A 57252-nucleotide genomic window follows, 5' to 3' on the forward strand; every position below is an offset into this window, starting at 1 on the left:
GTTTGGCAAATCAGCTTAAATTGGAAAGAAATTGTCAGGTAATTTTGATTTTAGATGAGTCAAAAACAGAAGAAAAAAACAAAGAAAAATACGCTGAATATAAAGAGAAATTGATAGATGAAACAGTCAAAATTACATCGGTTGAGCCTTTGATTCGTGGAAATACTAAAGATATAGATAAGTCATTAGTTGATTTGATGGTGAAGTTTGCAGATGAGTTAGAAATTCATAATTTTAGGTTTTTTCAAAAAGTTATTAAATTGTATAAACAATTTTTAGAAAAATTACCAAGCGAAGTTGCCGATTCGACTAAAGAAATAATTTTGATTCGGATTTTACAAGGATATTTTATTGAGGATTTTGGCACTATTTGGAATATAAATTGGAATGATTTAAATGTTAGTGCATCTTTAGCGAGAATAGCAGGTAAGGGAAGAGGCACTACTGTACAGGTAGAAGATAAAATTTTTGATAAATTAAAAAAAGTTTCTTTCAGCTTGGTGAATGGTGGGGATGAATGGCAAATACAGTTTAAAAATTGGTTTCAGCAGAAAGAAAATGTAGATTTCGCTGTTTTATATTCATTGGCAAATTCTGAGTTGATTTCTGAAGAAAATCAAAATTTAAAAAATAAAATATGGGACATTTTTGACAGAAGATTTAACTTTAATATTTCAGAGGCGGACTTTAAATTTATTGCTCAAATTGGTGCAGAGTGCATATCTAATGAGACAATATATAATACATCTGTTGTTTATGAATTTATAAAGAAATATTTGTCTAATGAACAAGAGTCTGAAAAATTTAAGCAAGATGTATTGAAAGTAATACATACAGATATTGGTAAAGCTATTTCACGTAAAAAAGAAGAGTTAAGACTATGGGGTAATCCAGATAATATTTTTTATGAACATATCGATAAGTTAGCTGAAGAATATCATTCAGAGAAAAGTTTAAAAGAGATTATTTCATATTATTTACAGTATGAAAATTTTAAAAGTGCAGATGATAAAAAAGAGTTAAATAAATTCTCATTAGAAGAATGGTTTAAATACTTAACTATTGATATTTATGATGAAAAATTTATTGTTGAAAAGGATAAAACATTAATAGCCTGTCTAAGATTGCTAAGTAATGTTTCAATAGATGACATTTCGATGAAATCAATAGTTGTTGAAGTACTTAACAAAATTGGTGAAGAGTCTGAATTCAAGAAAAATTTTATGCAAGATATTATAGAAAATCATTTAGATTAATCTCCCCTAACCCCTCTTTAGAAAAGAGGGGAATACCACTTATTTAATAATGGAATACTCCCTCCTTTTTTAAAGGAGGGTCGGGGTGGATTAAATTATTTCAACAACGGCTTCAAGAACTTCGCTGTATGTGAAACCTTAGATTTAACCACCTGTTCAGGCGTACCTTCGGCAATAATCATACCGCCACCGGCACCGCCTTCAGGACCCAGATCAATTACCCAGTCAGCGGTTTTAATCACATCCAGATTATGCTCAATCACCACAATGGTATTTCCCTTGTTGCGTAGCTCATGCAGAATGTCGAGCAGCTTGGCAATATCGTGGAAATGCAGACCGGTAGTCGGTTCATCCAGTACATACAGGGTTTTACCGGTATCACGTTTGGCCAGTTCTCGTGCCAGTTTGACCCGCTGTGCTTCACCACCGGAAAGGGTGGTTGCAGACTGACCCAAACGGATATAGCCCAGACCCACCTGATTTAAGGTTTCCAGACGGCGGTGAATGACCGGAATGGCATCAAAGAAATGCATGGCATCTTCAACCGTCATTTCCAGTACATCAGAAATGTTTTTACCCTTATAGCCGACTTCCAAAGTTTCACGATTATAGCGTTTGCCATGACAGGCATCGCAAGGCACATACATATCCGGCAGGAAGTGCATGGCGACCTTGATCATGCCGTCACCCTCACAGGCTTCACAGCGACCGCCTTTCACGTTAAACGAGAAACGACCTGCGGCATAACCACGCGCCTTGGCTTCTGGCGTTTGGGCAAATAACTCACGAATCGGGGTGAACAGACCAGTATAAGTCGCCGGGTTAGAACGTGGGGTACGTCCAATCGGGCTCTGGTCAATATCCACGACTTTATCCAGAAATTGCAGACCATCAATCGAGTCAAACTTTTCAGCCGTTAAAGTCGTTGCACCGTTTAATTGTGTTGCGGCCAATGGTAACAGGGTACGGTTAATCAAGGTTGATTTACCCGAACCTGAAACTCCAGTCACGCAGGTCATCACGCCTAAAGGAATAGTCAGGTCGACATTTTTCAGGTTATGGCCGGCAGCCCCCATCAGCCTGATTTGCTCTTCCGGTTTTGGCGGCTGAGTCCGGACTTTCGGAACTTCAATTTTCAACTTGCCTGAAAGATACTTTCCGGTCAGCGAGTCTTCATGGGCTGCCAGTTCTTCATAGGTTCCTTCGGCAATCACATGACCGCCATGTACGCCTGCACCCGGACCAATATCAATAATATGGTCGGCGGCACGAATTGCATCTTCATCATGCTCGACCACCAGCACGGTATTGCCCAAATCACGCAGGCGAACCAGGGTTTCCAGCAGGCGGTCATTATCACGTTGATGCAAACCGATGGATGGTTCATCCAGTACGTACATCACCCCCATCAGGCCGGCACCAATTTGTGATGCCAGACGGATACGCTGTGCTTCACCGCCAGACAGGGTTTCGGCAGAACGGGACAGGCTGAGATAATTTAAGCCCACTGAAACCAGGAAGTGCAGACGCTCACGGATTTCCTTGAAAATCTTGTCGGCAATTTCACCTTTGGCCCCTTCAAGATTTAAGTCCTGATAATAGCTTTCGGCATCGCCAATCGACATCTTGGTGATCTCGGCAATGGTTTTGTCTTTGACCCGGACATTGCGGGAAATTTCATTCAGACGTGAACCGCCACAGGCATCACAAGCGGCATTGGAAAGGTACTGGGCTAAATCATCACGCACATAGTTCGATTCCGTTTCACGGTAACGACGTTCCAGATGCGGCAAGATGCCTTCAAAAGGCATGACACGATTGTGTTTGCGCCCGCGCTCATCAATATAGCTTAAATCGATTTTTTCCTTGCCGGTCCCGTACAGGAATTTCTTTTTGGTCTCGGCATCCAGCTCGTTCCACGGCGTATCCAGGGAAAAGCCAAAATGCTCTGCGACTTTTTCAATCATGCTGTAGTAATAAGGACGCTGTCTGTCCCAACCGCGAATTGCACCCTGGCTAATCGAAACTTCAGTATTGGGAATCAGCTTTTCTGCACTGAAATGGCTGCGGGTTCCCAGACCATCACAGACCGGGCAGGCGCCAAAGGGATTGTTGAATGAAAACAGGCGCGGTTCCAGTTCGGCAACCGCACGGTCGCATTCCGGGCAGGAGTGCTTGGCAGAGAAAACCCGTTCCGGTTGTTCGCCTTTCATCCAGGCCAGAATGGCAATATCGCCGCCTAAACGCAGCGCAGTTTCGAAGGATTCGGCAATCCGGTTACCCAAGTCATCACGGACTTTAAAGCGGTCAACCACCACTTCAATGGTGTGCTTTTTCTTTTTGTCCAGTTCGGGTGGGGTGTCAATTTCAACAATCTCACCATCCACACGGGCACGGACAAAGCCCTGACTTTGCAGCTGTTCAAACAGATTGCTGTATTCACCTTTGCGTTCACGTACTACGGGTGCAAGCAGCATCAAGGCTGTGCCTTCTTCCAGACTTTTAACCGCATCGACCATTTCCGATACGGTCTGCGCCACCATCGGCAAGTCATGTTCAGGACAATATGGTGTTCCTACACGGGCATATAAAAGACGCAAATAGTCGTAAATTTCCGTGATTGTTCCCACAGTTGAACGCGGGTTATGGCTGGTCGATTTCTGCTCGATGGCAATCGCGGGACTTAAACCTTCAATCGAGTCAACTTCCGGTTTTTCCATTTGCGACAGGAACTGGCGTGCATAGGCAGACAGGGATTCCACATAACGGCGCTGACCTTCGGCATATAAGGTATCAAAGGCGAGGGATGATTTACCTGAACCCGAAAGCCCCGTAATCACCACAAACTTGTCGCGTGGAATATCGAGTGACACATTTTTTAAGTTATGGGTACGTGCACCTCGAATACGGATATGACTTTGGCTCATGCAATGATCCTAGAAAATTCATCAAAAACCTATATATGATAGCGCATGAAAAATGTTCAAGCTTTATTTAATAAAAATAAAACGTCAGTCTGTGTCGGGCTGCTCAAGGATTTAAATCAAATACGTAGAAATGGCATTTCGCTGTACCTATAAGTCATACATTTAGATATTGAAATTCTGTATTTCGACCGATTCACCGTTAAAATGCAAAATATCGTCTGAAAAATAAAAAACGGAAATCTCATGATTATTACAAAAGTTCTGATTGCCCTGATCGCGCTGTTACATCTCTATATTTTAATTTTAGAAATGTTCTTGTGGGATAAGCCTTTAGGTATGAAAGCCTTTGGCAATACTGTGGAAAAGGCAAAACTGACCAAAGTGCTGGCGCAAAATCAGGGACTTTATAATGGTTTCTTAGCTGCAGGTCTGATTTGGTCATTATTTGCCCCTGCAAGCTATACGGCTGCACTGGCGAATTTCTTCTTGGGCTGTGTGTTGGTTGCAGGCATTTATGGGGGGATTACCGCAAGCAAAAAGATTATTTATATTCAGGCATTGCCTGCACTGCTGGCCTTGATTGTGCTGAATTTAGTTTAAGTAAACGATATTTCGCGGCGTAAACTATACGATTCAATCAATTGATCAGTTCGGATGAGGCGGGATGCTGGCTTTATTTTTGAAATGTATTTTAGGGGCAACGGTTGTGCTGCTGATTTCCCTCCTTTCCAAAAGTAAGGCGTTTTATATTGCCGGTCTGGTGCCCTTATTTCCGACTTTTGCCTTAATTGCCCATGTAATTGTGTCACAGCAGCAAGGTGCAGCAGCTTTGCAGAAAACGGCATTGTTTGGTTTATGGTCTTTAATTCCCTATGCCATCTATTTGTTGATGGTTTATGTGTTGGCAAGCAAAATGTCGATGTGGTCTTGTTTGGGCGTGGCAACGCTTTGCTGGGTTGTGGCTGCGGCAGGATTGATTTATGGCTGGCAGATGTTTCAGCAGTAATGATTTAGTAAAAACTAAAGTATTAAAAATATTTGCTATCGTGGTAGAGCCATTCGCAACTGTTCGAGGCATGAGGTGTATACACCGCAAGATTTAATAAGTAATGTTTTTATAATGAATTGGATAAAAACCGAATGTTGCCGAGTTTTGCAGATAGCAATGGTTTTGCCTACTTTTCCCCAAAGAAAAGTAGGTCGAACCGAAGGTTGATATTGAAAATTAATTTAGAGTGATAAGACTCCGCCAAAAAGAAACAGGCATTCTTGATTAATTATCCAAGCCCAACCATTGGCGTTGATCATAGGCACTATCCCAGAACAGCCATTCCAGTTTAGCCGCCGTGGTATAGGCATGATGCATTTTCTCTAAAGTATCGGCATCACAACGCGCAGCTACGCTATCAATAGTCGCAATCACGTTACGAACCGCCTGATTAAATTCTTCACCTGAATAGGTGTCAATCCAGGCCTGATAAGGATTGTTTGGAACTGAATGGGCAACAATGGCATTACCCACTTCGGCATAAATCCAGAAACACGGCAGTAAAGAAGCCAGTACCACCGGATAGCTTTCTGACCAGGCCGTGGCGGTTAAAAATGAAGTGTAATGATGACAAGCCAGAGTCAGCGGCGTGGTTCTAAATTCTTCCTGGCTAATGTCAAATTCCTGCATAAAGTCAGCATGCAGGCTGCGTTCCACCACAATGGCAATCCTGGCGGCATCTGAAAACTGCATGACATCTTCAGCGCTAAAGGCTTTTGCAGCGCAGACTGCCAGTGCACGGCCATAGGCCAGTAAATAATGCGCATCCTGAATTACATAATGGCTAAATACATCTTTATTTAATGTACCTTGTGCTAGTTCCTGATTAAATGGCAGGGCTAAAGTTTTTTCATATAAAGCCAAGTTGCGTTGCCATACCTCTTGAGAAAAGCTCATGTCATCATCCTGTCGATATTAAAAGAAGAATTTACAGTAGGCAGGACTATAACAAGAGTTTTCAGCCCAAGATATGCAGCAGAAAAAATAGTGGATTTGTACTCAAAAAAAATTCATACGAAGAACTTTGGATAAATATCAAAAAGCCGTCATAATTGTGCGCATAAAATCTTAAGCGCTCTTTTTAAGTTTTACTGAATTCACCCGATATAAATATTTGTCTATAGGTCGATCTATCATGATGAAACATTTTGGTTTCTCAATCATTTTTACGATCGTGTGTCTGGCTATATCTGCATACTGGGGCTTTACGCATGGCCCGGAAGCAGGTTTAAAGACCATGTTCACGGCATTGACCATTACTGCCATTCTGGCGGTGATGGAAGTGTCGCTTTCTTTCGATAATGCGGTGGTGAACGCCTCTGTGCTCAGAGGCTGGGATCATTTCTGGAAAATGATTTTCTTAACCGTCGGTATCATTATTGCTGTATTTGGTATGCGTCTGGTGTTCCCAATTGTGATTGTTGCCGTGACTGCCGACATGGGCATGATGGAAGTGGTCAAGATGGCCCTGAATGATCCGATTAATTATTCTGAAAAGCTGATGGCCCATCATGCGGAAATTGCAGCCTTTGGTGGCTCATTCCTGTTGCTGGTGTTCCTGAACTTCTTCCTGGATAGTGAAAAAGACACCCACTGGTTCAAATGGCTGGAAGCACGCTTGTCCAATCTGGCCAACGTACCGGCAATGTCCGTATTCCTTGCCCTGATTGGCTTGCTGATCATGGCAGCCAATGTAGATGAAGCGGTGCGTCTGGTGGTCACCATGGCGGGTATCTGGGGCATTGTGGTCTATGTTGGGGTTCAGGTACTGAGCCACTTGTTAGGCGGTGAACCTGAAATTGATGAAGATGGCAATGCTGTGGCGCATGATGCCAGTGGAGCCTCTACAGGCGTGATTAAAGCCGGCTTGGGCGGTTTTATTTACCTGGAAGTATTGGATGCATCGTTCAGTTTTGATGGTGTGATTGGTGCTTTTGCCATTACTTCGGATGTGGTGATTATTATGCTCGGTCTGGCGATTGGTGCCATGTTCGTGCGTTCAATGACCATTTATCTGGTGGAAAAAGGTACTCTGGATGCCTATATCTATCTTGAACACGGTGCGCATTATGCCATTGGCGCCTTAGCCTTCATTATGCTGGCCAGCGGTACCGGTGTGCATGTGCCGGAAGTGGTTACCGGTTTAATTGGGGTAGCGTTTATTGTTTGGGCAGTCATTGCATCCATTCAATATAGCAAACGTCAAGAACGAATCCGTTAATGGTTTTTTAAGAAAACCGAGTACAATAGGGGCGCATGAAAATGCGTCCTTTTTTGTGGTGGTTCATTCCTGAAAAATCAGCATTTGTAAGATGAATGTTGTAGGATAATCCATTGAAATAAAACTTATAGACCTAAGCCAATTGATATGATGAATGCTTTAGAACGCCGTTCAACCTTTGCCTTAAGCAGTATTTTTGCACTGCGTATGTTGGGTCTGTTCATGATTATTCCTGTATTTTCTATAGCAGGACAGTCATATCAAGGAGCAACCCCTGCACTGATTGGATTAGCCGTCGGGGTCTATGGTTTAACCCAGGCCATTTTACAGATTCCTTTTAGCTTGCTGGCCGACCGCTTTAGCCGTAAACCTTTGATCATTCTGGGCTTGTTGCTGTTTGCTCTTGGTGGTGCGGTTGCGGCAATGTCCGAAACCATTTATGGCGTCATCATTGGCCGGGCCATTGCCGGTGGGGGTGCAGTTTCAGCGGTGGTGATGGCACTTTTGGCCGATGTCACCCGTGAAGAACAGCGCAGTAAAGCCATGGCTGTGATGGGCATGAGCATTGGCGTATCCTTTATGGTGGCCTTCAGTCTGGGACCTTGGTTGACCAGTCTGGTGGGGATTTCGGGACTGTTCTGGGTGACGACCATTATGGGTTTGGCTGCCATATCGATGCTGTTATTTGTCCCTAAAGTGACCCGTCATCATAAAAATTACCAGCAAGGCTATGTAGCACAGCTGAAGCAGGTGTTGAAAATGGGCGATTTAAACCGTCTGCATATTTCAATTTTTGCCTTGCATCTGTTGCTGACCGCGATGTTTGTATATATGCCATCGCAACTGATTCAGTTTGCCGGCATTCCCTTATCCAGTCATGGTCTGGTGTATCTGCCACTGCTCATTATTAGCCTGTTTTTTGCCTTTCCAAGCATTATTCTGGCGGAAAAATATCGCAAAATGCGCGGTATTTTCCTGACTGCAATTGCTGGAATTGTATTGGGTCTGCTGGTGCTGATTTTTGGCTATGAATCCAAATATGTTTTATTGGCAGGTTTGGGATTATTCTTTATTGCCTTTAACGTCATGGAGGCCTTGTTGCCTTCATGGTTATCCAAATCTGCACCAATCCAGTCTAAAGCCACGGCTATGGGCATCAATTCCAGTAGCCAGTTTTTAGGGGCATTTTTTGGGGGCATGATTGGCGGTCAACTCTTGTTACTAAATAATACCTCGATAGGTTGGGGCATCCTGGCGGGGATCGCGGTGCTCTGGTTATTGATCAGCTTTAGCTTGGCCCAGCCGCGCTATCTTTCCTCACTGGTATTGGCCTTGCCCGAGACAAAACAAACGGATGAGTGGACTTCTCAACTTTTGGCGATTCGTGGTATTGAAGAGGTTGTGGTGATGTCCGACCAGCAATTTGCTTATGTTAAAATTGATAAACAGCTGATAGATGAAGCTGCGCGACAAGATTTAACGCAGTTGTTGGGTAAAGAGGTAGCCATTTAAGCATAACTCTTATAAAGTAAAATATAGAAATAAATAGGAAGTGTACGTCTGATGCGTGGTGTTAATAAAGTTATTTTAGTTGGAACTTTAGGTAAAGATCCTGAAACCAAAACTTTTCCAAATGGTGGTTCTCTGACTCAGTTTTCAATTGCAACCAGCGATTCGTGGACTGATAAAAATACGGGTGAGCGTAAAGAACAAACTGAATGGCATCGTATTGTGTTGCATAACCGCTTGGGTGAAATTGCACAGCAATATCTACGTAAGGGTTCAAAAGTTTATATTGAAGGTTCATTGCGTACGCGTCAGTGGACAGACCAAAGCGGTCAGGAACGCTACACCACAGAAATTCGTGGTGAACAGATGCAAATGTTAGATAGCAACCGTCAGCAAGGGGAACAAGCTGCAGGTGGCGATAACGCCGGTTATAACCAGCCACGTTTCAATAATAATCAAGGCGGCGGTTATAACAACAATAATAATAACCAGGGCGGTTATGGCAATCAGGGCGGTTATAACAACCAGAACAATCCGGGTAATGGTTATGGCAACAACAACCCAGGCGGTTTTGCACCAAAACAGCAGCCTGCACCGGCAGCAGCTGCGCCGGCAGATCTAGATGATGATTTACCGTTCTAACTTTTAATTAAAACGGCAAGTCATCTTCAAAACCCTTCCATTGTGGAGGGTTTTTTCATGGGCGATTGATCAGTAGTCTGGGGTTAACGCTTATTTCTTGGCAGACACCCACATGGTAATGATGGCACGGAACACCACATCCTGATTGGTATCTTTGACTTCAACTTGCACCTGATAATCACTGCCTGCGTTCCATGGAAAATTGACTTGCAGCGGGGTGGCAACTGCAACCAAATCGGTATTGGCTTTTTTCAGATATTCCACCTGCATGCCTTTGGGAATCCAGCGATGCGTAGCAGGAACGGTGACATCAGTCATGGTTCCACCGGCAAGCTCTGCCATATTGCACATGGCAATAGCATGTACCGTGCCCAGATGATTCAGCACAGCGCGTTGCTTTTTCATCTTGATTTCGCAGTATTGGGGTTCAAGTCTTTCAAATAGTGGTGAAATGCTGCTGAAATAAGGTGCTTTTAAGCACAGCATTTTAGAAAATGTCCATTTCCCGGCAGGCTTATTGGCCAATGTATTCCATATTTTTAGTGCTTGGCTCATCAGAGAATTCCTTCTTGTCATTTTTAAGAAAATCATTCTAATACAGAATAATATTCTGTTATTTGGCATAAGTGACTGCTTTTCGGTAATAAATGGTCTATGATTTTGCCTGTTCTCATCATGTATCGAAGCATATGGATATGCAGCAAGCCGATTTATTCCACCGTATTTATCCTGGACGCCGTGCCGAATTGAAGCGCATTTTGCTACAGCATGCTTTAGACTGCTTTTCTGAATTCACGATTGAAGCGACCAGCATTGAAATGATTCGTGAGCGTGCAGACAGTAGTGTGGGTGCGATTTATCATCATTTTAAAAACAAGGAAGGCCTAGTCGGAGCACTTTTTAGTGCAGCTTTACAAGATCAGATGCAGCAGCGCACAGCTGCATTACAGCAAGCCCAAGGCGTGCAGCAGGGGATGGCTGTCATTATTGGCCAATATATCAATTGGGTGGTGCAGAACCCTGACTTTGCCCGCTTCCTGTTTATGGCACGCATGAGTTTAGGGGCAGGGCAGCACGCAGAAATTGCTGCACAAAACCAGCAACGCAATCAGGCGGTATTTGACTGGCTGAAAAAGCAGATAGATGAAGACCTTGCACAGCTTGCAAAAATTCCGCGTGAATTGCTGTTCTCTTTAATGCTGGGTGCAACCGAAAGTTATTGCCGTGCCTGGTTATCACACAAAGTCAGCACTTCTCCCATTCTCTATAAGCAAGCTTTGATTGATGCAGCTTGGCATTCGATTACGCAGTTTCCTGCTTACGCTAAAATTGGCTACAGCAATTAGAACAGAGCATAAGATAGAATTTTTAAATCTAAAAATTCGATTATTTTTATAAAAAAGTACGGTTTTACCTATTTAAGAAACTTTCGTATTCTAGCTTCACCAGATAAGCAATCCCAGAAACGAGCTAGAGGATATCTCATGAGTTTAATCAATACTGAAGTAAAGCCATTCAACGCAACAGCATATAAAAACGGTGAATTCATCCAAGTGTCTGAACAGGACATGATCGGAAAATGGTCCGTGGTATTTTTCTATCCTGCAGATTTCACATTCGTTTGTCCAACCGAACTCGGTGATTTAGCTGATAATTATGCTGAATTCCAGAAAATGGGCGTAGAAATCTATTCAGTATCGACAGATACCCATTTCACTCACAAAGCCTGGCACGATTCTTCTGAAGAAATCAAGAAAATCCAGTACAGCATGGTGGGTGACCCAACCTGGACCTTGGCAAAAAACTTCGAAGTGCTCATCGAAGCTGAAGGTCTGGCTGACCGTGGTACTTTCGTGATTGACCCGGAAGGCAAAATCCAGATTATTGAAATCAACGCTGGGGGTATTGGCCGTGATGCGCAAGAACTCCTGCGTAAAGTGAAAGCTGCACAATATGTCCATGCTCACCCAGGTGAAGTGTGTCCGGCTAAATGGAAAGAAGGTGATGCTACCCTTGCACCTTCAATCGACCTGATCGGTAAAATCTAATCTCAAGTTAAAATAATCTTCTAAAAAATCCAGGACTTTGGTTCTGGATTTTTTTATGTCTATTGTTTGAAAATTAAGGCGTATAGCCGAGGTGATCCCTGGCTAAATCTTTTAGACCTTTCATCAAGTAATCAATCAGTTTTTCCATCACCAGACGTTGCCCTTTACGCGAAGCATAGACCAGTTGCACTGTGCCTAAATTTGAGCACCATTCCGGTAAAATATGAATCAGCCTGCCTTGCTGGAGGTCCTGTTCAACCGCCAGATAGGGCAAGTCGGCAATGCCCAAACCGTCACGTACCGCGTAATAAACCCCTGCCAGATCGTTGCTTTTGATCCGCGGTTGCAGCGGAATATCAATCACTTCATCATGCTCGCGATTGTGTAAATGCCAGTAATATTGTGATTTTTGCGTACCGAGAACAATGCTTGGAAATTCATGCAATTCGGTGAAATGCCGGATTTGCCGTCCCTGTAACAGTTCCGGACTGGCCACCAGGCAATGCGTGGTTTTAATCACGTCACGGACAATCAGGCTGGAGTCTTCATTGGCCTGAAAATTGGTGCGAATAGCCAGGTCGATATCATCATGCAGCAGGTCGACACGGCGGCTGGTCAGCTCCAGTTCAATCTGGACTTTGGGATAATCTTTTAAAAACTGGTTGAGTAAAGTTCGTATCTGGAAATGCATCATCAGTGCAGGGCAGCTGATTTTGATCAGGCCTTGTGGTTCGCTTTTTTGTTTCAGCAAGACATGATTGGCACATTCGACCTGTGCAATGACCTTGCAACATTCCTCATAAAACTCCTGTCCCAAAGGCGTCACTTTAAAATGACGGGTGGAACGCTGAATCAGGCTGACATTAAACTGGCGTTCCAGATCTAAAATGCGTCGGCTGAGTTTTGATTTGGTGATATTGCTGGCTTCACTTGCTGCACTAAATCCCCCGTGTTTAACCACCAGGAAAAAGTAATAATAATCATCAAATGAATGCATACATCATGCTCAGAACAGGACCGGGGAATAACCGTTATTCTAGCGGAAAATCAGCCAGATAACGGATATTGAATAAGACAAAATAAGCGATCCGAAGACCGCTTATCTTAAAAAGACGAGGGTTATTTTTGAGCGCTGTGCTGGTTATAGCTGTTGATCAGGTTGCGATAATCCGGGATGTGATTGGAGAACAGGGTACCCAAACCTTCAATGTCATTACGCCAGTCACGGTGCAATTCACAGGCAGCTCCAAACCAGGTCATCAGTTGCGCGCCGGCATTAGACATGCGATTCCAGGCAGAATCACGGGTTAAAGGGTTAAAGGTGCCGGAAGCATCGGTAATCACGAACACTTCAAAATCTTCTTCAAGCGCTGAAAGTGCCGGGAAGGCGACACAGACTTCAGTCACCACACCGGCAATAATCAGCTGTTTTTTACCTGTGGCTTTTACCGCTTTAACGAAGTCTTCATTGTCCCAGGCATTAATTTGACCGGGACGGGCGATATAAGGTGCATCCGGAAACATCTCTTTCAGTTCGGGTACCAATGGACCATTAGGGCCCTGTTCAAAACTGGTGGTTAAAATCGTTGGAAGATTGAAATATTTGGCTGCTGCAGCCAGGGCCAATACGTTATTTTTAAATTTGTCTGGATCGATGTCGCGTACCAGCGATAACAGACCGGTTTGATGATCCACCAGAAGAACCGCTGCATTCTCTTTATCTAAACGAATGTAAGGCTTGCTCATTTTCCTATTCCTTGTTGTGATGAAAAACATCCTGACATCAACCGAAAGCAGAAGTGTGGCGATGTCGTGATATTTTTTATGCTAAGTGTGAAAATAGGACAATGGAAGCGCCGATTACGAGAAGGTTAATCATAAAAATAGGATAATTTATAAATATGAGGCTTTTTTCTAAATATTTAAACTGGATGATTATTCGATAAAGTCATTTTGTCTTGTTTGTAGGACAGTGTGTATTAATGTCACTCTATATTCAGAACAATGAAAGCACTAACATAAGTCCATGTTCATCCTATCGAGAATATAGGAGTTTAAAAGATGAAAAAAATTATTGGCGTTTACCGTAACCAGAACATGCATTGGGTAGGTGACGGCTTTCCGGTGAAAAACCTGTTTTCCTATGACCGCTTAGGACAGGCGATCAGTCCATTTTTACTTTTGGACTATGCAGCACCCTACCATTTTAGCCCAACGACGCAGCAGCATGGTGTCGGTTCCCATCCGCATCGCGGTTTTGAAACCGTGACCCTTGCCTATCAGGGTGAAGTGACGCATAAGGACTCGGCGGGTGGCGGTGGGACCATTCAAAGCGGTGATGTGCAATGGATGACGGCAGGAGCAGGTCTGGTGCATGAAGAATTTCATTCGGCTGAGTTTGCCCAAAAAGGCGGCCTGTTTGAAATGGTACAGTTGTGGGTTAATCTGCCTGCAGCAGACAAAATGACCGCACCGAAATATCAGGCGATTGCAGCAAAGGACATCCCGGTCATTGAATTTGAACATGCTGCAGGGCATATCCGGGTGATCGCCGGCCGCTATATGGACGGTCATGCAGAACATCAGGGTCCTGCTTCCACCCATACTCCGGTCAATGTCTGGGATGGCCAATTAAAAGCCGGGCAGGTTCAGCATTTGCATGTTCCTGTCGATCATAATGTACTGCTTGTGGTGTTGTCTGGCGAAATGCAGCTGAACGGAACGCAGCATGTACAAGACAGCTCGATTGTGATGTTTGCTCAAGATGGCGAAGCCGATATTCGACTTGAAGCACTGCAAGACAGCAAATTCTTACTGCTGACCGGTCAACCGTTAAATGAGCCAATTCAAGGCTACGGACCTTTTGTGATGAATAGCAAAGATGAAATTATTCAAGCATTTAATGATTTCAATAGTGGTAAATTCGGTGAAATACCGGTTGCAGGTTAAGTCGGTATGCATTGAGCTGAGTGAAAAAGAAAGAGCCCCCTAAAAATTGAGGGGGCTTTTTTGCGAACGGAATTTTTTTGTTGTCAGCATATTTGTATAGTTGGAGCTGAGGAAAACGTGATGGAGTTATCAAGTTTTTGCGTTATGTATCATAATAATATTAGAGGATTTTGTAAAACGTTTGTTATAAAAACGGTTAATATATATTGCTTTTTTTAAAGGTTTTTTATTATTTATATTTGAAAAATAAAACAATTTATTGAATTTTTTAAAAGGTTTTTTCTATATAAATAAAGGTAATTTTTTACTTTAGACGCTTCATGATGAGTTTTGTTAAAAACATACATTCTGGAATATTTTAATACCACCTTTTAATCTCGCTTGGTTCATAATTTCAAGAATCTTATGTGTAACTGACGGATAATAATTTTGGATATTGCAGTTATTGGCAGTGGCATGGCTGGGCTAGCTACCGCAAGAATTCTTAAAGATGCAGGTCATAGCATTACTATTTTTGAAGCGTTACCTGGTCGTGGTATGGATAGCCATAGCATTAAATTCGAAGGTGGCCTGATTGATGCGCCCTTACGCGTCATGAACCCGCATTTGTGGAAAAATACCCTGAGTTTGGCAACCTATTTGGGTATACCCACTTTTCCTGTTCGTACCTATATGGCATGCAGCTGGTTGTTTGAAGACCGCACTGAAACCTGGTTGACCACATCACGCAGCCGTATTGGCAATTTTCCGATTATTAATAACCGGAAAGGCATTCAGCAATATGGCTGGCGCATGGTTAAAGGCATGCTGCAACTGAAAGCGGCCATCACCCGATTCTTCAAATCAAAGAATCAGGAGATTACTCTGGCTGAATTTATCAATAATAATGATATTGAAGAAGTGTTCTGGCATGGTGCAGTGATGCCTGTACTGTATACCATTTGTACCTGTAACCCGAAAACCATTGGCGAATGGCCGGCAAAACCTTTATTGACATTCTTGCGTCAATTGACGGATGGCGATGCTTTACTGCGTATTCAGGGTGGCACACCGGCACTGGTAAACAAGCTGGTTGAAGGCATTGAAATTCATGATGGTTCTGCCATTACCCAAGTCAAAGAACAAGAACAGGGTGTTGTGGTTGAAAATGCGTCGGGTGAGCAACGCATTTTTGATCGTGTCATTGTGGCCACGCCGACCAATAAAATTGAAACGTTTTTAAATAATGAACAATTTGCAGACGATATTGCGCTGTTAAAGAAATTCAAATTTGAACAGGGTCAATTGGTGATACACACTGACCAAACCGTAATGCCACCCAAACGTAAAGATTGGGCGGTACTCAGTTATATGATGGATCGTAAATTTACCCGCCAACAGTTTACCGTATGGCTGAATTCGGTCGAGCCGAGTCTGGTCGGTAAAAATCCAGTGTTCCAGACCTGGCAGCCAGTGACGGAGATTGACCCGAAAAAAATCATCTCGTCAGTGACCTTAACCCGTGCTGTGGTGGACTCACAAACAGTGGCTTTAAATAAAGAACTGCAAGTCCGTCATAAAGATCTAAACCGTAAAGTGTACTATTGTGGTTCCTGGTCTTGTGATGGTTTGCCGCTTTTGGAATCGGCAGTGACTTCAGCCATGAATATTGCGGAAATTCTGAATGCCCCATTGCCGTTTGTTGGATTAAAACCTAAAGTTGAGGTTGCCCCACAACTCGGCTACTAAGACATGAAATGGCTTCAAGCGATTCGGCAGAAACTTCCTCAACATAAATACGCAATCAATGCCAAACAGTTAGGAGATGATGCTGTCCTCGCCTGGAGCAATCTGGGCTATTGGGAGGATGCAAGATCTTCCTATCCAGAAGCTTGCCGCCAATTGGCAGATCAACTGGCGCAAGCAGTAGCTTTAAATTCAAATGACTGTTTATTGGATTTAGGCTGTGGGCAGGGAGCAAGTCTGCTGTACTGGCAACAGCACTATCGGGTTCAGCATATTGAAGCAGTAGAGTTACAATCCAGCTGCGTGCAGCAAATTCAAAAACATTTTCCGCACATTGCGGCCATTTACCCGCAATCCTTTTTAAATTTAAAACAGATTCCTTTCAAACAGCGCTTTGATGTGGTGCTGTGTATTGATGCTGCCTATCATTCCCATCTGAATTCATTTCTCGATTCAGTCGGCAGTGTTTTAAATTCACAAGGCCGACTGGGCTTTCATTATTTAATGCTGTCCGAGCAATGGTCGAATTTAAATGGACTGCAACAGCAAAAATACAGATGGCTGCTCAAGGCTGCTGATGTGAATCTGGAACATTTAATGACCGCACCGCTCTTGGAGCAGACCTTGCAGCAACATGATTTTAGCGACATTGAAATTCGGGATTTATCCAAAGCCGTTTTGCAGGGATTTGCAAGCTATGTGCAACATGTGCAGCAATTGCCGCAGCAGGGCACAGCGATGGATGCCTTTAAGATTCGCATGACCGCAAAGCTCTGTCAGCAGCTGTATCAGGATGGGTTGGTCAATTATGTACAGATCAGTGCGAAAAAGAATGCCTGAGCATGGAGCAATATTTTAGTTTTTAAAAGCTAAGTGCAAAAACAACAAAGCCTCACTAAAAAGCGAGGCTGAGTATAAAATGGTGCCGGCACACGGATTCGAACTGTGGACCTACTGATTACAAGTCAGTTGCTCTACCAACTGAGCTATGCCGGCAACGTGCAGAGAATAATAGCGATTTTTTTTGAAAACGCAAGCCAAAAAATGAGCGGTTGGTTCGGGTGAATGGAGCCGGCTATTCTCCATCACCCTCTACATCCGCTATTCACATTCATGTCCTGTTGCGATTGAACCGGTTATTTGCTCCTTAAAATCTGGTCCAGGTCTTGAGCACATTCTTCCAGGGTTAAAGCCATATCGATTTGCATTTGTGGTTTAAGTTCGTCGGCGAGTTTGCGCCATTGTTCGATCAGTCGGAGGGCTTTTTGAATTTTATGTTTATTAATATCCTTGGCAATTGTTGGAGTATAACCACCACGTTTAGCATTCTTGATTTGTTTGACATAATTATTGCTGGTATTCATATCTACTCCCGAATAGCAGTTTTTCTATGTGTTCAATGTGCTTTTATAGGTCGACTTCAGGCTCTGTTATATGATTGTTATCATGGAAATATTGCATTTATATGATCATATTTCAATAGGTTTTTTCAGTTTGTGGACTCGAAATAATAGCGTGCAGAAATTGTGCCATTTATGTGACATGTTAATGAAATCCCAGGCTTTGATGGCTTTTGGTAATTAATGTGAAGCGGGTTACATCGAAGCTATTGCAGATCAATTATCTAGAGACATTACATTTACAATGATGGAAATTGAAACATAGCTGGCGTTAGAGAATGAACTTTAAGGTGTAGATTAATGCTGATGTGGCGCAAGTGATTAATAGTAATGTACAGGATAGATAAACATGACTGCACAAGATAACCAACAACCAGACCAGCAAAAACAGCCTGTTCCTTTAACTCAAAATCCTGATCAGCAGAAACACCCTAATCCACCCAACCCTCAACCGGACCAACCGGACCAACATATCGAAACATTCAATCCGCAAAAAAAGCCGAATGAACAGCCTGAAAATCCAATCAGGCAACAGAAGTAACGCATTTTTTGCATGAGGATTCCGGTTGACGATAAACGGATTTTTTCTGGCTAGAGGGTTTGAAGGGTATTATTTATCAATCGGCTAAAGGGAAATACATAAGATGACAAAACAGGCCAAAATGATCATTGCTGGAGTGGTACTTATCCTTATAGCCCTTGCTGCCTTGCTGTATGTTCAATCCATGAAAAAAGAGGAATTTGGCGGTTTTCAAGAAGGGAGCGAACAGTATTATGGCTATCGCTATGCACAAGACCATCTTAAATCTGTAGATCAATGCGATGATGACAAAGACGATCCCGCCATGAATTTCAATGAGGAATTTTTTCAGGGATGTCAGAAATATTTTGAAGATAAATAATGTTTCAAAACCATGTGAATATTAACCGTTCATTACTCAGTTTTTTCGGTTTGAATCACTTTTTAAATATCAATTATATAGAGGCGAAGTTGGCTGCTTAATATTACATCCGCTAGCCTGGTCTGAGCTTATTAAGCCGCAGTAGATAATATAAAGATCTCAATCTTGACGATTTTTCCCAGTTTATTTTTACGGTTTTAGAATCGCGGGGTATTTTTGCTGAATAAGATACGATAAAAAAGGCTTAAACCATTACAGTTTAAGCCTTTCGTCACTGCTTTGGATTGCAGTTCTTTCGAATCTGGCGGTGAGAGAGGGATTCGAACCCTCGATACGCGCAAACGTATACACACTTTCCAGGCGTGCTCCTTCAGCCACTCGGACACCTCACCATTGGAGCGCGATAATAGCGAAAAAAAGCTGCTCTGCCAAGTTGAAACAATTGATTTAGAGCAAAAGTTTTTGCTCGGTGATATCATTGCGAAAAAATAGTGTTCAAAACGAAGACGAAATATGCAAAGTACTGCACAAAAAGCCGCCTTGCCTGTGATTACCCTTGCAGCGCTTGGGGTGGTATTTGGAGACATTGGCACCAGCCCATTATATGCCCTACGGCAATGTTTCCTCACAGCGCATCTGGCTATTACCGAGGCATCGGTTCTTGGAATTTTATCACTGATTTTTTGGTGCATCATGCTGACGATCAGTTTTAAATACGTCACCATCATTATGCGTGCAGACAACAATGGGGAAGGCGGGATTATGTCATTATTGGCATTGAACCTGCGAACCACACGTATTGCAGACAACAAGAAAATTTATCTGATTGCCTTGGGTTTTATTGGTGCTTCGTTATTTTTTGGCGATGGCATTATTACGCCTGCTATTTCCGTGTTGTCGGCAATTGAAGGCTTAAGTATTGCAACACCCATGTTTAACCAGTGGCTTATGCCTTTGGCGATTGGAATTTTAACTGGTCTGTTTATTATTCAGCGGCATGGTACTGCCACCATGGGCAAATTTTTTGGCCCTTTAACCTTGGCCTGGTTTTTATCCATTGGTGCCGTGGGGATATGGAGCATTATCCAAACCCCCTTTGTATTGACCATGATCAGCCCGCATTGGGCTTTTAATTTCGTGGTGCATCAGCCTTATGTTGCTTTTCTGACTATGGGTGCGGTGATTCTGACCATGACTGGAGGGGAAGCGCTCTATGCCGATATGGGACATTTTGGTCGTCTGCCTATTCGCCTGGCATGGTTCATTATTGTTTTACCTTGCCTGCTCTTAAACTATGCAGGACAAGGGGCGTTACTACTACGTAATCCGGATGCGATTGCCAATCCGTTTTATATGCTGGTTCCCGGTTGGGCATTGTATCCGATGATTGGTCTGGCAACCGCAGCAGCAGTCATTGCCTCGCAAGCCGTGATTACGGGTGTTTTTTCCATGACCAATCAGGCCATCCAGCTGCGTTATTTACCCCGTTTAACCGTGCATCACACTTCGGATGTTGAACAGGGGCAAATCTATTTGCCCTTCATTAACTGGGTGCTGTTTATTTCGGTCATTATTCTGATTTTATTATTTGAAAACAGTGCCAATCTCGCCAGTGCTTATGGCGTTGCCGTGACCATGACTATGCTGTGCGGGACCATTTTGATTGCATTTCTGGCGTATGGTTTCTGGCGCTGGCCGGTATGGAAGGTTCTGCTCTTTGCCGTGCCATTTTTGCTGATTGATTTGGTCTTTGTTGCATCGACCTCATTGAAAATTATTGCAGGTGGTTGGGTACCAATTTTGATTGGTGCAGCAGTGTATACTATTTTGATGACCTGGAAAGCAGGTCGTGAAATCTTGCTGGCTCGTTTGGAAAAAGACGCCTTGCCGATCGATCTGTTTATCAAAAGTATTGGTATGAGTGCTGAAACACAATTTGTTCCAGGTGCAGCCGTATTCCTGACCGGTACACCGAATATCGTGCCACACGCCATGCTGCATAATATCAAGCACAATAAGGTCTTGCATGAGCTGAATATTATGGTAACCGTGAATACCCGTGACATTCCTTATGTGACGCAGGAAGAACGGAGTAAAATTGAAAAACTGGATAATCGTTTTTATCGTATTTCACTGTATTACGGTTTTAAAGATCAACCCAATATTCCTGAAGCACTGGAACAGGCCTATCAGGAATTGGGTTTTGAATTTGACATGATGCAGATGAGCTTCTTTATTTCCCGAGATCGACTGATTCATACGGTGGGCGACGGCTTATCTCCTTGGCGTGAAAAGCTGTTCATTTCGATGCAGCGTAACACCAGTCCGGTCAGTGACTTTTATCAGATTCCTCCCAATCGTGTGGTTGAATTAGGCAGTCAAATCGAAATCTAGGCCTTAGACATTGCAGGCAATAAAAAACCAAGGTGGAAAATCCTTGGTTTTTTATTTGGAGGATGAAAGCCTGAACAAGAGTGTGATTAGTTCTCTGTTGCGTCTGCCACTGGCGTTTCGGGAGATGCATTTACCGGAGCATCTGTCACCTCAGCTTCTAGGGCCGCTTGGACTGCGTCATCTGACTGTGGTGAAGCTTCAGGAGTCGCTGCAAAGGCTTCCTGAAGTACAGGGGCATCAGCGCTATTTGCCGGTGCGACAGTTGCAGATTCAGGGGTGGCATCTGCTTGAGGCATATTCGCTGCGTTCACTGGTGTATCAGCAGTAGACTGACTGACTGGCGCAGCTGCAATCTCTTGATCTGCACCTTGCTCTGCCTGTTGTGCGGCTAATTCACCATTCGGTTGCATAGGATCTACATTTTCAGAGGCCGCCTGAGCGGTTTGCTCGGTCGCAGGTGCATTTGCCTGTGCTGCAGGATCAACGGCCTGTGCCGCTGTATTCATCTCAGCGCTTTGTGGCGCAGTTGCATCTGAAGCTGAGGTGGCTTGTGCTTCAGTTTCAGGTGCAGCTTGGGTGTTTTCAGTATTTTGTGCTGGGGTATTTAGGTCGGCAGTTTGAGGTGCAGTGCTGTTGTCGGTAGCAGAACTGGTTTGCAGTTCGGTTTCAGAACCTGCTGGGTTGGACTCCGCAGCAACTTGACCTGCCTCCACAATACGGATTTGACCACTGGCGACCAAATTTTCAATGGAACCGGCCTGACCATTTACCGTCGTGTTTACTTTGACTTTAGACAGACTTTCTAAGGTATCGCCCGGTTGAATGGCAGGTTCTGCAAATGCGGTTGCACTCATCATTCCTGTGACTAGACTTAAACCTAAAAGCTTAAAATGCATAAAATACTCCGTAGCAATCATTATTCAGATTTTTTGCGTATTTTTACCTTGTCATAAGCATGATCGGTTTTTCAATCAAACATACGTAAAGCTATTAAGACTTGTTATAAAAGCTTTAGAAAATGAGACAGACTGTTACAACAACTGTGCTTTTGTTGAACAGTTTTAGTCTAAATGTTAAGCAAATAAAATTTACTACATATACTTCATTTTCACTGCTTGTTAAGCTCGTGAAAAATAGGGGTTCGGCTCAAAATGGCAATGAAGAAAGGTAAAAGCGGTCAATCTTTGATGCAAATTTTAAATCAGAATAGTTTAAAAATTGTTTTGGGGGTAGTGGCGACCAGCAGCTTTGCAATTGCCTTTGGACAGGAAAAAATTCAACAGCTGGTCTCCTTGCCATCTGCATCAAACTCGGCCTGTCTGGATCAGTTTTACCGCGATATTCCGCCTTATCTGGCCAAGGAAAGCCTGACTAAAAATGCCTTTCCGCTGTGCTTTAATGGCTTTAACGTGATGTATTCGGGGGTGTCGAAAACGCCTTTGTGGGTGGCGGAAGCTCTGACCCCGCAACGCTTGAGCCAGAAAATTCCACGTGAAGACAACTTCCATGAAGAAACACGTTTAAAAACAGAATATCGTGCGACCTTGGCCGACTATAAAGCTTCAGGCTATGATCGTGGACACATGGCACCCAATGCCGACATGCCGAATAAAGATGCCCAGTTTGACAGCTTCTCATTGGCCAACATGGTGCCGCAGGCCCCGAAAAACAATCAGCAGGTTTGGCGGGAGCTGGAAGAGGCGACTCGCGCCATTGTGACCAAGCAGAAGCAGGATGTCTATATTGTAACGGGACCGGTGTATTCAGCTAAAAAACTGAAAACTATAGGTAATGGGGTGATCGTCCCGACAGCTACCTATAAAGCCATCTATATGCCAAAAACAGGAGCGGCAGGGGTGTACTATGCCGACAACACCCTAAAAGATACTGCACCCAAAGTGCAGGTGATGAGTATCTGTGCCCTGGAAGATCTGACAGGAATCAACATTTTCCCGCAGTTAACCGAGGACCAGAAGCGCAATACTTACAATTTGCCATTAAAGGCAAGTGCTGTGAAAGCGAATCAGAAAATTGCCTATTCCTATTGGGATGCAGAAAGCCAATGTGCCGAAGAAGTCAGTGCAGATGAGCTGAGCGCTTTGCAGAAAAAGTTTAAATCTTCCTCTGCAAGTTCAGCAAATTCAACCCCTACACAAGCGAACGAGAATAACGGCAGTGCATCAACGATTGATCCAGATACCCAGGATGCGATTGTTAAGCAACTGATTGAAGGGCTGTTGCAGTATATTTTACAGTTGTTGAAATAAGTCCTTTTTAGGTAGGATGAAAGTCATCATGCTACCTTTTTAATAATAACAAAGATCAGGGGAAATATAATGTTCAAGCCTTTTGAAAATGGTACCGAATCGCATGCCATTCACGACTTAACCTTAGAAAATCAAGAAGACCGCGTCAGTATTTATGGTAATTTACAGCTGACCAAAGATCAGGCCGGGCTTCAGGCAGCGAAAGCCTTGCAGGCTTTTGTCAATGCCGTGGTCAGTGCCCTGGAAAATGAAACTCATCTTCCGGAAAAAATTGACCGCCAGGATGAACAGGAAATTGAAAATCCATTTTTATAAGCAGCGTTCATGTTCCATGTGGAACATAAAAAAGCTCACATTGGTGAGCTTTTTTTATCATTCAGGTGATTTGATATGCATCAAAAAATTGCTGCTTGATTAATCATAACCTGATGAATAAATAGAAGGTCAAGATGACGAGCAGAGTGTAATTTTTGCATATTGTTGTTGCCGCCATTGCTGCGGTGTAAGGCTGGTCCACTGTTTAAATGCACGCTGGAAGGCACTTTGCTCGGAATAACCCAGTAATAAGGCAATTTCTTGCAGGCTCAGATGCCGGTCTTTTAAATATTGTACAGCCAGTAAATGCCGTACTTCCTGCATGCGTTGCTGATAGGTGGTGTCTTGTTGCTGTAAATGGCGTTGCAGTTGGCGTACCGACATATGTAACTGTTTGGCAATAGGTTCGATTTGATACTGGTTTTTTTGCAGCCCGATGAGAATGGCCTGTTGCAGACGATGATCGAGCTGGGTGGAATTGGGAAGCTTATCTAATAAGGCATGGGCTTGTTGCATCAGTAAATGCTGCAAGGTCTGGTCACCTTGACGTATAGGTTTAGCCAGCTGATGAATGGGTGCAATAATTTGGGCCTTAGGCTGGGAAAACAGGACTTTGCAATTGAAGTATTCTTCATAGATGGCCACATTTTTCGGTGCAGGATGAATAAAGTGCACTTCATGTATATGAATATCTTTAAATTCCAGAAAATGTTTCAAAAATTGCACCATCAGGGCAATGGCATTTTCCTGGGTAATTTGCGTGGTCAAATGAAAGGGGATGTATCCCCAGCCAAGCGCCAGATATCCATCCTGTATATTGAGTTCTAAGGCACTGCCGTCATATATCAGTCGATGAAAATCATGATAACGGTATAAGGCTTCCCCCAAGGTGTTGCAGGACAGGGCAATATAGGCAATGATGCCCAAATGTTTAGGCTGGACATGTTCGGCAATATCCAGGCCTAGTGCCGGAATTTGCAGATGTTGGTCTATATCTGTCAGCAAATCACGCCAAAGACAGAAGTCAAAACGTTCCAGATTCTGAACTTGTTCAAGTTTTTCAGAAATAATCAAGCCTTTGGCCTGACTATAGGCATAAAGTAAATGCCCAAGTCCACCATATACAGAGCCTGTGTAGTCTTTAGAATGTGGCATATTGATCTTTTTATTGTCGTAATTGTCAATTAAATTTTATTTTGGGTCAATGTTTAGCATATTTTATAACCTATATTCAATATAAAATAGGGAAAAAAGGATATGTGGAAAGGTTTTTTGGTTGGGCTGGTGGTGGCCAATGGTTTTGAATGGGTGGCACACAAATATATTTTGCATGGCACACATCGCAGTGGAAAGCCCCGCTATAGTCCGGTGCCCGACAGCATGAAGTCACATTGGGAACATCATCGCGAAGTCAGAAAAACGGCATTTCATGACCAGGGCTATGTCGAAGGTCTTGCCAATTGGCGCACTAAAAATGAAGTTGTCTCTTTAGTCGTGGTTGCAGGTGTTTTTGGTACGCTATTTTATCCCCTATCCAAAGGCATGGCACTGTCTACCGTATATAGCGCCTGTAATTATTATTATATTCACCGCCGTGCCCATTTAGAGCCAGAGTGGGCCATGAAAAAAATTCCCTGGCATTATGATCATCATATGAATTCCAATCAGGATGCCAACTGGTGCGTGACCAAGCCCTGGTTTGATTACATTTTGGGAACTCGGGTGATTTCAGCGCCAGAATTGCAGGAGAAAAATCCCTTAGGAATTCTGCTGCCCAGCACCGTTTCAAATCTGTTGAACGGCATAACTGAGCGTTATTTCCCGGCAAAATGGGTAGAAAAACAGGGGAGATAATCATTTTCTCTGAAGGGAAGGAGAGTTTGATTGTTCAGGAAAGAGATCGCGATAAAATTGCCAGAAGTCACGACTGCCGAGACCTTGTCGTAATTTGTCAATATTTTCGGCATCAATGGTCAATGTTTTTGTTATTTTTTTGTTATATATTTGTTTTCGCAATCAGGTTAGTCTAGTTAACTTGACGAGCTACTGTATATGTCATTTTACTGTTTTTCTTTCAAGAAACCGCGCTGTAGTTTTCTTGGTTTATAGGGAGTCTTCAAGACTCCCTTTTTTTATCTACACTTTTTATGCAAGCTTGATTGCAAAGCCATTTATGAATAAAAAAGAGTGTGGTTTAGACACTGCTGTCCCATAATTTTATTTCAGCACCGAATCAATAATATAATGATATTTTATTTCTTCACAGCCTTGTCTTTTCTTTAAAAGTTGAAGTGACTTTGTGTAGGCTGAACCCTACTTTTGACAGACCAAAAGTAGGCAAAAGTCTTTAGTCCCCATACACGACATCCTGTCGTGATGGGGAATGTGTGGCATCCTTGCCACACTCACAAATCTAACACCTGAAATTCAGCTATGAGATAGCAGTGGTCGTTTAGACACTCTTTTGATTTTCTAAAGCATGCTAAAACTTAGAGACGCATTTCAATTCCTTGAGCAGCCAGATATTGCTTGGCTTCCGGAATGGTGTATTGACCAAAGTGGAAAATAGAAGCTGCAAGTACCGCATCTGCACCGCCCTTGATAATACCGTCGGCCAAATGCTGCAAGTTGCCCACCCCACCAGAAGCAATGGTTGGAATGGTGACACGGTCATTGATGTGACGCATTAACGCCAGGTCATAACCGGCTTTGGTGCCATCGGCATCCATAGAGGTAATTAAAAGTTCGCCCGCGCCGTAATCGGCCATTTTCACTGCCCATTCAATGGCATCAATCCCGGTCGGTTTACGGCCACCATGGGTGAAAATTTCCCATTTATTGTCGCCAGTTTTCTTGGCATCAATGGCGACCACAATACATTGGGCGCCAAAGCGTTGCGAAGCTTCCTGCACAAATTCCGGGTTAAATACCGCAGCCGAGTTAATGCTGACTTTATCTGCACCGGCATTCAGCAACAGGCGGATATCTTCCACCTTACGCACGCCGCCACCCACGGTTAAGGGAACAAATACGCTTTCGGCCATACGTTCAACGGTACGGTACGTGGTATCGCGGCCGCTTGAGGTTGCGGTAATGTCCAGGAAGGTAATTTCATCTGCACCCTGTTCATTATAACGGCGTGCTACTTCAACCGGATCGCCTGCATCACGAATATCAAGGAATTGTACACCTTTCACCACTCGACCATTATCTACGTCAAGGCAAGGAATAATACGTTTAGCAAGCATAATTTTTTCCAAAAATAACAGCCGATTATGAAACTTCGCCACGAAGGTGCTACACCTTGGTAGTCGTAGCAGGTATTCTATCAAAATTATGTAGGTTTTTTTGCAGGTTTTCTATGTCGGTTTATACCACTTTGACTTTACAGGAAGTTCAGGCGTTTGCAGCCCCTTATGGATTAGAGGTGCTGGACCTGATTCCGATTCAAGGAGGTATTCAGAATACAAACTATTTTTTAGTCTGTAAAAATGGTCAGCAGTATGTACTCACGATATTTGAAGAAATGGATGAACAAGGTGCGGGGGAGCTGGTTCCTGTGCTGGAGCATTTGGGCAAACAGGGGGTAGCTGTGCCGGTACCGCTAAATTATGCGGGCAAAGCCATTCATACTTTAAAAGATAAACCCGCCCAGATTGCACCGCGCATGATGGGCAAGCATCCCATGCCATCAACTCTGGAACAGGTACAGGCGATTGCTGTGGCTCAGGCGAAAATCCATATTGCTTTACAGGATTTTCCTTTGGAACGCGCCGAATATCGTAATCATGATTACTGGTTGCAAGTGGCGAAAGAATTAAAACCGACTTTAAATCCGGCCGATGCCATTTTGCTCAGCGAGGTGCTGGGACTTTATGATGCGCTCACTGCCGTCTATCCAAACCGCCCCAAAGGCTTTATTCATTCCGATTTGTTCCGTGACAATACCCTGTTTGAAGGCAATGAATTAAAAGGAATTCTGGATTTTTACGAACTTAACAAAGATGAATTCCTGTTTGACATTGCAATTACCTTAAATGATTTTTGTACCGAATATCCTGAGGTTCACTTAAATGAAGTGAAAGCCCAGGCCTTTTTAGAAGCCTATGAAACGGTGCGTCCATTGACTCAGGATGAAAAATCCTGCCTGGAAATCTATCTGGCTATGGCAGCTGCACGTTTTTGGCTGATGCGTTTACAAGTCGCACAAAAAAATGCACAACAAGGACGTACAGGAGATGATATTCTTCAAAAAAATCCTTTGGAAATGCGTAATATGCTTGTGGAACGACTAAAATTTGTGACGGCTTGATATAGGATATAAAAATGCGTGATCAGGGGCGATTAGTCGAATGGTTTGATGAAAAAGGCTATGGTTTTATTCAGCCCAATGATGCCTCGAAAGATCGCGTGTTTTTACATATCAAGGATTTTGCCCGTCAGGGACCCCGTCCGATTGTGGGTTGTGCGCTTGAATATACGGTATTGCTGGATGGAGATGGACGTTATCGTGCCCAGCAGGTGACTTATCTTAAAGCGTCACAAACTAAAAAAAATGTCAGCAAGCCAAAACCTTCCAGTCAACCTGCGCAAAAATTAAAACCGATGCAAATTGCCTGTGTCGGTTATATTCTGGCTTTGGCTGTGTTTACCGTAGCAGGTTTATTAAGTGGCATGGTGCTGTTATTTATTAGTCTCATTAATGCCCTCACTTACTGGATGTACGCTCAAGATAAAGAAGCTGCCTTGCAAGGTAATCGCCGCGTACCCGAGCAAACCCTGCATCTGCTATCTTTTCTGGGCGGCTGGCCTACGGCATGGCTGGCTCAGGAAAAGCTGCGTCATAAAACACAAAAACAACCCTTTAGAAAGATTTATTTTTGTACTATAGCCTTAAACATACTTTTGATTTTATGGCTGATTTCTCCTTTTAATGTGCTGAAATTTTAAAAGGGGGAACGATTACTTAAAAGGTATAATAATGAATTATTCTATCGATCAAGATCCCAACCGTACCCTGACTTTAATTCTTTATATCCTGTACATTATTGCCATTTTTACGGGAGGCTTATTGGCCGTTGTTGCCCTGATCATTAACTATATAAAGCGCAATGATGTGCGTGGCTCTATTTTTGAAAGCCATTTTACTTGGCAAATCCGAACTTTCTGGTGGTATCTGTTCTGGAACCTGATTGCCTTTATTCCTTTTATTTTCCTGTTTTTCACGGGTGAAAACATGGATGTATTTACTGGGGTTGCTTTAGGGGCAAGTGCATTTTGTCTGGTTGTGATTGGCGTTTCCTGGATCTGGATTGTCTATCGTGCTATTCGCGGTATGATGCGCCTGAATGATAATCAGCCGATGTATCAATAAGACGGGTGAATACTCAAAAAGGCAGATTGAGCCAGTACTGTCCCATAGTTCTGTTAAGGGCTTTTATTTTGCTGAAAACGGTTAATTTCGAATTAGAATCATATAAATGAATTTTTATGAAGTCTGTTTGTAGACATTCGTTTGTTAATCCGATATTCATTATTTTCTTTAATTCTTTGCTGATGAGAAAGCTTAAAATTTCATAGATAAGTTAAAGTCTTTCACAGCCACAATTTTTCAATAAAATCGAAATGCATTTGTGTAGGCGATGTCTTACTTTTGACAGGCCAAAAGTAAGCAAAAGCCTTTGTTACCCACACATAACATCCATGTTATGGTGGATAACATGTGGCATCCCTGCCACATTCGTCAATCCAAAGTTTACTTAAATTAAATTATGGGACAGCAGAGAGATAAAGCTGTCTTTTTGGAAATGGCATATTAGAAATAGTATTTTAGCAGTAGCATCGTTCTAGAAATTGGTGAAGGAGCTCTTGCTTGTAGGGTAGTGCTTATCATCTCCAGCTTTAGTTTCTCTTTCCCCGGATGAGAAGGTCAGGGAGGGGGAGAAATGCAGCTTTTAAGGGCTCACTTCCTCATTCTTCTTCAAGAATTTCGGTTTCCACTCACTGACAATCACTCCTAAAACCACCAAAGCTCCACCCAGGAGGGCCAGTAGGGGCAAACGCTCACCCGCGATACGGCCAATTAAAGCAGCCCAAACCGGCTCACCTGAATAGATAATGGCAGCCTGCGCAGGGTCGACTGCACGCTGTGCCCAGTTCATCACCAGTTGAATGGCGGCACTGGCAAAACCTAAGCCAGCTAGAATGATCACCAGCGGCCAGGAAAAAACCGGATTCCAGCTTTCATCCGCTAGGGGCATCATGCAAAAGGCAAAAATCGAGGCAAAGCCGAGCTGAATGACGGTGACACGCCGCACATTGACTTTACCGGCAAACAATCCGATCAGAATAATTTCCATGGCAATCGCGATTGAACCGAGAATGGTAATGATCTGGCCGAAATTCAGCTGGATTGCACCAAAACCATTGCCGGTTAAAAAGACCAGACCTAAAAAGGCCAGCGCTGCTCCGCACCAGGTCATGAATTGCGGGGTTTTACGGAACAATAGCCATAAAAGAATCGGCACCAGAGGTACATAGAGAGCTGTCAGGAAAGCGGATTCACTGCTGCTGATGCTTTGCAGCCCAATGGTTTGTGTGCCATAACCCAATGCAATCACCAGACCAATCAAAGCCCCTGCGGCAATTTCTTTCAGCCGGATTCCAGTTAAATCTTTCCAGGAAAACAGGCCGACAAACAGCATGGCAGCAGCAAAACGACAGCCGACAAAAAACATCGGACTGGCAAAGTTTAAGCCGTATTGCACGGTAATAAACGAACCGCCCCAAATCAGGGTAATTAAGATTAAGGCAAGTTGCGGCGCTTTGGCTTTCAGGCCAGAGGAAAAATAGGGCATGTTGACACAGAAAATGATTTTAAAAATTTCAGGAATAAAAAAGAGGTCCGAAGACCTCTTGGAGATACATCACGGAATTAAAGTGATTGTTCATCTAACAATAATTGCGCTTCACGAAGATTCAGCGTGCCTTCGTAAATGGCACGACCGGTAATGGCACCTAAAATGCCCGGCTGGCCTTTTAAGTTGCGCACATCATCCAAGTTGGTCACGCCACCAGATGCAATCACAGGCAGGCCTGAATACGTCGCCAAATTGACGGTTTGTTCGATGTTTACACCCTGCATCATGCCGTCACGCGCGATGTCGGTATAGACAATGCTTGATACGCCAGCATCGGCAAAACGTTTAGCCAAATCTGTTGCTTTGACATCTGTCACGTTTGCCCAGCCATCAGTTGCCACCATGCCGTTCATGGCATCAATACCGACAATGATGTGACCGGCAAATTTTTTGCAGGCTTCTTCAACAAATTCAGGATTTTGAACTGCTTTGGTGCCAATAATCACAAAAGACACACCGGCATCCAAATAATGTTCAATGGTTTCCAGGGAGCGGATACCACCGCCAATTTGAATAGGCAGTTCTGGTTGCGCTTTGGCAATTGCTTCCACCACAGGTTTATGAATCGGTGTACCTGCGAAAGCGCCGTTTAAATCCACCAGATGCAAGCGACGTGCGCCTTCATTGACCCAATGCTGTGCAGTTGCAACCGGATCGTCAGAGAATACGGTATCGTCTTCCATACGGCCTTGTTTTAAACGGACACATTTGCCATCTTTCAGGTCAATTGCAGGGATGATCAGCATGCTTTCGCTCCTTGCCTAATCTTATTGAATTCATTGTGTTCCATCTTAACAAAGTATTGGCAAATCTCTAAGCACCAGTTTCAGCTTTTATTTTGCTGGGGCGAATGCGTAACTTTAATGTGGTATTGGGAATATGTTTGGGAAGTAAGCCTAAGCGCAGTAATTCTTCAAAGACTAAAACCGGGGCATAGGCATCGGCAGCGGCATAGTCAATCTGCTGGGGAGTCAGCGTTTTGCGTGCCCAGTTCGAGGTGCTGGTTTTTTTACTTTTGGGAAAGTTCACCTGAAATAGAAGTGCCATGGCATTTTTCAGTCCCATCGGATTGCTAAAGCCAAAGGAAAAAAAGCATTTCGACAGTTCAATCACACTGTTCAGTTCAATGCCTTTTTTACGGAACAGATGAGCATCATTTTTTAAGCCAAAGCCGACTTTAACCTGGTCACGGCTGGCAAAAATCGGCTTTAAAAATTCCCAAATCTCATCATTCATTTGGAACAGGTAGGCTTTGTCCAAGGTCGCCAACTGAATCAGATGCGGTCCGGTTGCAACTTCGCCCTTTTCAAAGGTCGGTTTAGATTCGCTGTCAAAACCCAGAACAGCACAGTGTTTTAATTCTGCTTCCAAAGCATGACATTGTTCCAGGTTGTGAATCACCTGAATCTGTTGCATCGGAAGGTTTTTAAATAAAGGGAAGGCCTGAATCTGTTCTTTGCTGGGCAGGGTTTGAAGCAATGGCTCTTCCATAATCATCAATAGTTTTCTGGGTTTGTATTCAGCTTAATCGCTTTTCGTATTTTAGGCAAAATAAAAGCCCAGTCGAAACTGTAATGTTGATCAGTTAAGGAGTTTAGAAATAAACTCCTTAATTATTAGTAATTCATGGCGGAGTCTTACCATTTTAAATCAAACTCTTGCAGCTCATTTGTTACTTTGGTTTCGCCCAAAGTAACCAAAGGCATTTGTCATCCGCAAAACTCGTCAACTACTATCAACTAGCCAATTTGTCGCAGAAACAATCTTTTTTAATGTAGTCCTGCCTCAAACAGTTGCGGATGACTTTTCCACGTATCAAATATAATCATGAATTTAAAAAAGAAAATGCCAGTCAATTTCTTAACTGACTGGCATTAAAGTCGAAGCTGGGCCGTTGATGGATCAAGTAGAAATCAGATATTCCATTCCACAAAGTTTTTCAGTAACTGTAAACCGGCAGTATGGCTCTTTTCCGGATGGAACTGGGTCGCGAACAGGTTNAGTCGAAGCTGGGCCGTTGATGGATCAAGTAGAAATCAGATATTCCATTCCACAAAGTTTTTCAGTAACTGTAAACCGGCAGTATGGCTCTTTTCCGGATGGAACTGGGTCGCGAACAGGTTTTCTTGATGCAGCGCCGTGCAGAACTCTAAACCATAGTCACAAGTGGCTGCCACAATGTTCTTGTCTTGCGGTTCAACATAGAAACTATGCACGAAATAGAAACGCGCATCCTGTTCAATGTCTTTCCACATTGGATGACTTGGGTCTGCCTGATGCACCTGGTTCCAGCCCATATGCGGCACTTTTAAGCCTTCCATATCCGGGAAGCGCTTCACTTCACCTGCAAAAATACCCAGCGCATCGGTACCGCCATTTTCTTCCGAACGCTGCATCAGCGCCTGCATGCCGACACAGATCGCCAGCACAGGCTTGTTGAATACGGCATGGCGTACCACTTCATCAATACCGGCTTCATGCATGCCCTGCATACAGTCACGCATTGCACCGACCCCCGGAAAGACGATTTTGTCGGCTTGGGCAATCAGTTTGGGATCATTGGTGACATCTACAGTTGCGCCGACATGTTCCAGGGCTTTGGCTGCAGAGTGTAAATTTCCCATACCATAGTCAAGAAGGGCAATACGGGTCATTACAAGGTACCTTTGGTTGAAGCTACTGTGTTTTCTGCACGTGGATCGACTTCACATGCCATACGGAGTGCGCGGGCAAATGCTTTAAACACGCTTTCGATCTGGTGGTGGCTGTTTTTGCCTTTCAGGTTGTCAATGTGCAGCGTCATTAAGGCGTGATTCACAAAACCTTGAAAAAATTCAGAGAATAGATCAACATCAAAGCTGCCAATACGTGCGCGAGTGAATGGAATATCCATCCACAAGCCTGGGCGGCCCGATAAATCAACCACAACACGGCTTAAAGATTCATCCAGTGGGGCATAGAAGTGACCATAACGACGTAAGCCTTTTTTATCACCCAATGCCTGGGCAAATGCCTGTCCCAGGGTGATACCACAGTCTTCTACGGTGTGATGGTCATCAATTTCCAGGTCACCATCACAATGAATGTCAATGTCAAATAAGCCGTGTCGCTTGATTTGATCAATCATATGATCTAAAAATGGGACACCAGTATTGAGAGTGCCTTGACCTGTACCATCAAGATTCACACGAACTCGGATTTTGGTTTCGTTAGTGTTTCTTACCACTTCACTGATACGTTGCGTCATAGACACGTTCCTCAAAAACGTCAAAAATGATGATGTAAAATGTTTTTTCGCGGCGACGAAGTCCCCGCATATTAGATTGCTCAGGAGGGTTAATCAATGCCTATTACCGTACACGCTTATACTTCACTAGAAAATGACGAAGTGCGCAGCCAGCTTGAGCGACTGTATGACACTAGCCCGGAATTTGGAGATGGGCAGGATGCCATTGAACAACTAGAGCAAAACTTGGCTCAGTATACCCTAGTTTACACAGCAGAATTTAATACTAAAGTGATTGGGGCAATTTGGTGTACCGGGCAGGGGGAAAGCCGGACACTGGAAAATATTGTGGTACACCCGGCTAACCGTGGACGTGGGGTTGCAGAACGGCTGGTCAGTGAAGTGTGCCGCATAGAAGAAGAAAAAGGCGTGAAGACATTTGAACCGGGCTGTGGGGCAATTCATCGCTGTCTGGCGCATCTGGAAAAAATTTAAACCCGTCCAACACATAAAAAAGCAGCCTTCAGGCTGTTTTTTTATAAGTGAAAAATATGGGTACGATTAAATAATGATTTGAGTTTTAAATAAAAAATAGGCAAATAAACGCCAATTTGCCTTAAAAATAAGCACTTGCTTTAAAAAGCCTAAAACCTGCTTGACTGCAAAACACTTAAACTGTTTAATACGCGACATCGGCGTGATAGCTCAGTAGGTAGAGCAACGGATTGAAAATCCGTGTGTCCCCAGTTCGATCCTGGGTCTCGCCACCATATTCAAAATCTGATTTTAAGATTTCAATCCCTGATCCCATCAGGGATTTTTTTTGGGTAAAAAATACCCGATCAAATAAAAATGTCATGAATTATATTGACTATTGATAACAGATACGGCTTAATACACGGCATCGGCGTGATAGCTCAGTAGGTAGAGCAACGGATTGAAAATCCGTGTGTCCCCAGTTCGATCCTGGGTCTCGCCACCATATTTAAAAAATCCTCAAACATTGTTTGGGGATTTTTTTTGCCTGCCTGTTGGATATGGGAACCTATGCCTGCATGCAAGATCAAGATGTGATAAAAGGCTGAAAAAACCAAATATCATTAATAGATTGAGATACTTTTGGAAGACCGTTCATCTGAGTCTGAGTGAGCTAAAACGGAATTTCATGTAGGCTATAACGTATACAGTTGCAGTGAGAAACATTTTCCTTGCATGGTGTGAAGCTGCATTGCCTTGAAATTACGTTATGAGTCAAGCTTATGAATCTTCTAAAAATCTCTGCTTTGATGTTGATGTTAGGTTATATGGGGAACATGACCGCCCACGCAGATGAGATTGTGAACTTGCCGACCTTACAAGTATTGGCTGAGCCAGAATTGCGTAAAGAAACAGGGATCGTGCCGTATCAGAATGATGAAAAGATCCGCCGTGCTTTGCAGCATCAAATCATTCGTAATTCACGTGAAGCCCAGAACTTTATGATCGACAGCCAGGTGGTTGCCAATCTTGAAATTCAGCCCTTACAATCACAGCCAGACCTAAATTCTTTACCTCCCTTACTACAACAGCATGTATTGAATATTGCTCAGGGGTTACAGTCGAGTGATCCTACACAAGGTTTATATATTATGTTGCAGCCCTTTGGCATAGACCGTAGCAACAGTATGCGCCCCCTCGACCGGGGTCATATACAGATCAACCTGAACAATATCAACATTGACATGCTTGAAAATTCTATGCGTAGTCTTCCTGTGTCCGAGGTACTGACACCGAAAACGCAATAATTTTTCTCGCTTGAGATCTCCACAGGTTAAGAATTTTTTTCTTATAGAATCAAAGTAATAACAATTGGAGAATCCACAATGAAAAGAATCGCGCTTCCTGTATTTGCTGGTTTATCATTATTAGTCACAGCTTGTGGCGGTAGTGGATTTGGAGATCAGTTCAACTCCTCCTTTGAGAAAACCTTTACCTTTGGTACGCAAACTTATATTTGCCGCAGTGAAAAAGCGGCAAATGCCTGTGGTGGCCCAAGCCAGGACTGCTCAGCCTGTGAGCTGGCATCACCTTCTTCAGCCGTCATTACTCAGTTATGTACTCAAACAGCAGCCAATATCCATCAAGTCACAGTAGATGGCTGTGTAGCTAGACTAACCAATGATACCCAGACCGGACTGTGTACTTCGGAAGGGTTAAGACTGCTTTCAGGAACCAACTTGACCAGGCAGCAAGCCAATGCAGGGGCATTATTTCCTACTGGAAGCGTGAATATCAATGTCGGAAACTTGACTGAAACCATCACCTGTAACTAAGTCGTGTATTTAGGCCGCATGAAATTCGTTATGCCGCTGTTGATTGGCATTCCGTGTTTTGGACTGGGCTATTTCGTTGCCTCATTCCAGCCTGAACCTGAACCGCCTGTAGCTGAGCACACTCAGGATCGGGCTGTGGAAAATTTTATCCATACTATTCAGCAAAAAACGCAGACCCAGCCTGAAGACCGGCTTGTGTTACAACAGCAGCTGAAAAACCAGAAAGCTCAGGTCAATAGTATTATAGATCAGGCCACACCCCAGCAGATCGATAAGTATCTGTCCCAGGCTTTTCCGGACTATGATCTATCCGCAATCCAAAACAAACGCGAGTTTGCCAAACGTCTGGTCAGTGAATTTGTCGATGCAAAAAATGATCCCAATGAAGCCATGACCGGTCAGGCCAAGGTCACGGCACAACAACAATATTCCGCAGGTAGTGTAATGCCTAGGCAGATTTATGCCGGACAGCAGCTATTTGCCCATTTTGATACGTTGGGAAAAACACCGAATAACGAGCAGGTCTTTGTGCGCTGGAGCAACCAGTCTACAGGTGAAGTGCTGTTTTTTATGCCGCAGTGTATAAGTGCCATTCGGGAACAGAACTGGGTCGGTTTTAATCCTGCGAAGGGCTGGAAAGCAGGCATATATGATGTTAAATATTATCAATTGAATGACCAGCTGGCGCCGATTGCCCAGACCAGTTTTAGAATTGATCAGGTCATTGATTAAACTTATAAAAATATTTGAGCATCGTTAAATGAAAGATCTGTTTTCTGAGGGTAGTCAGCGTTATAAACAGGCCCGTCCGGCTTATTCCACTCAAATTGTCAAAGAAATTTTAAAACATGTGTCGGAACGGAATTTTGCCTGGGATTGTGGGGCAGGCTCCGGTCAGTTTACCCAGCTTCTGGCGCCGTATTTCGAGCATGTGGTGGCCACCGATATCAGTGAAGCTCAGTTACAACAAGCACCTTATTTTGAAAATGTCAGCTATCAGCTGCAAGCGGCAGAGCAGACGACGATTCCGGACCAGTCCATTGATTTGGTGACGGTAGCGCAAGCCATACACTGGTTTGACTTTGACGCATTTTATAAAGAAGTTATACGGGTGCTTAAACCTCAAGGGGTGCTGGCCGTCATTGGCTATGGCCTCATTCAGGTTCAGGATGCCGCAATCAATGTTTTGGTTCAACAGCTGTATGCTGAAATCCTAAAAGATTATTGGGATAGAGAACGGCATTATATTGATGAGCTGTATCAAACCATTCCATTTCCCTTTCATGAACAGGCGGTTCCGGAGCTGCGTCTGGAATATCAATGGACAGGGCAGCAACTGCTCAGTTATTTAAAGACCTGGTCAGGCCTGAAACATTACCAGGAACATAACCGGAATGACCCGCTACAGCCGATTTCAGCGGCTTTGCAAACGGCAGCTGAATATTTAGATGTAACATTTCCTGTACTTCTGCGCGTCGGAATACGAGAAAAATAAAGATTATGACGGAATTTTATGTCAGCCGAGCAATAAGTCAGGAGAAGATAAAAATCTGATTTATAGCAACATGATCCAGCATAGAACTTTCTTATCGAAGCAATTCTCATGTTTTTTAAGCGGTGAAATGAGCAGTTTTTTTAACGAAAGTTAGAATGTTCGGCCAGACCACTGGTCTGTGGCAACTGGCTGAAAGGCGCATACGCTATACAATTATAGGTGTCGACGGTTGTTTGTTTACTTCAATTCATTGTTGAGTAGAACTGCCATGAAGATCCTAAAAAAATTGTCCTGTGCAATCGTAGCGATTGCCGCAAGCTTTTCTATTTCCTCTACTTTTGCCGATATAGCAGATGCACCTGGATTAACTCCCTTAACAGAAGCCGAGTTAAGCGCTGAAACCACCCCTGTGATTGAGTATCGGACTGATCCTCAAAATGAGCGAGTTTTGCAGCATAGAATTATGCAGATCCAGATGGATACACAAAACTTTGTGGTTGATCCCACTATTTTGATGACCATCGATCTGGTTCCTGAAGCCCCTATGCCGGATATCAACAGCTTGCCATTGGCATTGCAGCAATATGTTCTGGCCATTGCCCGAGGTTTGCAGTCACCTGATCCAAGAGAAGGCCTGTATGTGCTGCTTGAGCCTTTCGGTATAGACCGTCGTGCTACCAATGTGCAAATTGCCCGAGAGCAAATTTCACTAGGTGTTTTGGAAAATGTCCCGCAAAATTAATTCATTAGGTGATTGCAACTACAGCAAAAACTCCTTTGAATAGGAGGGTGTACTCGAGTTTGATCGCTAAAATAGCAATAAAAAAGGATGCCTATTAATGGCATCCTTTTTGACGGTTAAAATGCATTAAAGCAGATTAAGCCGCAGATTTTTTAAACCAAGAGAAGAAGCCTTTTTTCTCGGCTTTGACTTCAGTTTTAACCGCATCCGTTTTTTCAGCTACGGCTTCTTTGACTTCAGCTGTTTTTTCTACAGTAGCATCTTTTGCAGCGACAGTTTTAGCCGCAGCGGTATCTGTTACTTGTGCAGTTTTAGCAGCGGTTGCATCTTTCGCTTCAACCACTTTGGCTACGGCTGCATCTTTAGCTGCTACAGTTTTGGCTACAGCAGCTTCTTTAGCACCTTCTGTTTTGTGAGCAGCAGTTTGAGTTGCAACGACCGCTTTTTCTTTTGCTGCTACAGTCTTAGCTACAGTGGCATCTTTTGCATGAGCTGTTTTTGTTAGGGCTGCATCTTTGGCAGCTCCAGTTTTATGGGCAGCAGTTTTAGACACGGCAGCCGCTTTATCTTTAGTTACAGCAGCAGTGTTTTGAACTGCAGCCGCTGTTTTTGCCACATCTGCTTTTACTTGTGCTTTTGCAGCAGCAACTTTAGCCGCCGGAGTAGTTTCTACAGCAGTAGCAGCCATAGCCGATGTTGTACCTGCAACTAAAGCGATAACTACAGCAGTTTTAATGGTATTCATGTTGGTTACTCAATCGTGAGAATAAAGAGGTTTTTTGTACGGGTTATTTTAACGCTCAAGATCCTTACTTTTTCTGGCGGAATAGCTTGTAGATGTTTAATTGTGTGAATATTCCACCAAATTTACAGAGTGATAACATGATGTTGCGAATGGGTTACATTAATTTTGAGTTTTTTGTCCTATTCCGGTTTAATTCAATAGAAATTGATATTTCTAATGTTTGTAATCATTGAGTTTTTCTTGGGTTTTACCGGGTAAAGCGAACATGCAGCTGAACACAGGAATCTTATCTTTTTAAACATGACAGTTTTGCAATAGAGTTGTCATTTGCCTTTCAAATTCGTTTGCTAGATTAAAATAGTCGCAAAGATCACGACATGAAATCTAGGCAGGTGAGTCATGAAAACCCTACATGTTTTTGATGATATTCAGCATGTTTACAGTGAATTTGTTGAAAATAAAAAATACCCGAAACTGGAAAGCCTGAACAATTGGGGTAAAAACCGTTTTTTCTTTAACCAGTATTTCCAGATGATAGAAGACTGGCATCATACCGAACAGATTGTGATTCAGTTCAATCAGCAATATTTTAGTCTGGACACGGGCAGTGCGCCTGATTTTATGGATAAAGAAAAATATATGGAATGGCTGCGCGAACAACTGTCGCAGTAAAAACCGAAGTATCATTACTTCTTTTTTAAAGACCATCAAACTGTCCGTACTGGGCAGTTTTTGTTTTTAAAAGGATACGTGGTTTGCCTGAATGGAATGCGAGTAGCTTATTTCAATCTGCGGTTGAACGTACTATGCTAAAAACATACATCATCAACTGATTAATTTCAGCCCGACCACCGATGCTTTGGAGCGCAGTCTTTTATGCAACAGCTGATTTGTTATAAAGAACTTCCTGTCTGGACACAGCAGACTATTCCGCAAGGGTTTAAAAAACAGCACAATACCAAAGCCGGTACCTGGGCAAAACTCACGGTATTCAAGGGTGAGCTGCATTTTGCCATGCTGGATGAATCTGGCAGCGTACAGTCCGAGCATGTATTTACCTCAGATCAGCAGCCTCCATTTATTGAACCACAGGCGTGGCACAAAATTGTTTCTGCCAGTGATGACATTGAATGCCAGCTGCAGTTTTACTGTCTGCCGCAAGATTATTTTCATAAAAAATATCAGCTTTCACCCACGCATTCGGAAATTCTGGCTGCTACGCCGTATTTGCAAGGTGGCCGTGCCCTGGATGTCGGCTGCGGGCAGGGACGCAATGCGCTGTATTTAAGTCAGCATGGTTTTGAGGTGGATGCCTGGGATATCAATGAAAACAGCCTGAAAACCTTAAGGCAGATTATCCAGGCTGAGCAGATTGATAATATTCAGGTACAGCAGAGAGACCTCAATGCCGACCAAAGCATTACAGGAATATATGACTTTATTTGCTGTACCGTGGTGATGATGTTTTTACAGGCTAAAACCGTTAGACCTTTAATTGCGCAGATGCAGCAGGCAACAGCTCCGGGTGGCTATAACCTGATTGTCTGTGCGATGGACACGCCAGACATACCTGCACAGCCTGACTTTCCTTTTACGTTTAAAGCAGGTGAGTTAAGTGCTTTGTATAAGGGCTGGAATATTGTGAAATACAATGAAAATGTTGGTGAGTTGCATCGGGTCGATGATGAAGGGAAGCGGATTAAACAGCATTTTGCGACGTTGTTGGCGCAGCGTGTTTCACAATAATTTTTGAAAATTTATTGATTTCACAATGGAAATTCCCTCTCCTTGTTAAGGAGAGGGCTAGGGTGAGGATTTTATTAAAAACGCCCCTCATCCTAACCTTCTCCCAAAGGGAGAAGGAACGTTCAGTATGTATTTCAATACCTACTAAAGTTTGCTTTTAGATAAGTAGAATTTTAAATATTGTAAGTTTAATATGGCTATTTTATTGAATTTTATAATATTTAGAGGGTGTTGTGGATATAACTGAAAGTTTGAAAGGTATAATTAAAGATAGTCCTACAGCTCCATTCTTATTTATTGGTTCTGGTTTTTCTAGAAGGTATTTAGGTTTAGAGGATTGGAAAGGGTTATTAAGTAAATTTGGGGCAAAATTACCGACTGGATTTATTCGTTATGTAAGTGAAAGTAATGGTGATTTGGCTTTAGCAGCTGAAAAAATGGCTGAACCCTATTCTGACTATTGGTGGTCATTACCAACTTCCGAGGAAATAGCAAATCGCCCTGAATGGCATACACATATATCTTCACCACTTAGACATGATATTTGTGAATATTTAAATGCTGTAATTTTGGATGAGAAGAAGCATCAAGAAGAATTAAATATACTTACTTCTAAAAAGACAATTATTGATGGGATTATTACAACAAATTGGGATTTGCTTTTAGAAAATATATTCATCGATGATAAATATAAAGTTTATATTGGTCAAAGCGATTTATTATTTTCAAACCCTCAAAAAATTGCCGAAATTTATAAAATTCATGGATGTTGTTCAGACCCTAAGTCACTAGTTTTAACTAAATCTGATTATGAAGATTTTCACAAGAAGAACCCTTACTTAGCAGCAAAACTTTTATCAATTTTTTTAGAGCATCCAATTTTATTTATAGGCTATTCTTTACATGATGAAAATATAAAATCCATCTTATGTTCAATTTCTGCAATGATGACTAATGATGAGCATAAGCAAAAACTTGCGAAAAATTTGATCTTTATAAATCGTTCACATGGCGATGAAGATTCAATTTCTAATACGCATTTTTCATTTGAAGAAGGAAAAAGTATCCCTATTACTCAAATTAAAACAAATGACTTTGGAAAAATTTACTTAGCATTACAGGGTAAAGAAAGAAAAATTCCTGCTCATATTCTTAGAACTTTTAGGGAGCAATTCTATGAAATTGTTCAGGGGGAAGCGCCAGATAAAAAATTATATTGTGCTACGAATATTGAAGAAATTATGCAGGGAACCAACAAAATTGAGTTTGTTGCAGGTTTTGGTGTTGCTCAAAAAGGATATAGTGAAGTTGGGTTAAAAGGTGTGAATTTCAAAATGATTCTATCTGATGCAATATATGGAGATATTGAGTTTGATAGAGCGCAAATTTTAAATAATATACTCTCAGATATTTGCAAATCGGCAGTTTATGTACCGATTCAAAGCTTCATCAGAGCTGACCCTAATTATAAGCCTTTAAAAAATGCTTCTGATAATTTTAAAAACTTATTTAGTTTTAATGAGAAGTCATTTGTTTTAAAAATTGCCAAATCGTATAGAAATTCTTATAAGAATAAGGGATTAGCCGGATTAGATATACTTGAGTTGATTAAAAATACGCAGTTTAGTGATTCAGTTCGTGCGGATTATTTAGGGCAATATATTGTTGATAACAATTCAAAAGAAAATTTAAGAATTTTGGCAGATTATCTAAAAGAAAAATTTGAAGAAAGTTGGAATAATTCTAACTATAAGCGCTTAGTGTGTATTTATGATTGTTTAGTCAATAGATAAAAAGAAAACCCCGCAAAAGCGGGGTTTCTTTTTATCTTAGTATTTAAGAATTAAACACGTTCGATAATGGTTGCGATACCTTGACCCAAACCGATACACATGGTCGCAAGACCGATTTGTGTATCTTGCTGTTCCATCACGTTCAGCAATGTCGTGGTAATACGCGCACCAGAACAACCCAATGGGTGACCCAAAGCAATCGCACCACCATTCAAGTTCACACGGTCTTGCTGGTCATAAATGCCTAAGCCTTTAAGAACAGACAAACCTTGTGCAGCAAACGCTTCGTTTAACTCAAAAGTTTGAATGTCAGCAATTGACAAGCCAGCACGTTTAAGCGCTTTTTGTGTTGCTGGAACCGGACCAAAGCCCATGATTGCAGCATCACAGCCAGCAACCGCCATAGAGCGGATTACAGCACGTGGCTTAAGACCAAGCGCTTGAGCACGTTCAGCAGACATCAATAACATAGCAGAAGCACCGTCAGACAACGCTGAAGATGTTGCAGCAGTTACTGTACCGCCTTTCGGGTCAAATACAGGACGTAAAGCCTGGAACGCTTCAAGGTTGGCATCCGGACGAATCACTTCGTCGATGTCGCACAGGATTTTGAAGCCATTTTGGTCATGACCTTCAACACCAATAATTTCGTTTTTGAAACGGCCTTCCTGAGTTGCAGCCCAAGCACGGCGGTGAGATTCAACACCGAACGCATCCTGCTCTTCACGGGTAATGCCGTTCATGCGACCCAACATTTCAGCGGTTAAGCCCATCATGTTAGACGCTTTTGCATAGTGTTTAGATGCTTCAGGGTTGATGTCGATACCGTGCATCATGCCCACGTGACCCATGTGCTCTACACCACCGATGATGAAGATATCACCTTGGTTAGTCGCAATTTGCGCAGCAGCCGTGTGGATGGCCTGCATAGAAGAACCACACAGACGGTTGACGGTTTGACCTGCAACAGTCTTCGGAAGATCGGCCAGTAACGCGATGTTACGGCCAATGTTCATGCCTTGTTCAAGCGTCTGGTTGACACAGCCCCAGATCACGTCTTCAACTTCGTTGACATCAAACTGGTTACGGGCAACCAAAGCGCGAACCAATTCAGCAGACAAGCTGTCAGCACGTACATTGCGGAACATGCCGTTTTTGGTTTTACCCATTGCTGAACGTACGCCATCAACGATGACAACGTCACGCGGATTTAAAGTAGCCATTCACGTTGCTCCTTAACCGTAGAATTTTTTGTTGTTAGCAGCCATGTCGCGCAACATTTGTGGCGCTTCATAAGCCTTACCTAAGTGAGCGTATTTGTCGCAAAGTGCAACGTATTCAGCAACACCAGTTTGGTCGATGTAACGGCATGGACCACCGCGGAATGGAGGGAAACCTACACCCATAATCATCGCCATATCTGCTTCAGACGGCGTTGCAACAATGTTGTCTTCCAGGCAACGAACAGTTTCGTTACAGAAAGCCAGCATCATACGGTCAATGATTTCCTGAGCATCAAACTCACGTTTTTCCGCAGTTGCAACGGATGCCACAAGTTCGTACGCAGTTGGATCAACCACTTTGGCTTTCTTGCCTTTCTTGTCCAGTTCGTACTTGTAGAAACCAACATCGTTCTTTTGACCCAGACGTTTTGCTTCATACATGGTTTGGATTGAACCTTTGAAGTCCGGTTTCATGCGGTCAGGGAAACCTTCTGCCATCACTTCTGCACCATGAACGCCAGTGTCGATACCGACCACGTCCATCAGGTAAGCAGGGCCCATCGGCCAGCCGAAGCGTTCCATCACTTTGTCGATTTGCTGGAAGTCAGCACCATCTTTAAGCAACAGGTCGAACGCACCGAAGTAAGGGAACAATACACGGTTCACAAGGAAGCCCGGGCAGTCATTCACCACGATTGGCGTTTTACCCATTTTCTGAGCAAGAACCACAGTGGTTGCAATCGCTTCAGCCGAGGTTTTTTCACCACGGATCACTTCGACCAATGGCATCATGTGTACCGGGTTAAAGAAATGCATACCCACGAAGTTTTCAGGACGTTCCAGGTTTTCAGCCAGACGTGTGATTGAAATTGTAGACGTGTTAGAAGCAATAATCGTGTTTTCACGAACTTTTGCTTCAGTTTCTTTCAGAACGATGCCTTTGACTTTTGGATTTTCAGTCACAGCTTCAATCACGATGTCGACTTCTTTGAATTCGTCATAGCTTAAAGTTGGACGGATGCGCGCAAGTGTTTCACCCATTTGCGCAGGTTTCATTTTCTTGCGTTCAACTTGTTTCGTTAAAAGACCATTGGCTTCTTTCATACCCAAAGCAAGTTGAGGGTTGCCAATGTCTTTCATGATGATTGGTGTGCCTTTGCTTGCCGCCTGGTAAGCAATACCACCACCCATGATGCCCGCGCCTAGAACGGCTGCCTGGTTAACCGGGTGCGCACCTTTTTCATATTTCTTGGAAGTTTTCTTCACGATCTGGTCGTTGATGAATAAACCGATCAACGCGCCCGCTTGTGGCGTAATCGCAGCTTTTGCAAAGCCTTCAGCTTCTACTTTTAATGCTTCGTTACGTGGAAGGCTTGCACCTGCCTGTAATGAATCGAGAAGAAGTTTAGGCGCAGGGTATTGAGCCGGGTTTGCTTTCGCAAGCACTGCACCTTTTGCCGTGTTGAATGCCATCATTTGTTCAAGCATATTCAACTTAACAGGGTCCAGTTTTTCCTGACGTTTTGCTTTCCAGTCCAAACGACCAGCAATCGCCTGTTTCACCAGATCAATTGCAGCGTCAGTAAGTTTGTCCGCAGCCACAACCGCATCAACAGCACCGTCTTTCAGCGCAGCAGCAGGTTTTTTCGGATTAGCCATCGCCATCCATTCAACCGCATTGTCGATACCGATGACACGGCTTAAACGCACCGTACCGCCGAAGCCCGGGAAAATGCCGAGTTTGATTTCAGGCAGGCCGACTTGAGCCGCTTCTGACATCACACGGTAGTCACACACCAGGCACATTTCAAAGCCGCCGCCCAATGCCATACCATTGATTGCAGCAACTTTCGGAATCTCTAAATCTTCAAATGCATTGAAGATGTCGTGAACAGGCAATGCCCAATCCACAATCGCTTTTTCGCCTTGTGCGAAGTTGTCACCGAATTCAGTGATGTCAGCACCAACGATAAATGTTGATTTACCTGAGGTAACGATCAAACCTTTAATGGCGCTATCTGCTTTTACAGCTTCGATAGCAGCCTTAAAATCTTCAAGCGTTGCACGGTTAAATTTGTTGACCGACTCACCTTGTAAGTCAAAGCGGAATTCTGCAATTCCGTCCGAAAGCATTTGGACGGTAATGGCATTGCCAGCGTGGATCATGCCTGATCTCCTTTATTTTGGAGGACTTCTAAGTTGATGTTGTGAAGCGTGTACGCAATTCCAGCGTACATTTATGCTTCGCCAATCTTACGATAACTATATCCAAAAAGAACATAACAAGTTGTATCAAGCCGTGACGCTAGGGTCATCAATTTTTTTTCAACATACCCGGGTAGGGGGCAGCCTGATTTTTAATGTAGCGCTTAAAAATGTGATGAACTTTTTGTTTAGATTAAGATTTTTTAATAATTTCGTGCTTGTTTATATCGGGTACAGCGTCACGATTGCAAGCTTTTTATGCCTCTGTTTTAGTCAAAATAGTCAATCCATCAGAATTTTCAGCTCTACAAATGCAGCCTTAAACTGAATTTTTTAAGTTAAAGATCGTGGTTTGGCAGGTTTGAAGGGAAGCTGGAGTTTATCAAAGCAAGGCGCATGTGTAGTCAAATACTTGGCCTCGTATTTGACTGCAAGCGTGATGATAACAATGATTATTCGGGCTGAATGATCAATTGCCCTTCAGAAAAATTCACAGTGAGCTGAGCCTTTTCCGGATAATTTAAAAAATACAGCGCCAGAAGCGGTTCCAGTTCGGTGCGCATTCTGCGGGCCAAATGGCGTGCGCCAAAACGGATATCATGATCTTTATAAAAGTGGGCTTTGGCGGCATCGGTCAAAACCACAGCACGCTTTTGATGTTGCAGGCGCTGGTTCAGCTTTTGCAGTTCAATGTCCACCAGTTTCGGCAGGGCATCATCCTGTACCGCCTGATAATGCAGGGTGCGGTCAATCCGGTTTAAAAACTCGGGATCAAACTTCCGGTACATGACTTTTTCAATAATGCTCCGGGTCGGCAATTTTTTCAGACATAAGTCCTGCATTTTTTTCGGCAAGAAATTCAGTTTATCCAGATATTGCTGCGCGGCTTGTGCCCCGACATTGCTAGTCATAAAGATCATGCAGTTACGAAAGTCGATGGTTTTGGTGCCTGAAGTGAGGGTGAGTTTTCCGGTATCCAGCACATTCATTAAACCGCGAATCACTTCAGTTGAGGCTTTCTCCAGCTCATCTAACAGCACAATGCCCGGACGGGTATGGCTGCCTGCAATGGCAGTTTCATCAAACAGGCTATGACCTTCTTTGGAGCCGACATAGCCCGGAGGTGCACCGGTAATGGCGGCGGCATAGTGTTCTTGCGCCAGGGTATTCATATCGATGCGGCAGAAGGCATCCGGACGGCCATAGATGGCTTCACTGATCAAACGGACCGTTTCGGTTTTACCGACACCGGTTGGGCCGAGCATCAAGGTTACGGACAAGGGACGCTCGGGGCTGGAAAAATCGGCTTTGACCACATGCAGCATTTTTTCAATTTCATGCAGCGCGGCATCCTGTCCAATAATACGCTGCTTCAGCAGCTGCATGACTTCAAGCGGTTCAAAATGAAAACGCGGCTTGCCAATCAGTTTATCTTTTTCAGATGTGCTATGCGTTGCAGTAACGGGTTTGACAATATGCATGGCGTGACTGGTGGTCGTCATTCAGTTTGATCCAAATTATTCAGATGACTTGAGCATAGCAAAATAAGCGCAATTTACTTATAGCTTTTAGCAATCAGGTGATTGCTGGAACTTTGTTTGATGAAGGGAAAATACCGAATTGGCTTGAAAATGGCGTGAAAACCATCACATCATGTAGCAAAGCTTATCCAATTTAAATCAGGCTGAATGTGAACGAAAACGCACGAGAACATATTGAAAAGATTCTGGCCCATATGACCACTTTACCGGGCGTTTACCGCATGCTGGGCAAAGACGGCGAATTGCTGTATGTGGGCAAGGCCAAAAATCTGAAAAACCGTGTGTCGAGCTATTTTGTCAAAACCATCGAACATCCGAAAACACAGGCTTTGGTGGCGCGGATCTATGACATTGAAACGCTGGTGGTCCGCTCGGAAACCGAAGCCTTATTGCTGGAACAGAACCTGATCAAGCTGCATCGTCCGCCGTACAACATCATGCTGCGCGACGACAAATCCTATGTTTATATTTTTGTTTCCAGCGACAAGCCTTATCCGCGTATTGCCGCTGGTCGTGGCAAAGGCAAACATCAGGTCGGTAAGTTCTTCGGGCCTTATCCGAGCGCCTATAATGCGCGGGATACTCTGGTCGTGCTGCAAAAACTGTTTAATGTGCGGCAGTGTGAAAACAGCTATTTTGCCCAACGCAAGCGTCCGTGTTTGCAGTATCAGATTAAACGCTGTAGCGCGCCCTGTGTCGGTCTGATTTCGCCTGAAGATTATCAGGAAGATGTCAAAAACTCGATTCGCTTTTTACAGGGCGATACCAAAGAACTGAATCAGGAACTGATTCAGAAAATGGAAGAAGCCGCTGAAAAGCTCGAATTTGAAAAAGCCGTATTTTATCGTGATCGCATGGGTTTATTGCGTGATGTGCAAGCCAATCAGGCAATTTATAAACTCAAAGGGGAAGCTGATATTCTGGCGATTGCCTATCATGCTGGAGTGACCTGCGTGCAGATCATGCATGTGCGCAACGGCAAAATGCTGGGTGGTAAAAGCTATTTCCCGGATATGCTGGGCGATGATCTGGGACAAATGCTTTCGGACTTCATGGCGAACTTCTATTTTCAGGTGGCCGATGAAGTGCCAGCCGAGCTGATCGTCAATGTCGAGCTTTCGGACCGCAAAGAGCTGGAACAGGCGTTGCAACAGGAATTCGGCAAAAAGGTGCAGATCAAGCACAATGTTCGGGAAACCCGGGCCGAGTGGCTGGAACTGGCCAATATGAATGTGCAGCATGCCATTAAAGGCCAGCTGGCCAATCATTTTGAACTGAATGAACGCTTTCATCAGCTGGAACAGGTGGTCGGCCGTCCCGTCGACCGGATTGAATGCTTCGATATCTCGCATACCATGGGCGAAGCCACCATTGCCTCTTGTGTGGTGTTTGATTCGGGCGGTGCACGAAAACGCGATTACCGCCAGTTTGCGATTGATGATATTACCGGCGGTGATGATTATGCGGCTATGCGTCAGGCACTGACCCGCCGTTATAAAAAAGCCATGCTGCCGGATTTACTGTTGATTGACGGCGGTAAAGGCCAGTTGCATATGGCAATGGAAGTGATGCAGGAGCTGGGGCTGGACGCTTTTATGGTCGGGGTATCCAAAGGCGAAGGGCGTAAACCCGGTCTGGAAACCCTGCATTTTACTGATGGCACGAAGATCCAGCTGCCGGAAGACCATAAAGCCCTGCATCTGATTCAACAGGTGCGTGATGAAGCGCACCGTTTTGCCATTACCAAGCATCGGGCCAAACGTGACAAGAAACGTGGCTCGTCGGTACTGGAAGTGATTCCAGGACTGGGACCGAAACGTCGCCGTGATCTGTTGACCCATTTTGGCGGCATTCAGGGTGTACTGAAAGCCTCGGAAAATGACTTGAAGCTGGTGCCCGGTTTGGGCGATGTGATGGCTCGTACCATTTATAAGGTATTGCATGAATAAATTCGGACAGATTGGCCAAAGTGCTCACTGACGCAGCAGTCATTGATCATTCACAACAGTTGAAAATAAGTGAAAGATAGAGCCAATCAAAAAATCCAAAGGACGAAGGATGTCACTGCGCCAATTATTCACTGCGATCGAACAGGACGAATGGGTCGATATTCCGCAAGGCTGGTTACAGGGGCGCACCATTTATGGTGGACTGGTGGCCGGGATGATGATGCAAAAAGCCTTGCTCGCGGTTGCCGATGCGGAAAAACAGCTGTTAAGTACCAGTGTGACTTTTGTCGGGCCAGTACAAATGGCACCAGTCCGGTTGAGTGCTGAAATCTTGCGTCAAGGTAAATCCGTGACCACGGTTGAAGTTCGACTCTGGCAGGACGATGCCGTGCAAAGTATTTTGATTGCCAGTTTTGGGACGCATCGCCAGTCTGCGATTTCAGTGCAGCAGGAACGACTTGCACCTGAGTTCCCAATGCCTGAACAATTAACCATTGCACAGCATCATCCTTTAGCACCGGAATGTTTTGGGCAGATGGACCTGGTCTGGGTGGATGGGCAATATCCATGTAGCGGCAGTGTCAAACCTGATTTTAGTGGCTGGATGCGTTTTAATCCGGACCGGCATGACAATCGGGACATGAGCATTGCCGACTTGATGGTGGCTTTCGATATGTGGCCGCCTGGTGTCTTGCCGATGTTTAAGGCATTTGCACCGGCCAGTTCGCTGACCTGGCATGTGACCTATGTGCATCCTTTAAAAAATCAGCTGCATGATTGGTTTAAATATAAAGTATTTACCGATTATGCCGCAGAGGGTTATTCGACCGAGTATGCCCATCTTTGGGATGCAGAAAATAGACTGATTGCGATTTCCAGACAGACAGTTACCGTGTTTGCCTAGTGACACTTTATGGCAATTCGTATAAAGTGACTCTTATTAACGATGAATCCATCCTCAAAATATGTGTGGTTTTTCATTGTACATAAAGGGGAAAAATTGGCGGTGTCTATGACTACAGGTCGCATCCTGAATATTCCGAATATCTTGACTTTGGCGCGTATTGCTTTAATACCGGTTTTCTTGCTGGTGGCATACTGGCCACCTGCGGTTGGTGTTGCAGGTCATGATGCAAATGTGACTCGTCACATTATTTTAACGGCCATTTTTGTCATTGCTGCTGTAACTGACTGGTTTGATGGATATTTGGCGCGCTCACTCAATCAAACCTCCGCATTTGGCCGTTTTTTGGACCCTGTAGCGGATAAGCTCATGGTTGCGGCTGCATTGATTGTTCTGGTGCAATGGCAACCGACCATTTCTATGGCGTTTGCAGCCATTGTCATTATTTCCCGTGAAATTACGGTTTCTGCCTTACGCGAGTGGATGGCAGAGCTGGGGGCTCGTACCAGTGTGGCGGTATCGACAGTGGGCAAATATAAAACCGCTTTTCAGATGATTGCGATTTCAGTGTTTTTACTGAACTGGCAACCGCTTGAAATGTTGGCTTATGCATTGCTTTACACTGCGGTCATTCTGACTTTATGGTCGATGTTTATTTATTTAAAAGCAGCATGGCCCTATTTAAAGCAGCCTTAAGTTCAGCTTTAAAAAAATTCAAAAAACGTCCTGAAAGCAGGGCGTTTTTTATTTCTCTACACGTTTCGGGAAAGAGACGCATTAAAAAAATAACGGATAAAAAAAATCCTAGATTTTGGGGGAAACCTAGGATTGAAATCGGGGATATTTATTATTGTTATAAGATGGATAACCATCTACTTGAGACCAAGTATAGGGGAGGACAACAGTCAAATCATGTGTGTTATTGTATTGTAATGTATAGTTTTATTGAGAAATGTATTTTTGAATTACAGTTATTTCTAAATGTTTAAAAAGATTTATGGGATAAGTAGAATTTTTAAAATTAAAAATAAAATAGAAAATTAAAGTCGTATTCGGGTTTTTTAGGAAAGCTTAGATGAGCATTTGAAGTGCAACACCCTATTCTGGCCATCTAAAGCATGGCTTCTCGTCTTGCGGCGTGGCGGAGCAGCGTTCTTAAACTAAAAAAGGAGTCTACTGAGAGACTCCTTCATGACATTTAAAACTACGCGCTTCGCTTGTCTTGCGTAATTTTTAGAGCAGCTTAAAAAAGAAATCCTCAATAAAGGGGATTCTTTTTAGATTAAAGCCTGCGCGAGCAAAGCTCTTGCCTTGCGGCGTGGCGGAGCAGCGCTCCGCTTTATCACGCCTCAGGCTTTAGGCCTTCAGCTTTTTCCAGTGACTCATCATTATTGAAGAATTTTTCACGTTGTTCTTCAAGAAATTTCTTTGCATCTGGTTCAAACACGTTTAGGCGTTTCTCGTTAATGAGCGTCGTTTGATGCTTGAGCCACTCTTGCCAGGCCTGTTTAGATACAGTGTCAAACAGCTCCTGACCTTTTGCACCCGGGAAGGGAGCAAAGTCTAAACCTTCCATTTCTGTTTGATACTTACGGCAAAAAACTTGTCGAGACATATCCGTTTTCCTTAAGCGTAAAGTTTTTCTAAACGAGCGTAGGCACGGGCAATGGCTGCTTCAATCTGTGCAGGAGCAGTCCCACCAATGTGGTTACGCGCATTTACAGAGGCTTCAAGCGTCAATGCTTTTTCAAATACGTCCGCTTGAATCAGGTCAGAGAACTGTTGCAGTTGCTCAAGGGTCAATTCAGACAAATCCTTGCCTTCCTGAACGCCAAGTGCAACCGCTTTACCGACAATTTCATGCGCATCACGGAAAGCCACGCCATTTTTCACCAGGTAATCGGCAAGGTCAGTTGCAGTTGAGAAACCGCGTAATGCAGCTTCACGCATGATTTCGATGTTTGGAACCAGTGCAGGAATCATGTCGGCAAAGGCCATGAGTGAACCGCGAACGGTATCAATCGCATCAAATAATGGCTCTTTGTCTTCCTGGTTGTCTTTGTTATATGCCAATGGTTGACCTTTCATCAGGGTCAACAGGCTCATCAGGTCACCGTATACGCGGCCAGTCTTACCACGGATCAACTCAGGCACATCCGGGTTTTTCTTTTGCGGCATGATTGAAGAACCGGTACAGAAACGGTCTGGAATGTTGACAAATTTGAACTGCGCAGAGGTCCACAGGATCATTTCTTCAGACATACGCGACAGGTGCATCATAATTAAAGAGGCAGCAGCGTTAAATTCAATGCCAAAGTCACGGTCAGACACAGCATCCAGCGAGTTCTCACACACGGCTTCAAAACCTAAAAGCTGTGCGGTGTATTCACGCTCGATCGGATAGGTGGTACCTGCGAGTGCAGCAGAACCTAACGGCAGGCGGTTCACACGTTTACGGCAGTCGATCAAACGCTCAGAGTCACGTACCAGCATTTCAAACCAGGCCATCAAGTGGTGACCAAAAGTTACCGGCTGGGCAGTTTGCAGATGGGTGAAGCCCGGCATAATGGTATTGGTATTTTTCGCCGCCAGACCCAAAATACCTTTTTGTAATTTTTGCAATAACGCTAAAATGGCATCAATTTCATCACGTACATATAAACGGATGTCTGTCGCCACCTGGTCGTTACGGCTACGGCCGGTATGTAATTTTTTACCGGTAATGCCAATACGACTGGTCAAGCGCGACTCGATATTCATGTGCACATCTTCTAGGTCAATGCGCCATTCGAAATCACCTGCTTCAATTTCAGCTTTAATGGTGTTTAAACCGTTAATGATGTCATCACGTTCTTGTTCAGTTAAAACACCGACTTTGGCAAGCATGGTTGCATGCGCAATAGAACCTGCAATATCTTGTTTATAAAAGCGTTGGTCAAATTGAACAGATGCTGTAAATTCAGCAACAAATGCGTCAGTAGCTTCAGAGAAACGACCGCCCCACATACCCGAAGTTTGGGCTTGTGACGGATTTGAGGAATTAGAAGATGTGGTCATATCGGCTCAATAAAATAAAAAGCAGTAATTTGAACAAGAGTATAGCAAATTCAGAATCACTTGCCGAAAAACAAGTCGATCCAACTTCGACGTATACAGATGATCGGAAAAACAATGACGCCTATTTTTTTACGAAAATAGGGCATTGGCAACATCTAATTGAATTATTTATTGCCAGCAATATTTTGGCCGTCATCCTGGCACTGGCAGAGGCACAATCCTGGACGGCATTAAGCCTGAGCCGCGTATTGCAATATATGTTGTTCATCGACTGGGTTTTACTGGCTTTTGTGGCGTTGACCGAGCGTTTGCAGAGCAAAATCCAGCACTTCAGTTTTGGCCAGACCCTGGTGGTGGGCTTTATTTTGCTGCAGATGATCGTGCTCGTGACCACGGTGGTGCTGAATGGGGTTATTTTCTTTGGGCAAAATTTTCAATTCGCTCATATCACTGCGGCGGTTTTACTGGATGGCGTGGTGTTGCATCTGAGTTATGGGGTACTGATTGGTGCATTTTGTTTTCGCTATCTGTATATGCGAGAACAATGGGCACGTCAGCAAAACAGTGAATTGAATGCACGTATTCAGGCCATGCAAGCCCGGATTCATCCACATTTTTTATTTAATAGCCTAAATACCGTGATTAGTTTGATTACCATTGATCCAGATAAAGCTGAACAAATGTTACTGAATTTATCCCAACTATTTCGTGCAAGTTTTAAGGAACTTAAGCTGGTCCGCTTAAAAGATGAGATTGAGCTGTGTCAGCGTTATCTGGCCATTGAGCAGATTCGCTTGGGGAATCGCTTACAGGTAGAGTGGAAATATGAGGATGAAGTTCTATTTTCTCAGATACAAATTCCGTTATTAACTTTACAACCTTTAGTGGAAAATAGTATTTTTCATGGAGTTGAAAAAATTCTAACAAAGAGTACGATAAGCATATTGATTGAAATATTGCAAAATCAAGTCAATATAGTCATTACTAACCCTTATGCACAGGATAAAATAAATTTACGACAGGGACATGGTATTGCAGTTGAAAATGTGAAGCAGCGACTAAAGGCTTATTATGGTCGTTCTGCAACTTTTCAGACATACGCGGGGAAGGGAATATTTACCACAGTTGTGCAATATCGATATAAATAAAAAAGATCATGGTTAACCTATAAAAAAAATGATGTTGACTGTGAAGGAGGAGAAATGGACATCCTGATTTGCGATGATGAACCTCTCGCTGTGGAGCGTTTGTCACGTTTAGTTACGCAACTGGGACATCAGGTGGTTGCCACTGCAAGTTATGGGCAGCAAGCAATTGAAATGACCCAATTCTATGAGCCGGATGTGGTGCTTCTGGACATTCAGATGCCTGAAATGGATGGCTTGAGCTGCGCCGAATATTTGCGCCAGCTTGATCCTATGCCCGCCATTGTTTTCTGTACTGCTTATGATGAACATGCTTTGGAGGCGTTTAAGTCGTATGCAGAAGGCTATTTGCTAAAACCGGTGATGCAGCAGGAATTGCAACAGGTATTAGATCATTTAACAAAACTGACTCAAGCACAAATGAGCAACTTAAAACAAAAAGAAGATATGGACGAACTCAATATAAAACGCCACCAGATTGTGGCAAAAACCTATCGTGGCGTAGAGCTGGTTCCTGTAGAAAATATTTATTATTTTTTGGCAGATCAAAAATATGTCACGGTACGGCATAAAAATGGCAGTGTACTGATCGATGAAACTTTAAAAGATCTGGAAAACGAATTTGGTGACCAGTTCATTCGAATTCATCGGAATGCCTTGGTTTCCGTACATTTTCTGGATGGTCTGGAAGTGATCAGTTCGGGACAGTATCAGGTGCGCTGCCGTGAACTGGAAGAGCGCCTGGCGGTCAGCCGACGTCATCTGCCCAATTTAAGAGAACGCATCCAAAAGATGTAAATCTGTTTTCATGAATTTAGGTGACATCTGCAGTGCAAATTTACTTGCATTTTCCAGTCAGCGCGTTAAGTTTACACTAATGTACTTATAGACTGTTTCCTGGATTTATGAAAATTTTGAAGATTGCAACTCGACAAAGCCCGCTTGCTTTATGGCAGGCGGAACATATTCGTGCCCGTTTGGAGGCATTGCATGCAGATCTTAAAGTTGAGTTAGTGACCTTCGTCACCCAGGGCGACAAAATTCTTGATACGCCTTTAGCCAAGATTGGTGGAAAAGGGCTCTTTGTTAAAGAACTAGAAGCAGCTCTGCTGGATGGTCGTGCAGACCTGGCGGTGCATTCAATGAAAGATGTGCCGATGAAGCTACCTGCCGGTTTGTCCCTCGCCGTGATTTGTGAGCGCGAAGATCCGCTGGATGCCTTTGTGTCGAATACTTATGCAAGTTTTGATGACTTGCCACAAGGCGCCAAGGTGGGTACATCCAGTTTGCGCCGTAAAAGCCAGATTTTAAAAGCCCGTCCTGATTTGGAGATTATTGATCTGCGTGGCAACGTGGGTACGCGTTTATCCAAACTGGATGCAGGCCTGTATGATGCCATCATTCTGGCCAGTGCCGGTTTAAAGCGTTTAGGTCTGGCAGAACGGATTCGCCATACCTTGCCAGCGGAAGTGAGTTTGCCTGCAGTTGGGCAAGGTGCACTGGGTTTGGAATGCCGTGCAGAAGATCAGGCAGTGCTGGAGCTGATTTTGCCGCTGCTACATAGCGAAACCGATGTGTGCGTACGGACAGAACGTGCCTTCAATGCCTATCTGGAAGGTGGCTGTCAGGTGCCAATTGCAGGTTATGCCATCCTTGAACAGGGTCAAATCCATATCCAGGGGCGTGTGGGAAGTGTCGATGGCAAGACCTTACTCAAGGCCGAACAAGTCGGTGAGACCGCCCAAGCTGAGCAAATTGGAGTGGCTTTGGCTCAAGAACTGTTAGCCCAGGGCGCGGGTGATTTGCTGAAAGCCCTCTATTAATATGCTGTTTATCAATACACGTCCGCAAGACCGTGCAGAAGAGTTGAGCCATGCATTACGTCTGGCTCACATTGATGTGGTGGATTTACCCTTGCTGGAGTTGCTGCCACAGGCCTGGTCAGAAGATTTATCTGCACTTTACCGGCAATTGCCGGATGCGCAGGTAATTGTGGTGGTTAGTCCCACGGCCGTGCAAATTGGCATGGCGTATTTAAAACAGTCGGGTATTACCCTGAATCAACTTCAGCATATTCAGTGGATTGCGGTCGGGGATCGCACTGCTCAGGCTTTGGCGCAATATGGTATTACTGCGGAAGTCCCCAAAGTTGAAACATCGGAAGGAATGTTACAGCTTCCAGTTTTACAAACGCTTGATTCAGGCCAGTGTCTGGCTTTCTGGCGTGGTGAAGGGGGACGGATGTTTATGATGGACCAGTTAAAACAGCAAGGCATGCGAATTCTAAATTTTGTTTTATATGAGCGCCGTTGTCCTGTATTTACTCAGCAAGATTTAGCTAACATATTCTCTTTATTAGAAAAACAAAAACAATATGCTATGGTGGTGAGTAGTGAAGCGGGTTGGCTAAACTGGATTCAGCTCATGCAACATCAGAAGCACCTTATTGCAAAAGGGCATTATCTGGTTTTGGGGGAGCGCTTGTATCAAGTTGTTTCGAATTATAAAAAAAATCAGGCAACATGTTTTAATATCACGCGACTCACTGATTTAAAAACAGATTCAATTCTGCAGAAGCTTGTTGTTGTGCAAGGGAACACATGAAGAAAACACTCATTTTATTATTTATTTTAAGTCTGCTCTGGA

The 57252-nt window shown here is 43.6% G+C and carries 56 protein-coding genes, 4 tRNA genes and 1 pseudogene (1 of these 61 only partly in view); 39 read left to right on the forward strand and 22 right to left on the reverse strand.

The genetic code is table 11. The features are described 5' to 3' along the window. A partial coding sequence (locus H4I94_RS12625; RefSeq protein ID WP_261183319.1) for a KAP family P-loop domain protein occupies positions 1-1256 on the forward strand: 1256 nt, incomplete at its 5' end. A gap of 95 nt (positions 1257-1351) precedes the next feature. On the opposite strand, the gene uvrA is transcribed toward H4I94_RS12625, so the two are convergent. Beyond that, the gene (uvrA, locus tag H4I94_RS12630; protein ID WP_131272709.1) at positions 1352-4183 is read right to left on the reverse strand and encodes an excinuclease ABC subunit UvrA; all 2832 of its coding nucleotides are present in this window, start codon (positions 4181-4183) and stop codon (positions 1352-1354) included. Between the two features lie 243 nt (positions 4184-4426). Between uvrA and H4I94_RS12635 the strand changes: the two genes are divergently transcribed. Together H4I94_RS12635 and H4I94_RS12640 are read left to right on the forward strand one after the other, a co-directional pair. Further along, positions 4427-4783, forward strand: a complete 357-nt coding sequence (locus tag H4I94_RS12635) for a DUF1304 domain-containing protein (protein ID WP_409976748.1) — start codon at positions 4427-4429, stop codon at positions 4781-4783. Between the two features lie 64 nt (positions 4784-4847). After that, the gene (locus tag H4I94_RS12640; protein ID WP_131272708.1) at positions 4848-5189 is read left to right on the forward strand and encodes a GlpM family protein; all 342 of its coding nucleotides are present in this window, start codon (positions 4848-4850) and stop codon (positions 5187-5189) included. A 267-nt stretch (positions 5190-5456) separates the two neighbouring features. Here H4I94_RS12640 and tenA read toward each other — a convergent pair whose 3' ends face one another. Next, positions 5457-6128, reverse strand: a complete 672-nt coding sequence (tenA, locus tag H4I94_RS12645; RefSeq protein ID WP_092820463.1) for a thiaminase II — start codon at positions 6126-6128, stop codon at positions 5457-5459. A gap of 238 nt (positions 6129-6366) precedes the next feature. On the opposite strand from tenA, the gene H4I94_RS12650 reads away from it, so the two are divergent. The 3 genes from H4I94_RS12650 (at position 6367) to ssb (ending at position 9603) form a co-directional block, all read left to right on the forward strand. Then, positions 6367-7452, forward strand: a complete 1086-nt coding sequence (locus H4I94_RS12650; protein WP_131272707.1) for a DUF475 domain-containing protein — start codon at positions 6367-6369, stop codon at positions 7450-7452. Between the two features lie 147 nt (positions 7453-7599). Beyond that, on the forward strand, positions 7600-8964 hold the full coding sequence (locus tag H4I94_RS12655; RefSeq protein WP_261183320.1) for an MFS transporter: 1365 nt from the start codon (positions 7600-7602) through the stop codon (positions 8962-8964). A 51-nt stretch (positions 8965-9015) separates the two neighbouring features. Continuing rightward, complete coding sequence (gene ssb / locus H4I94_RS12660; protein WP_131272705.1) at positions 9016-9603, forward strand: single-stranded DNA-binding protein; 588 nt, start codon at positions 9016-9018, stop codon at positions 9601-9603. Positions 9604-9693: 90 nt separating this feature from the next. Here ssb and H4I94_RS12665 read toward each other — a convergent pair whose 3' ends face one another. Next, a complete protein-coding gene (locus tag H4I94_RS12665) occupies positions 9694-10158 on the reverse strand; it encodes a hotdog fold domain-containing protein (RefSeq protein WP_261183321.1) in 465 nt (154 codons plus the stop codon). Between the two features lie 140 nt (positions 10159-10298). Here H4I94_RS12665 and H4I94_RS12670 point away from each other — a divergent pair, with 140 nt between their 5' ends. Together H4I94_RS12670 and ahpC are read left to right on the forward strand one after the other, a co-directional pair. After that, positions 10299-10949 (forward strand): TetR/AcrR family transcriptional regulator, encoded by a 651-nt coding sequence (locus tag H4I94_RS12670; protein WP_261183368.1) that lies wholly within the window; start codon positions 10299-10301, stop codon positions 10947-10949. A gap of 138 nt (positions 10950-11087) precedes the next feature. Then, positions 11088-11651, forward strand: a complete 564-nt coding sequence (gene ahpC / locus H4I94_RS12675) for an alkyl hydroperoxide reductase subunit C (RefSeq protein WP_092820458.1) — start codon at positions 11088-11090, stop codon at positions 11649-11651. Between the two features lie 73 nt (positions 11652-11724). Here the strand turns inward: ahpC and H4I94_RS12680 are convergent, their stop codons facing one another. Both H4I94_RS12680 and ycaC read right to left on the reverse strand, forming a co-directional pair. Beyond that, entirely contained in the window at positions 11725-12648 is a 924-nt protein-coding gene (locus tag H4I94_RS12680) for a LysR substrate-binding domain-containing protein (protein WP_261183323.1), read from the reverse strand. A 122-nt stretch (positions 12649-12770) separates the two neighbouring features. Continuing rightward, positions 12771-13397 (reverse strand): isochorismate family cysteine hydrolase YcaC, encoded by a 627-nt coding sequence (gene ycaC, locus H4I94_RS12685; RefSeq protein ID WP_261183324.1) that lies wholly within the window; start codon positions 13395-13397, stop codon positions 12771-12773. Positions 13398-13712: 315 nt separating this feature from the next. Between ycaC and H4I94_RS12690 the strand changes: the two genes are divergently transcribed. The 3 genes from H4I94_RS12690 to H4I94_RS12700 all read left to right on the forward strand — a co-directional run bounded on the left by H4I94_RS12690 (position 13713) and on the right by H4I94_RS12700 (position 17165). Continuing rightward, positions 13713-14600, forward strand: a complete 888-nt coding sequence (locus H4I94_RS12690; protein ID WP_261183325.1) for a pirin family protein — start codon at positions 13713-13715, stop codon at positions 14598-14600. 429 nt (positions 14601-15029) lie between these two features. Further along, positions 15030-16328 carry an FAD-dependent oxidoreductase gene (locus H4I94_RS12695; RefSeq protein WP_261183328.1) on the forward strand — a complete coding sequence of 433 codons (1299 nt, stop codon included), beginning with the start codon at positions 15030-15032 and terminating at the stop codon, positions 16326-16328. Positions 16329-16331: 3 nt separating this feature from the next. Further along, positions 16332-17165 carry an SAM-dependent methyltransferase gene (locus H4I94_RS12700; RefSeq protein WP_261183329.1) on the forward strand — a complete coding sequence of 278 codons (834 nt, stop codon included), beginning with the start codon at positions 16332-16334 and terminating at the stop codon, positions 17163-17165. Positions 17166-17245: 80 nt separating this feature from the next. Here the strand turns inward: H4I94_RS12700 and H4I94_RS12705 are convergent. Together H4I94_RS12705 and H4I94_RS12710 are read right to left on the reverse strand one after the other, a co-directional pair. After that, a tRNA-Thr gene (locus tag H4I94_RS12705) sits at positions 17246-17321 on the reverse strand. Between the two features lie 140 nt (positions 17322-17461). Continuing rightward, positions 17462-17689, reverse strand: a complete 228-nt coding sequence (locus H4I94_RS12710) for a hypothetical protein (RefSeq protein WP_092820453.1) — start codon at positions 17687-17689, stop codon at positions 17462-17464. Positions 17690-18074: 385 nt separating this feature from the next. Here H4I94_RS12710 and H4I94_RS12715 point away from each other — a divergent pair, with 385 nt between their 5' ends. Both H4I94_RS12715 and H4I94_RS12720 read left to right on the forward strand, forming a co-directional pair. Continuing rightward, positions 18075-18266: a hypothetical protein gene (locus H4I94_RS12715; RefSeq protein ID WP_261183330.1), complete on the forward strand. Its 192-nt coding sequence runs from the start codon at positions 18075-18077 to the stop codon at positions 18264-18266. Positions 18267-18369: 103 nt separating this feature from the next. Further along, positions 18370-18627 carry a hypothetical protein gene (locus tag H4I94_RS12720; RefSeq protein ID WP_261183331.1) on the forward strand — a complete coding sequence of 86 codons (258 nt, stop codon included), beginning with the start codon at positions 18370-18372 and terminating at the stop codon, positions 18625-18627. 302 nt (positions 18628-18929) lie between these two features. On the opposite strand, the gene H4I94_RS12725 is transcribed toward H4I94_RS12720, so the two are convergent. Continuing rightward, positions 18930-19019 (reverse strand) — tRNA-Ser (locus tag H4I94_RS12725). A gap of 121 nt (positions 19020-19140) precedes the next feature. Here H4I94_RS12725 and H4I94_RS12730 point away from each other — a divergent pair. Next, entirely contained in the window at positions 19141-21021 is a 1881-nt protein-coding gene (locus tag H4I94_RS12730; protein WP_131272697.1) for a potassium transporter Kup, read from the forward strand. A 709-nt stretch (positions 21022-21730) separates the two neighbouring features. Here H4I94_RS12730 and H4I94_RS16330 read toward each other — a convergent pair. Further along, positions 21731-21917, reverse strand: a pseudogene (locus H4I94_RS16330) (hypothetical protein); the annotation flags it as partial. 255 nt (positions 21918-22172) lie between these two features. Between H4I94_RS16330 and H4I94_RS12740 the strand changes: the two are divergent. Both H4I94_RS12740 and H4I94_RS12745 read left to right on the forward strand, forming a co-directional pair. Beyond that, positions 22173-23288, forward strand: coding sequence for a DNA/RNA non-specific endonuclease (locus tag H4I94_RS12740; protein ID WP_092820447.1), 1116 nt, complete (start codon positions 22173-22175; stop codon positions 23286-23288). 69 nt (positions 23289-23357) lie between these two features. Next, positions 23358-23603, forward strand: a complete 246-nt coding sequence (locus H4I94_RS12745; protein ID WP_261183333.1) for a hypothetical protein — start codon at positions 23358-23360, stop codon at positions 23601-23603. 129 nt (positions 23604-23732) lie between these two features. On the opposite strand, the gene H4I94_RS12750 is transcribed toward H4I94_RS12745, so the two are convergent. After that, on the reverse strand, positions 23733-24758 hold the full coding sequence (locus tag H4I94_RS12750) for an AraC family transcriptional regulator (protein ID WP_261183334.1): 1026 nt from the start codon (positions 24756-24758) through the stop codon (positions 23733-23735). Between the two features lie 102 nt (positions 24759-24860). Here H4I94_RS12750 and H4I94_RS12755 point away from each other — a divergent pair, with 102 nt between their 5' ends. Then, positions 24861-25457: a sterol desaturase family protein gene (locus H4I94_RS12755; protein WP_261183335.1), complete on the forward strand. Its 597-nt coding sequence runs from the start codon at positions 24861-24863 to the stop codon at positions 25455-25457. Positions 25458-26092: 635 nt separating this feature from the next. On the opposite strand, the gene hisF is transcribed toward H4I94_RS12755, so the two are convergent. After that, positions 26093-26854: an imidazole glycerol phosphate synthase subunit HisF gene (gene hisF, locus H4I94_RS12760; protein ID WP_314732923.1), complete on the reverse strand. Its 762-nt coding sequence runs from the start codon at positions 26852-26854 to the stop codon at positions 26093-26095. Positions 26855-26964: 110 nt separating this feature from the next. On the opposite strand from hisF, the gene H4I94_RS12765 reads away from it, so the two are divergent. From H4I94_RS12765 to H4I94_RS12775, 3 genes are read left to right on the forward strand one after another with little or no spacing between them, the layout of a single operon-like run. Further along, entirely contained in the window at positions 26965-27915 is a 951-nt protein-coding gene (locus H4I94_RS12765; protein ID WP_261183337.1) for a homoserine kinase, read from the forward strand. Between the two features lie 14 nt (positions 27916-27929). Beyond that, entirely contained in the window at positions 27930-28553 is a 624-nt protein-coding gene (locus H4I94_RS12770; RefSeq protein ID WP_261183338.1) for a DUF1294 domain-containing protein, read from the forward strand. Positions 28554-28584: 31 nt separating this feature from the next. Continuing rightward, the gene (locus tag H4I94_RS12775) at positions 28585-28977 is read left to right on the forward strand and encodes a DUF4870 family protein (protein WP_261183339.1); all 393 of its coding nucleotides are present in this window, start codon (positions 28585-28587) and stop codon (positions 28975-28977) included. Positions 28978-29557: 580 nt separating this feature from the next. On the opposite strand, the gene H4I94_RS12780 is transcribed toward H4I94_RS12775, so the two are convergent. From H4I94_RS12780 to hisB, 5 genes are all read right to left on the reverse strand, one after another. Further along, complete coding sequence (locus tag H4I94_RS12780; RefSeq protein WP_261183340.1) at positions 29558-30460, reverse strand: DMT family transporter; 903 nt, start codon at positions 30458-30460, stop codon at positions 29558-29560. A gap of 77 nt (positions 30461-30537) precedes the next feature. Continuing rightward, on the reverse strand, positions 30538-31269 hold the full coding sequence (gene hisA, locus H4I94_RS12785) for a 1-(5-phosphoribosyl)-5-[(5-phosphoribosylamino)methylideneamino]imidazole-4-carboxamide isomerase (protein ID WP_086197722.1): 732 nt from the start codon (positions 31267-31269) through the stop codon (positions 30538-30540). 67 nt (positions 31270-31336) lie between these two features. Beyond that, the gene (locus H4I94_RS12790; RefSeq protein ID WP_261183369.1) at positions 31337-32014 is read right to left on the reverse strand and encodes a 3'-5' exonuclease; all 678 of its coding nucleotides are present in this window, start codon (positions 32012-32014) and stop codon (positions 31337-31339) included. 545 nt (positions 32015-32559) lie between these two features. Further along, entirely contained in the window at positions 32560-33177 is a 618-nt protein-coding gene (gene hisH / locus H4I94_RS12800) for an imidazole glycerol phosphate synthase subunit HisH (RefSeq protein WP_092820993.1), read from the reverse strand. Next, positions 33177-33770, reverse strand: coding sequence for an imidazoleglycerol-phosphate dehydratase HisB (gene hisB, locus H4I94_RS12805; RefSeq protein WP_086197720.1), 594 nt, complete (start codon positions 33768-33770; stop codon positions 33177-33179). The genes hisH and hisB overlap by 1 nt, the downstream gene beginning before the upstream one ends. 96 nt (positions 33771-33866) lie before the next feature. Between hisB and H4I94_RS12810 the strand changes: the two genes are divergently transcribed. From H4I94_RS12810 to H4I94_RS12845, 8 genes are all read left to right on the forward strand, one after another. Next, positions 33867-34244, forward strand: coding sequence for a GNAT family N-acetyltransferase (locus tag H4I94_RS12810; RefSeq protein WP_092820994.1), 378 nt, complete (start codon positions 33867-33869; stop codon positions 34242-34244). A 199-nt stretch (positions 34245-34443) separates the two neighbouring features. Beyond that, positions 34444-34519 (forward strand) — tRNA-Phe (locus H4I94_RS12815). A 136-nt stretch (positions 34520-34655) separates the two neighbouring features. Further along, positions 34656-34731, forward strand: a tRNA-Phe gene (locus H4I94_RS12820). Positions 34732-35008: 277 nt separating this feature from the next. After that, a complete protein-coding gene (locus H4I94_RS12825) occupies positions 35009-35533 on the forward strand; it encodes a hypothetical protein (protein ID WP_131274934.1) in 525 nt (174 codons plus the stop codon). 78 nt (positions 35534-35611) lie between these two features. After that, on the forward strand, positions 35612-36061 hold the full coding sequence (locus tag H4I94_RS12830) for a hypothetical protein (RefSeq protein WP_261183341.1): 450 nt from the start codon (positions 35612-35614) through the stop codon (positions 36059-36061). Positions 36062-36091: 30 nt separating this feature from the next. Further along, positions 36092-36793: a hypothetical protein gene (locus tag H4I94_RS12835; RefSeq protein WP_261183342.1), complete on the forward strand. Its 702-nt coding sequence runs from the start codon at positions 36092-36094 to the stop codon at positions 36791-36793. A gap of 28 nt (positions 36794-36821) precedes the next feature. Then, the gene (locus H4I94_RS12840; RefSeq protein WP_261183343.1) at positions 36822-37556 is read left to right on the forward strand and encodes a class I SAM-dependent methyltransferase; all 735 of its coding nucleotides are present in this window, start codon (positions 36822-36824) and stop codon (positions 37554-37556) included. Between the two features lie 268 nt (positions 37557-37824). Continuing rightward, a complete protein-coding gene (locus H4I94_RS12845) occupies positions 37825-38298 on the forward strand; it encodes a hypothetical protein (protein ID WP_261183345.1) in 474 nt (157 codons plus the stop codon). 136 nt (positions 38299-38434) lie between these two features. Here the strand turns inward: H4I94_RS12845 and H4I94_RS12850 are convergent, their stop codons facing one another. Continuing rightward, positions 38435-39043 (reverse strand): hypothetical protein, encoded by a 609-nt coding sequence (locus tag H4I94_RS12850; protein ID WP_261183346.1) that lies wholly within the window; start codon positions 39041-39043, stop codon positions 38435-38437. 399 nt (positions 39044-39442) lie between these two features. Here H4I94_RS12850 and H4I94_RS12855 point away from each other — a divergent pair, with 399 nt between their 5' ends. The 3 genes from H4I94_RS12855 to H4I94_RS12865 all read left to right on the forward strand — a co-directional run bounded on the left by H4I94_RS12855 (position 39443) and on the right by H4I94_RS12865 (position 42582). After that, entirely contained in the window at positions 39443-39715 is a 273-nt protein-coding gene (locus H4I94_RS12855) for a hypothetical protein (RefSeq protein ID WP_261183347.1), read from the forward strand. Between the two features lie 204 nt (positions 39716-39919). After that, complete coding sequence (gene tehB, locus H4I94_RS12860) at positions 39920-40789, forward strand: SAM-dependent methyltransferase TehB (protein ID WP_261183348.1); 870 nt, start codon at positions 39920-39922, stop codon at positions 40787-40789. 233 nt (positions 40790-41022) lie between these two features. Beyond that, positions 41023-42582 carry an SIR2 family protein gene (locus H4I94_RS12865; RefSeq protein WP_261183349.1) on the forward strand — a complete coding sequence of 520 codons (1560 nt, stop codon included), beginning with the start codon at positions 41023-41025 and terminating at the stop codon, positions 42580-42582. A gap of 50 nt (positions 42583-42632) precedes the next feature. On the opposite strand, the gene fadA is transcribed toward H4I94_RS12865, so the two are convergent. The 3 genes from fadA to H4I94_RS12880 form a co-directional block, all read right to left on the reverse strand. Continuing rightward, a complete protein-coding gene (fadA, locus tag H4I94_RS12870) occupies positions 42633-43805 on the reverse strand; it encodes an acetyl-CoA C-acyltransferase FadA (protein ID WP_261183350.1) in 1173 nt (390 codons plus the stop codon). Positions 43806-43817: 12 nt separating this feature from the next. After that, positions 43818-45971, reverse strand: a complete 2154-nt coding sequence (fadB, locus tag H4I94_RS12875; protein ID WP_261183351.1) for a fatty acid oxidation complex subunit alpha FadB — start codon at positions 45969-45971, stop codon at positions 43818-43820. A gap of 491 nt (positions 45972-46462) precedes the next feature. Further along, positions 46463-47512 (reverse strand): AAA family ATPase, encoded by a 1050-nt coding sequence (locus tag H4I94_RS12880; protein WP_261183352.1) that lies wholly within the window; start codon positions 47510-47512, stop codon positions 46463-46465. Positions 47513-47700: 188 nt separating this feature from the next. On the opposite strand from H4I94_RS12880, the gene uvrC reads away from it, so the two are divergent. The 3 genes from uvrC (at position 47701) to pgsA (ending at position 51100) form a co-directional block, all read left to right on the forward strand. Next, positions 47701-49500: an excinuclease ABC subunit UvrC gene (gene uvrC / locus H4I94_RS12885; protein WP_261183353.1), complete on the forward strand. Its 1800-nt coding sequence runs from the start codon at positions 47701-47703 to the stop codon at positions 49498-49500. 109 nt (positions 49501-49609) lie between these two features. Next, entirely contained in the window at positions 49610-50404 is a 795-nt protein-coding gene (locus H4I94_RS12890) for an acyl-CoA thioesterase (protein ID WP_261183354.1), read from the forward strand. Between the two features lie 108 nt (positions 50405-50512). After that, the gene (gene pgsA, locus H4I94_RS12895) at positions 50513-51100 is read left to right on the forward strand and encodes a CDP-diacylglycerol--glycerol-3-phosphate 3-phosphatidyltransferase (protein WP_092821058.1); all 588 of its coding nucleotides are present in this window, start codon (positions 50513-50515) and stop codon (positions 51098-51100) included. A 646-nt stretch (positions 51101-51746) separates the two neighbouring features. On the opposite strand, the gene H4I94_RS12900 is transcribed toward pgsA, so the two are convergent. Then, entirely contained in the window at positions 51747-52019 is a 273-nt protein-coding gene (locus H4I94_RS12900) for an oxidative damage protection protein (RefSeq protein ID WP_086196454.1), read from the reverse strand. An 11-nt stretch (positions 52020-52030) separates the two neighbouring features. Next, positions 52031-53461, reverse strand: coding sequence for an argininosuccinate lyase (argH, locus tag H4I94_RS12905; RefSeq protein WP_261183355.1), 1431 nt, complete (start codon positions 53459-53461; stop codon positions 52031-52033). Here argH and H4I94_RS12910 point away from each other — a divergent pair. From H4I94_RS12910 to H4I94_RS12930, 5 genes are all read left to right on the forward strand, one after another. After that, positions 53452-54609 carry a sensor histidine kinase gene (locus tag H4I94_RS12910; RefSeq protein ID WP_261183356.1) on the forward strand — a complete coding sequence of 386 codons (1158 nt, stop codon included), beginning with the start codon at positions 53452-53454 and terminating at the stop codon, positions 54607-54609. The genes argH and H4I94_RS12910 overlap by 10 nt on opposite strands. A 54-nt stretch (positions 54610-54663) precedes the next feature. Further along, the gene (locus H4I94_RS12915; protein ID WP_261183357.1) at positions 54664-55404 is read left to right on the forward strand and encodes a LytR/AlgR family response regulator transcription factor; all 741 of its coding nucleotides are present in this window, start codon (positions 54664-54666) and stop codon (positions 55402-55404) included. A gap of 107 nt (positions 55405-55511) precedes the next feature. Beyond that, a complete protein-coding gene (hemC, locus tag H4I94_RS12920; RefSeq protein ID WP_092821030.1) occupies positions 55512-56429 on the forward strand; it encodes a hydroxymethylbilane synthase in 918 nt (305 codons plus the stop codon). Between the two features lies 1 nt (position 56430). Next, complete coding sequence (locus tag H4I94_RS12925; RefSeq protein ID WP_261183358.1) at positions 56431-57210, forward strand: uroporphyrinogen-III synthase; 780 nt, start codon at positions 56431-56433, stop codon at positions 57208-57210. After that, positions 57207-57252, forward strand: the 5' end (the start) of a protein-coding gene (locus H4I94_RS12930; RefSeq protein WP_261183359.1) for a hypothetical protein. 797 nt of this gene lie beyond the right edge of the window; the window shows 46 of its 843 coding nt (coding positions 1-46); the start codon lies at positions 57207-57209; its stop codon lies beyond the right edge, outside the window. Before H4I94_RS12925 ends, H4I94_RS12930 begins: the two co-directional genes overlap by 4 nt.

It is taken from the genome of Acinetobacter sp. T_3_1, from assembly GCF_025377055.1.
Lineage (GTDB): Bacteria > Pseudomonadota > Gammaproteobacteria > Pseudomonadales > Moraxellaceae > Acinetobacter > Acinetobacter kookii.

Bases quoted from the DNA above. Each gene is read 5' to 3' on its own strand.
- pgsA (WP_092821058.1), top strand. From the start codon at position 50,513: ATGACTACAGGTCGCATCCTGAATATTCCGAATATCTTGACTTTGGCG.
- uvrA (WP_131272709.1), bottom strand. From the start codon at position 4,183: ATGAGCCAAAGTCATATCCGTATTCGAGGTGCACGTACCCATAACTTA.
- H4I94_RS12850 (WP_261183346.1), bottom strand. From the start codon at position 39,043: ATGAATACCATTAAAACTGCTGTAGTTATCGCTTTAGTTGCAGGTACA.
- H4I94_RS12720 (WP_261183331.1), top strand. From the start codon at position 18,370: ATGACAAAACAGGCCAAAATGATCATTGCTGGAGTGGTACTTATCCTT.
- hisH (WP_092820993.1), bottom strand. From the start codon at position 33,177: ATGACCCGTATTGCCCTTCTTGACTATGGTATGGGAAATTTACACTCT.
- H4I94_RS12745 (WP_261183333.1), top strand. From the start codon at position 23,358: ATGTTCAAGCCTTTTGAAAATGGTACCGAATCGCATGCCATTCACGAC.
- ssb (WP_131272705.1), top strand. From the start codon at position 9,016: ATGCGTGGTGTTAATAAAGTTATTTTAGTTGGAACTTTAGGTAAAGAT.
- H4I94_RS12750 (WP_261183334.1), bottom strand. From the start codon at position 24,758: ATGCCACATTCTAAAGACTACACAGGCTCTGTATATGGTGGACTTGGG.
- H4I94_RS12780 (WP_261183340.1), bottom strand. From the start codon at position 30,460: ATGCCCTATTTTTCCTCTGGCCTGAAAGCCAAAGCGCCGCAACTTGCC.
- hisA (WP_086197722.1), bottom strand. From the start codon at position 31,269: ATGCTGATCATCCCTGCAATTGACCTGAAAGATGGCAAATGTGTCCGT.
- argH (WP_261183355.1), bottom strand. From the start codon at position 53,461: ATGACCACATCTTCTAATTCCTCAAATCCGTCACAAGCCCAAACTTCG.
- ahpC (WP_092820458.1), top strand. From the start codon at position 11,088: ATGAGTTTAATCAATACTGAAGTAAAGCCATTCAACGCAACAGCATAT.
- H4I94_RS12710 (WP_092820453.1), bottom strand. From the start codon at position 17,689: ATGAATACCAGCAATAATTATGTCAAACAAATCAAGAATGCTAAACGT.
- H4I94_RS12740 (WP_092820447.1), top strand. From the start codon at position 22,173: ATGGCAATGAAGAAAGGTAAAAGCGGTCAATCTTTGATGCAAATTTTA.
- H4I94_RS12910 (WP_261183356.1), top strand. From the start codon at position 53,452: ATGTGGTCATATCGGCTCAATAAAATAAAAAGCAGTAATTTGAACAAG.
- H4I94_RS12880 (WP_261183352.1), bottom strand. From the start codon at position 47,512: ATGACGACCACCAGTCACGCCATGCATATTGTCAAACCCGTTACTGCA.
- H4I94_RS12830 (WP_261183341.1), top strand. From the start codon at position 35,612: ATGAAAAGAATCGCGCTTCCTGTATTTGCTGGTTTATCATTATTAGTC.
- H4I94_RS12915 (WP_261183357.1), top strand. From the start codon at position 54,664: ATGGACATCCTGATTTGCGATGATGAACCTCTCGCTGTGGAGCGTTTG.
- tenA (WP_092820463.1), bottom strand. From the start codon at position 6,128: ATGAGCTTTTCTCAAGAGGTATGGCAACGCAACTTGGCTTTATATGAA.
- H4I94_RS12650 (WP_131272707.1), top strand. From the start codon at position 6,367: ATGATGAAACATTTTGGTTTCTCAATCATTTTTACGATCGTGTGTCTG.
- H4I94_RS12840 (WP_261183343.1), top strand. From the start codon at position 36,822: ATGAAAGATCTGTTTTCTGAGGGTAGTCAGCGTTATAAACAGGCCCGT.
- H4I94_RS12730 (WP_131272697.1), top strand. From the start codon at position 19,141: ATGCAAAGTACTGCACAAAAAGCCGCCTTGCCTGTGATTACCCTTGCA.
- H4I94_RS12665 (WP_261183321.1), bottom strand. From the start codon at position 10,158: ATGAGCCAAGCACTAAAAATATGGAATACATTGGCCAATAAGCCTGCC.
- H4I94_RS12790 (WP_261183369.1), bottom strand. From the start codon at position 32,014: ATGGAAGAGCCATTGCTTCAAACCCTGCCCAGCAAAGAACAGATTCAG.
- H4I94_RS12680 (WP_261183323.1), bottom strand. From the start codon at position 12,648: ATGCATTCATTTGATGATTATTATTACTTTTTCCTGGTGGTTAAACAC.
- tehB (WP_261183348.1), top strand. From the start codon at position 39,920: ATGCAACAGCTGATTTGTTATAAAGAACTTCCTGTCTGGACACAGCAG.
- H4I94_RS12700 (WP_261183329.1), top strand. From the start codon at position 16,332: ATGAAATGGCTTCAAGCGATTCGGCAGAAACTTCCTCAACATAAATAC.
- H4I94_RS12755 (WP_261183335.1), top strand. From the start codon at position 24,861: ATGTGGAAAGGTTTTTTGGTTGGGCTGGTGGTGGCCAATGGTTTTGAA.
- H4I94_RS12925 (WP_261183358.1), top strand. From the start codon at position 56,431: ATGCTGTTTATCAATACACGTCCGCAAGACCGTGCAGAAGAGTTGAGC.
- H4I94_RS12810 (WP_092820994.1), top strand. From the start codon at position 33,867: ATGCCTATTACCGTACACGCTTATACTTCACTAGAAAATGACGAAGTG.
- H4I94_RS12890 (WP_261183354.1), top strand. From the start codon at position 49,610: ATGTCACTGCGCCAATTATTCACTGCGATCGAACAGGACGAATGGGTC.
- H4I94_RS12825 (WP_131274934.1), top strand. From the start codon at position 35,009: ATGAATCTTCTAAAAATCTCTGCTTTGATGTTGATGTTAGGTTATATG.
- H4I94_RS12715 (WP_261183330.1), top strand. From the start codon at position 18,075: ATGACTGCACAAGATAACCAACAACCAGACCAGCAAAAACAGCCTGTT.
- H4I94_RS12845 (WP_261183345.1), top strand. From the start codon at position 37,825: ATGAAGATCCTAAAAAAATTGTCCTGTGCAATCGTAGCGATTGCCGCA.
- H4I94_RS12635 (WP_409976748.1), top strand. From the start codon at position 4,427: ATGATTATTACAAAAGTTCTGATTGCCCTGATCGCGCTGTTACATCTC.
- H4I94_RS12770 (WP_261183338.1), top strand. From the start codon at position 27,930: ATGCGTGATCAGGGGCGATTAGTCGAATGGTTTGATGAAAAAGGCTAT.
- H4I94_RS12775 (WP_261183339.1), top strand. From the start codon at position 28,585: ATGAATTATTCTATCGATCAAGATCCCAACCGTACCCTGACTTTAATT.
- fadA (WP_261183350.1), bottom strand. From the start codon at position 43,805: ATGGCTACTTTAAATCCGCGTGACGTTGTCATCGTTGATGGCGTACGT.
- ycaC (WP_261183324.1), bottom strand. From the start codon at position 13,397: ATGAGCAAGCCTTACATTCGTTTAGATAAAGAGAATGCAGCGGTTCTT.
- hemC (WP_092821030.1), top strand. From the start codon at position 55,512: ATGAAAATTTTGAAGATTGCAACTCGACAAAGCCCGCTTGCTTTATGG.
- H4I94_RS12900 (WP_086196454.1), bottom strand. From the start codon at position 52,019: ATGTCTCGACAAGTTTTTTGCCGTAAGTATCAAACAGAAATGGAAGGT.
- fadB (WP_261183351.1), bottom strand. From the start codon at position 45,971: ATGATCCACGCTGGCAATGCCATTACCGTCCAAATGCTTTCGGACGGA.
- H4I94_RS12670 (WP_261183368.1), top strand. From the start codon at position 10,299: ATGCAGCAAGCCGATTTATTCCACCGTATTTATCCTGGACGCCGTGCC.
- H4I94_RS12655 (WP_261183320.1), top strand. From the start codon at position 7,600: ATGATGAATGCTTTAGAACGCCGTTCAACCTTTGCCTTAAGCAGTATT.
- H4I94_RS12690 (WP_261183325.1), top strand. From the start codon at position 13,713: ATGAAAAAAATTATTGGCGTTTACCGTAACCAGAACATGCATTGGGTA.
- H4I94_RS12855 (WP_261183347.1), top strand. From the start codon at position 39,443: ATGAAAACCCTACATGTTTTTGATGATATTCAGCATGTTTACAGTGAA.
- H4I94_RS12835 (WP_261183342.1), top strand. From the start codon at position 36,092: ATGCCGCTGTTGATTGGCATTCCGTGTTTTGGACTGGGCTATTTCGTT.
- H4I94_RS12640 (WP_131272708.1), top strand. From the start codon at position 4,848: ATGCTGGCTTTATTTTTGAAATGTATTTTAGGGGCAACGGTTGTGCTG.
- H4I94_RS12765 (WP_261183337.1), top strand. From the start codon at position 26,965: ATGTCGGTTTATACCACTTTGACTTTACAGGAAGTTCAGGCGTTTGCA.
- hisB (WP_086197720.1), bottom strand. From the start codon at position 33,770: ATGACGCAACGTATCAGTGAAGTGGTAAGAAACACTAACGAAACCAAA.